The organism is Streptomyces sp. NPDC001351, assembly GCF_042896045.1.
GTDB lineage: Bacteria > Actinomycetota > Actinomycetes > Streptomycetales > Streptomycetaceae > Streptomyces.
Map to the genome: position 1 here is coordinate 1 of NZ_JBIAWS010000007.1, position 56,812 is coordinate 56,812.

Annotated in this window: 48 protein-coding genes and 5 pseudogenes (1 of these 53 cut by a window edge); 30 read left to right on the forward strand and 23 right to left on the reverse strand. The window is 70.6% G+C overall.

The genetic code is table 11. The features are described from left to right. Positions 1–140 precede the first annotated feature (140 nt). Positions 141–491 (reverse strand): hypothetical protein, encoded by a 351-nt coding sequence (locus tag ACFY1U_RS25365; RefSeq protein ID WP_365845373.1) that lies wholly within the window; start codon positions 489–491, stop codon positions 141–143. Positions 492–552: 61 nt separating this feature from the next. Beyond that, a complete protein-coding gene (locus ACFY1U_RS25370) occupies positions 553–1,335 on the reverse strand; it encodes a hypothetical protein (protein ID WP_344404128.1) in 783 nt (260 codons plus the stop codon). 512 nt (positions 1,336–1,847) lie between these two features. On the opposite strand from ACFY1U_RS25370, the gene ACFY1U_RS25375 reads away from it, so the two are divergent. Both ACFY1U_RS25375 and ACFY1U_RS25380 read left to right on the forward strand, forming a co-directional pair. Beyond that, positions 1,848–2,504 carry a transglycosylase family protein gene (locus ACFY1U_RS25375; RefSeq protein ID WP_390696432.1) on the forward strand — a complete coding sequence of 219 codons (657 nt, stop codon included), beginning with the start codon at positions 1,848–1,850 and terminating at the stop codon, positions 2,502–2,504. A 112-nt stretch (positions 2,505–2,616) separates the two neighbouring features. Then, positions 2,617–3,261, forward strand: a complete 645-nt coding sequence (locus ACFY1U_RS25380) for a transglycosylase family protein (RefSeq protein ID WP_390696433.1) — start codon at positions 2,617–2,619, stop codon at positions 3,259–3,261. Here the strand turns inward: ACFY1U_RS25380 and ACFY1U_RS25385 are convergent. The 3 genes from ACFY1U_RS25385 to ACFY1U_RS25395 are packed head-to-tail and all read right to left on the reverse strand — an operon-like array spanning position 3,155 to position 7,068. Further along, positions 3,155–3,871: an ATP-binding cassette domain-containing protein gene (locus ACFY1U_RS25385; protein ID WP_390696434.1), complete on the reverse strand. Its 717-nt coding sequence runs from the start codon at positions 3,869–3,871 to the stop codon at positions 3,155–3,157. The genes ACFY1U_RS25380 and ACFY1U_RS25385 overlap by 107 nt on opposite strands. Further along, positions 3,868–6,582 carry an ATP-binding cassette domain-containing protein gene (locus ACFY1U_RS25390; RefSeq protein ID WP_390696435.1) on the reverse strand — a complete coding sequence of 905 codons (2,715 nt, stop codon included), beginning with the start codon at positions 6,580–6,582 and terminating at the stop codon, positions 3,868–3,870. The genes ACFY1U_RS25385 and ACFY1U_RS25390 overlap by 4 nt, the downstream gene beginning before the upstream one ends. Before the next feature lie 9 nt (positions 6,583–6,591). Then, a complete protein-coding gene (locus tag ACFY1U_RS25395; RefSeq protein WP_390696436.1) occupies positions 6,592–7,068 on the reverse strand; it encodes a hypothetical protein in 477 nt (158 codons plus the stop codon). Positions 7,069–7,203: 135 nt separating this feature from the next. On the opposite strand from ACFY1U_RS25395, the gene ACFY1U_RS25400 reads away from it, so the two are divergent. From ACFY1U_RS25400 to ACFY1U_RS25415, 4 genes are all read left to right on the forward strand, one after another. After that, entirely contained in the window at positions 7,204–7,779 is a 576-nt protein-coding gene (locus ACFY1U_RS25400; RefSeq protein ID WP_390696437.1) for a hypothetical protein, read from the forward strand. After that, positions 7,748–9,049, forward strand: a complete 1,302-nt coding sequence (locus tag ACFY1U_RS25405) for an ABC transporter substrate-binding protein (RefSeq protein WP_390696438.1) — start codon at positions 7,748–7,750, stop codon at positions 9,047–9,049. Before ACFY1U_RS25400 ends, ACFY1U_RS25405 begins: the two co-directional genes overlap by 32 nt. A 144-nt stretch (positions 9,050–9,193) precedes the next feature. Further along, entirely contained in the window at positions 9,194–10,003 is an 810-nt protein-coding gene (locus tag ACFY1U_RS25410; protein ID WP_390696439.1) for a hypothetical protein, read from the forward strand. A 54-nt stretch (positions 10,004–10,057) separates the two neighbouring features. After that, positions 10,058–11,101, forward strand: a complete 1,044-nt coding sequence (locus ACFY1U_RS25415; RefSeq protein WP_390696440.1) for a helix-turn-helix transcriptional regulator — start codon at positions 10,058–10,060, stop codon at positions 11,099–11,101. Here the strand turns inward: ACFY1U_RS25415 and ctaD are convergent. Continuing rightward, positions 10,986–12,668: pseudogene (ctaD, locus tag ACFY1U_RS25420) on the reverse strand (cytochrome c oxidase subunit I); the annotation flags it as partial. The gene ACFY1U_RS25415 and the pseudogene ctaD sit on opposite strands and share 116 nt — an antisense overlap. 461 nt (positions 12,669–13,129) lie before the next feature. Here ctaD and ACFY1U_RS25425 point away from each other — a divergent pair. Beyond that, positions 13,130–13,345, forward strand: a complete 216-nt coding sequence (locus ACFY1U_RS25425; protein WP_390696441.1) for an I78 family peptidase inhibitor — start codon at positions 13,130–13,132, stop codon at positions 13,343–13,345. 91 nt (positions 13,346–13,436) lie between these two features. On the opposite strand, the gene ACFY1U_RS25430 is transcribed toward ACFY1U_RS25425, so the two are convergent. Together ACFY1U_RS25430 and ACFY1U_RS25435 are read right to left on the reverse strand one after the other, a co-directional pair. After that, a complete protein-coding gene (locus tag ACFY1U_RS25430) occupies positions 13,437–14,459 on the reverse strand; it encodes a phosphatase PAP2 family protein (protein ID WP_390696442.1) in 1,023 nt (340 codons plus the stop codon). A 239-nt stretch (positions 14,460–14,698) separates the two neighbouring features. Continuing rightward, complete coding sequence (locus ACFY1U_RS25435; RefSeq protein ID WP_390696443.1) at positions 14,699–15,949, reverse strand: hypothetical protein; 1,251 nt, start codon at positions 15,947–15,949, stop codon at positions 14,699–14,701. Positions 15,950–16,210: 261 nt separating this feature from the next. On the opposite strand from ACFY1U_RS25435, the gene ACFY1U_RS25440 reads away from it, so the two are divergent. Both ACFY1U_RS25440 and ACFY1U_RS25445 read left to right on the forward strand, forming a co-directional pair. Continuing rightward, a complete protein-coding gene (locus tag ACFY1U_RS25440; RefSeq protein WP_390696444.1) occupies positions 16,211–17,812 on the forward strand; it encodes an MFS transporter in 1,602 nt (533 codons plus the stop codon). A gap of 176 nt (positions 17,813–17,988) precedes the next feature. Beyond that, the gene (locus tag ACFY1U_RS25445) at positions 17,989–19,179 is read left to right on the forward strand and encodes an acyl-CoA dehydrogenase family protein (protein ID WP_390696445.1); all 1,191 of its coding nucleotides are present in this window, start codon (positions 17,989–17,991) and stop codon (positions 19,177–19,179) included. A gap of 37 nt (positions 19,180–19,216) precedes the next feature. Here ACFY1U_RS25445 and ACFY1U_RS25450 read toward each other — a convergent pair whose 3' ends face one another. After that, the gene (locus ACFY1U_RS25450; RefSeq protein ID WP_115909036.1) at positions 19,217–19,657 is read right to left on the reverse strand and encodes a cell division protein SepF; all 441 of its coding nucleotides are present in this window, start codon (positions 19,655–19,657) and stop codon (positions 19,217–19,219) included. Between the two features lie 321 nt (positions 19,658–19,978). On the opposite strand from ACFY1U_RS25450, the gene ACFY1U_RS25455 reads away from it, so the two are divergent. The 14 genes and pseudogenes from ACFY1U_RS25455 (at position 19,979) to ACFY1U_RS25520 (ending at position 36,056) form a co-directional block, all read left to right on the forward strand. Next, on the forward strand, positions 19,979–21,154 hold the full coding sequence (locus ACFY1U_RS25455) for a DUF5685 family protein (RefSeq protein WP_390696446.1): 1,176 nt from the start codon (positions 19,979–19,981) through the stop codon (positions 21,152–21,154). Between the two features lie 182 nt (positions 21,155–21,336). Further along, positions 21,337–21,753: a nitrate- and nitrite sensing domain-containing protein gene (locus tag ACFY1U_RS25460; RefSeq protein ID WP_390696447.1), complete on the forward strand. Its 417-nt coding sequence runs from the start codon at positions 21,337–21,339 to the stop codon at positions 21,751–21,753. After that, positions 21,645–21,947: pseudogene (locus ACFY1U_RS25465) on the forward strand (ATP-binding protein); the annotation flags it as partial. The gene ACFY1U_RS25460 and the pseudogene ACFY1U_RS25465, both read left to right, overlap by 109 nt. Before the next feature lie 520 nt (positions 21,948–22,467). Continuing rightward, positions 22,468–22,677 (forward strand): annotated as a pseudogene (locus ACFY1U_RS25470) (amino acid ABC transporter permease); the annotation flags it as partial. Positions 22,678–22,688: 11 nt separating this feature from the next. Next, positions 22,689–24,446 carry an FAD/NAD(P)-binding protein gene (locus ACFY1U_RS25475; protein WP_390696448.1) on the forward strand — a complete coding sequence of 586 codons (1,758 nt, stop codon included), beginning with the start codon at positions 22,689–22,691 and terminating at the stop codon, positions 24,444–24,446. Positions 24,447–24,477: 31 nt separating this feature from the next. After that, positions 24,478–24,804: pseudogene (locus tag ACFY1U_RS25480) on the forward strand (ectoine/hydroxyectoine ABC transporter ATP-binding protein EhuA); the annotation flags it as partial. A gap of 14 nt (positions 24,805–24,818) precedes the next feature. Further along, positions 24,819–25,907 (forward strand): LLM class flavin-dependent oxidoreductase, encoded by a 1,089-nt coding sequence (locus ACFY1U_RS25485; RefSeq protein WP_390696449.1) that lies wholly within the window; start codon positions 24,819–24,821, stop codon positions 25,905–25,907. Continuing rightward, positions 25,904–27,220: an NtaA/DmoA family FMN-dependent monooxygenase gene (locus tag ACFY1U_RS25490; RefSeq protein WP_390696450.1), complete on the forward strand. Its 1,317-nt coding sequence runs from the start codon at positions 25,904–25,906 to the stop codon at positions 27,218–27,220. Before ACFY1U_RS25485 ends, ACFY1U_RS25490 begins: the two co-directional genes overlap by 4 nt. 338 nt (positions 27,221–27,558) lie before the next feature. After that, complete coding sequence (locus ACFY1U_RS25495; protein ID WP_390696451.1) at positions 27,559–28,458, forward strand: S1 family peptidase; 900 nt, start codon at positions 27,559–27,561, stop codon at positions 28,456–28,458. Positions 28,459–28,621: 163 nt separating this feature from the next. After that, entirely contained in the window at positions 28,622–29,512 is an 891-nt protein-coding gene (locus ACFY1U_RS25500) for a slipin family protein (protein ID WP_390696452.1), read from the forward strand. A 230-nt stretch (positions 29,513–29,742) separates the two neighbouring features. Beyond that, positions 29,743–30,822 (forward strand): S1 family peptidase, encoded by a 1,080-nt coding sequence (locus ACFY1U_RS25505; protein ID WP_390696453.1) that lies wholly within the window; start codon positions 29,743–29,745, stop codon positions 30,820–30,822. Between the two features lie 112 nt (positions 30,823–30,934). Further along, positions 30,935–31,306: a hypothetical protein gene (locus ACFY1U_RS25510; protein ID WP_390696454.1), complete on the forward strand. Its 372-nt coding sequence runs from the start codon at positions 30,935–30,937 to the stop codon at positions 31,304–31,306. A gap of 320 nt (positions 31,307–31,626) precedes the next feature. Beyond that, on the forward strand, positions 31,627–35,079 hold the full coding sequence (locus ACFY1U_RS25515; RefSeq protein WP_390696455.1) for a DNA polymerase III subunit alpha: 3,453 nt from the start codon (positions 31,627–31,629) through the stop codon (positions 35,077–35,079). 80 nt (positions 35,080–35,159) lie between these two features. Next, the gene (locus ACFY1U_RS25520) at positions 35,160–36,056 is read left to right on the forward strand and encodes an ImpB/MucB/SamB family protein (RefSeq protein WP_390696456.1); all 897 of its coding nucleotides are present in this window, start codon (positions 35,160–35,162) and stop codon (positions 36,054–36,056) included. 193 nt (positions 36,057–36,249) lie between these two features. On the opposite strand, the gene ACFY1U_RS25525 is transcribed toward ACFY1U_RS25520, so the two are convergent. Continuing rightward, positions 36,250–36,624 (reverse strand): cupin domain-containing protein, encoded by a 375-nt coding sequence (locus ACFY1U_RS25525; protein WP_390696457.1) that lies wholly within the window; start codon positions 36,622–36,624, stop codon positions 36,250–36,252. Positions 36,625–36,716: 92 nt separating this feature from the next. Between ACFY1U_RS25525 and ACFY1U_RS25530 the strand changes: the two genes are divergently transcribed. Further along, the gene (locus ACFY1U_RS25530) at positions 36,717–37,163 is read left to right on the forward strand and encodes a MarR family winged helix-turn-helix transcriptional regulator (protein ID WP_390696458.1); all 447 of its coding nucleotides are present in this window, start codon (positions 36,717–36,719) and stop codon (positions 37,161–37,163) included. A gap of 173 nt (positions 37,164–37,336) precedes the next feature. Next, complete coding sequence (locus tag ACFY1U_RS25535) at positions 37,337–38,206, forward strand: esterase/lipase family protein (protein ID WP_390696459.1); 870 nt, start codon at positions 37,337–37,339, stop codon at positions 38,204–38,206. A gap of 76 nt (positions 38,207–38,282) precedes the next feature. Here the strand turns inward: ACFY1U_RS25535 and ACFY1U_RS25540 are convergent, their stop codons facing one another. Next, positions 38,283–39,275 (reverse strand): lytic polysaccharide monooxygenase, encoded by a 993-nt coding sequence (locus tag ACFY1U_RS25540; RefSeq protein ID WP_390696460.1) that lies wholly within the window; start codon positions 39,273–39,275, stop codon positions 38,283–38,285. Positions 39,276–39,456: 181 nt separating this feature from the next. Between ACFY1U_RS25540 and ACFY1U_RS25545 the strand changes: the two are divergent. Then, positions 39,457–39,908: pseudogene (locus ACFY1U_RS25545) on the forward strand (GNAT family N-acetyltransferase). A 52-nt stretch (positions 39,909–39,960) separates the two neighbouring features. Here the strand turns inward: ACFY1U_RS25545 and ACFY1U_RS25550 are convergent. Continuing rightward, positions 39,961–40,095: a hypothetical protein gene (locus ACFY1U_RS25550; RefSeq protein ID WP_099927776.1), complete on the reverse strand. Its 135-nt coding sequence runs from the start codon at positions 40,093–40,095 to the stop codon at positions 39,961–39,963. Positions 40,096–40,234: 139 nt separating this feature from the next. Between ACFY1U_RS25550 and ACFY1U_RS25555 the strand changes: the two genes are divergently transcribed. Further along, positions 40,235–40,849 (forward strand): class I SAM-dependent methyltransferase, encoded by a 615-nt coding sequence (locus ACFY1U_RS25555; RefSeq protein WP_390696461.1) that lies wholly within the window; start codon positions 40,235–40,237, stop codon positions 40,847–40,849. 5 nt (positions 40,850–40,854) lie between these two features. Here the strand turns inward: ACFY1U_RS25555 and ACFY1U_RS25560 are convergent, their stop codons facing one another. Both ACFY1U_RS25560 and ACFY1U_RS25565 read right to left on the reverse strand, forming a co-directional pair. Beyond that, a complete protein-coding gene (locus tag ACFY1U_RS25560; protein WP_390696462.1) occupies positions 40,855–41,355 on the reverse strand; it encodes a DUF402 domain-containing protein in 501 nt (166 codons plus the stop codon). Then, positions 41,336–42,268, reverse strand: a complete 933-nt coding sequence (locus ACFY1U_RS25565) for a GNAT family N-acetyltransferase (protein ID WP_390696463.1) — start codon at positions 42,266–42,268, stop codon at positions 41,336–41,338. Before ACFY1U_RS25565 ends, ACFY1U_RS25560 begins: the two co-directional genes overlap by 20 nt. A 71-nt stretch (positions 42,269–42,339) precedes the next feature. Here ACFY1U_RS25565 and ACFY1U_RS25570 point away from each other — a divergent pair, with 71 nt between their 5' ends. Beyond that, positions 42,340–42,708 carry a GntR family transcriptional regulator gene (locus ACFY1U_RS25570; RefSeq protein WP_390696464.1) on the forward strand — a complete coding sequence of 123 codons (369 nt, stop codon included), beginning with the start codon at positions 42,340–42,342 and terminating at the stop codon, positions 42,706–42,708. 105 nt (positions 42,709–42,813) lie between these two features. On the opposite strand, the gene ACFY1U_RS25575 is transcribed toward ACFY1U_RS25570, so the two are convergent. Beyond that, the gene (locus ACFY1U_RS25575; RefSeq protein WP_390696465.1) at positions 42,814–43,584 is read right to left on the reverse strand and encodes a DUF72 domain-containing protein; all 771 of its coding nucleotides are present in this window, start codon (positions 43,582–43,584) and stop codon (positions 42,814–42,816) included. Between the two features lie 23 nt (positions 43,585–43,607). Next, positions 43,608–44,702, reverse strand: a complete 1,095-nt coding sequence (locus ACFY1U_RS25580) for a DUF5925 domain-containing protein (protein ID WP_390696466.1) — start codon at positions 44,700–44,702, stop codon at positions 43,608–43,610. A 119-nt stretch (positions 44,703–44,821) separates the two neighbouring features. On the opposite strand from ACFY1U_RS25580, the gene ACFY1U_RS25585 reads away from it, so the two are divergent. Beyond that, complete coding sequence (locus ACFY1U_RS25585; RefSeq protein WP_390696467.1) at positions 44,822–46,243, forward strand: xylan 1,4-beta-xylosidase; 1,422 nt, start codon at positions 44,822–44,824, stop codon at positions 46,241–46,243. 12 nt (positions 46,244–46,255) lie between these two features. On the opposite strand, the gene ACFY1U_RS25590 is transcribed toward ACFY1U_RS25585, so the two are convergent. The 6 genes from ACFY1U_RS25590 to ACFY1U_RS25615 form a co-directional block, all read right to left on the reverse strand. After that, on the reverse strand, positions 46,256–50,113 hold the full coding sequence (locus tag ACFY1U_RS25590) for a lipopolysaccharide biosynthesis protein (RefSeq protein ID WP_390696468.1): 3,858 nt from the start codon (positions 50,111–50,113) through the stop codon (positions 46,256–46,258). Further along, positions 50,106–50,906 (reverse strand): polysaccharide deacetylase family protein, encoded by an 801-nt coding sequence (locus ACFY1U_RS25595; RefSeq protein WP_390696469.1) that lies wholly within the window; start codon positions 50,904–50,906, stop codon positions 50,106–50,108. The genes ACFY1U_RS25590 and ACFY1U_RS25595 overlap by 8 nt, the downstream gene beginning before the upstream one ends. Beyond that, positions 50,903–51,889, reverse strand: a complete 987-nt coding sequence (locus ACFY1U_RS25600) for a glycosyltransferase family 2 protein (RefSeq protein WP_390696470.1) — start codon at positions 51,887–51,889, stop codon at positions 50,903–50,905. Before ACFY1U_RS25600 ends, ACFY1U_RS25595 begins: the two co-directional genes overlap by 4 nt. Then, positions 51,886–52,707 carry a glycosyltransferase family 2 protein gene (locus ACFY1U_RS25605; protein WP_390696471.1) on the reverse strand — a complete coding sequence of 274 codons (822 nt, stop codon included), beginning with the start codon at positions 52,705–52,707 and terminating at the stop codon, positions 51,886–51,888. Before ACFY1U_RS25605 ends, ACFY1U_RS25600 begins: the two co-directional genes overlap by 4 nt. A 346-nt stretch (positions 52,708–53,053) precedes the next feature. Beyond that, positions 53,054–53,488 carry a hypothetical protein gene (locus tag ACFY1U_RS25610; RefSeq protein ID WP_390696472.1) on the reverse strand — a complete coding sequence of 145 codons (435 nt, stop codon included), beginning with the start codon at positions 53,486–53,488 and terminating at the stop codon, positions 53,054–53,056. Between the two features lie 182 nt (positions 53,489–53,670). Continuing rightward, complete coding sequence (locus tag ACFY1U_RS25615; protein WP_390696473.1) at positions 53,671–54,879, reverse strand: S8 family peptidase; 1,209 nt, start codon at positions 54,877–54,879, stop codon at positions 53,671–53,673. A gap of 314 nt (positions 54,880–55,193) precedes the next feature. On the opposite strand from ACFY1U_RS25615, the gene ACFY1U_RS25620 reads away from it, so the two are divergent. Continuing rightward, positions 55,194–56,000, forward strand: a complete 807-nt coding sequence (locus ACFY1U_RS25620) for an SGNH/GDSL hydrolase family protein (protein ID WP_390696474.1) — start codon at positions 55,194–55,196, stop codon at positions 55,998–56,000. Here the strand turns inward: ACFY1U_RS25620 and ACFY1U_RS25625 are convergent, their stop codons facing one another. Then, positions 56,001–56,812, reverse strand: the 3' portion of a protein-coding gene (locus ACFY1U_RS25625; RefSeq protein ID WP_390696475.1) for a serine/threonine-protein kinase. 811 nt of this gene lie beyond the right edge of the window; the window shows 812 of its 1,623 coding nt (coding positions 812–1,623); the start codon falls outside the window, past its right edge — the gene reads right to left on this strand; the stop codon is at positions 56,001–56,003.

Below are 56,812 nucleotides of genomic sequence, written 5' to 3' on the forward strand. Positions count from 1 at the left end.
GGGGGGGGGGGGTTGTTGGGGGTTTGGGGGCGCCCCCTTTAGCGTGGGGGGTGGGGGGGGTGCTTCCGGCCCACAAATATTTTGTTTGCGGGGGGGGGGGGGGGGGGGGGCCCGGGCCCCCCCCCCCCCACCCCCATGTCTCAGCGACCGCCGCGCGGCCCGGGTGGCAGTGCGGCCGGCAGGCGCTGCCACTGCGTCTGCTGCCGGGCGCTGTAGGCCCCGGCGCTGTAGGCGCTGTACGAGCTGCTGAACGACCCCGGCCGATGACCTCCGTGCGGCTCCGAACTGGTCGGAATGTTGCCGAAGGCGACGAACCCCAGGTTCTCCTCGCCGCTGCGGTCACCCGGCAGTGTGCGGAAGGACTTGACGTACTCGGACCAGAGCGCGTCGTAGATGGGCGTGGCCGAGTGGCTGCCCGAAATGTCCTGGGCCGAGCGGGCGGAGGGGATCGGCTGGAAGGACTGGCGGCGGGGGATGTCGTATGCGTGCACGTATGTCCAAACGACCCCGAAGTTCAAGGGATGCGGTTGATATCCGCCTCTTTGGGTGATCTCACGTGCCCGCGAGCGGCATGGCGACGCCGACCAGCTTCCCGTTGGCCGCCGCCTTGTCGAGTGCGTCCCGCAGCAGGTCCTCCCGGGGCTGGCGTCCGATGGACCCCACGGGCGCGGCGAACATGAGCACCTGCTGGTGCTTGTTGGCGGCGGCCCGCCAGCCGTCGGTCACCTGCAGCGGCTGATGCGCCTGCCACCACGCCACCGGCTGCCCGCCGTTCGTGCCGGGCTGCAGCACGGCGTGCAGCTGGCCCATGGCGAGCAGCACCGACCAGCCGTGCAGCACGGGCGGCACCTCGGACAGCTCCATGAGCGGCATGAACCCCTGCTCGATCAGCAGTGGCAGGAAGTCGTCGCCGAGCCCGGTCGTGCCCGGCCGCACGATGGGCCCGGTCGGCTCGACGACCAGCGCCGGGTGCAACTCCCCGGCGATCAGGACCAGTCCGCTGGTCACACCGAGCACGGCCTGCTCGGGGACGACCTGGTCGGGGTCCAGGTCCACGGTGTCCCCGGAGATGGACCGCACGGCTCCCTGCAGCTGCTCCTCGGTGACCTGGACGACCTGCGAGGGCAGGCAGGTGGCGTGGGCGAAGGCGAGGACGGCGGTCTCCTCGCCGACGAACAGGACGGTGCTGGTGCGCTCCTGTTCGGAGTCGCCCGGGGTGCGGCAGGAGGTGCAGTCGTAACTGCCGGGGGCGTTCTCTCCGGCGAGCAGCCGGTCGGCTTCTTCGTCGCCGATCTCGGCTCGTACCTCGTCGCTGACGTCGAGCATGCGCGGCACGGGTGGCTCCCCTCGGGAAGTGTGAACCGGGCGGGTCCCGGGCTCATGAAGGAGACAACGGGCGATCTGTGGCGGGAGTCACGCTTCAGGGCGAACGGAGTCGAACCCTCCACCGCGCAGGGTCACCGAAGGTGTGGAATCGGACACTCATTGTCAATTCCTTGGATATTCAAGGAAGTTGGTTGCGTGAAGTGAGTCACAGATGCTGGGGCCTCATGGTCGACAAATCAGGAAATCCGCGGATTAAGTGGGTGGCCGAAAATTGCCGATACCGGCGGTAACGGCGAACTGGCCTGGAATGACAAGCAGTTGGTTGCTGACGCCTCGACAGGCTCCTTAGATTCCTCCGCCGTGTGCAACGAGCACCGCTCGGGAACGTCCGCCGACCGCACCAGCCAGCACTGCCCAGCACGACGCGATCACCGGCGGACGGGGCGGAGCGCGGCGACCGGCCCATGTGCCGTGAGCGCGCCCCGCCTTGGGGGAGCCCGGGTGTTTCGAGAGGGAATTACATGTCCGAGTGTGCCGATACCACCCGTGACAACGTCCGCAGGAACCGTACGACGGCGCTCCTCGCCGGGGCGGCACTGCTCGCTCCGCTCGGGCTGCTGGCCGCGACCGGCAACGCCGCGGCGGCGGACGGCGGGGTGTGGGACCGCATCGCCCAGTGCGAGAGCGGCGGCAACTGGCACATCAACACCGGCAACGGCTACTACGGCGGGCTGCAGTTCTCCGCCGGAACCTGGCGCGCGTACGGCGGCTCGGCCTACGCGCCGACGGCCGCCGGAGCCTCCAGGGAACAGCAGATCTCCGTGGCCACCAAGGTCCAGCACGCCCAGGGTTGGGGAGCCTGGCCGGTCTGTTCGGCACGGGCCGGAGCGTACGGCAGCGCACCCGCGGCCTCCTCCGGCTCCCGGGCCACCAAGCCCGCACCGGTCACCAAGTCGGAACCGGTCGCCGAGTCGAAGCCGCCGAAGACACCGGCACGTTCGACGGGCCACACGGCGCGCAGTGCCTCCCGCGGCGACTACACGGTCCGCGAGGGCGACACCTTGAGCAAGATCGCCGCACGGCACGGGACCACCTGGCAGCGGCTGTACGCCGCCAACAAGGCCGTCATCGGTTCCGACCCCGACCTGATCGTGCCCGGGCAGCAGCTCGACCTCTGAGCCGCTCCCCCCTCACCGAAGGGCTCCGTCCGGTCGTCCGACCGGGTGGGGCCCTTCGGCCCGTCGGACGCGCCGGAACGGTCGCGGGCCGCCCACTGCTTACCGTGGCCCGATGTTCCGCATGCACCGTACGCAGCTCGCACTCGCGCTGGCCGCCGCCCTGTTCGGCGCCCTCGTCCCCGTCACGGCGCAGGCGGCACCACCGCCACCGCTGCCGGGGACGCTTCCGGTGCGCTTGTCCTACGCCTGCGCCAAGGACCACTGGCCCTGGGGCTGCATCGCGGACTGCGAGAGCGGCGGACAGTGGGACATCAACACAGGGAACGGCTTCTACGGCGGGCTGCAGTTCCGGCAGTCCACCTGGAAGTACTTCGGCGGGCTGAAGTACGCCCCGCGGGCGGATCTCGCCAGCCGCGAGGAGCAGATTGCCGTGGCCGAGAAGGTGCTGGCCGCCCAGGGGTGGGAGACCTGGCCGGCCTGCTCCCAGCGCTACCGCCTCCAGGGGCGTGTGCACGCCGTCCACGCCGGCGAGACGCTGGTGTCGATCGCGGACAGATACGGCGTCGACGGCGGCTGGCTGTCGCTGTACCGGGCCAACAGGGACATGGTCGGCGAGCGCCCGAACCGGCTGAACGTCGGTACGCAGCTGCTCATCCCGCGGGGCTCGGTCCGCGCCCAGGAGCCGTACCAGGACTTCGAGGTGGCCGGCCCGCCCCTGTCCGAGGACGACGCTCCCGTTCGCCCGCCTCTCCGCTGAACACCACGGTGCCGCGGCGCAGTTCGTACACGATGACCCCCGTCCGGTCCTGCAGCCCGGGCGGCAGCCGCTGCTCGGCGATGACGACGCAGGCGTCCAGGGCGCCGAGCAGCTCGTAGGTGCGGGCCGCGACCGCGGGCGACATGCCCTGCGCGGGCTCGTCGACGAGCACCACGCGCGCGCGTGCCAGCAGGGCGCGGGAGAGGGCGAGCATGCGCTGCTCGCCGCCGGAGAGGGTGCCGGCGCGGCGCGTGAGCAGGGGTTCCAGCTGCGGGTAGGCCTCAAGAGCGAAGCCGTGGTCCCGGGCCGCGAGTTCGAGGTTCTCGTGCACGGTGAGGGAACCGAACACGGCCTGCCGCTCGGGAACCAGACACAGCCCCCGCCGGGCCCGCTCGTACGCCGTTGTCCGGCTCACGTCGGCACCGTCCCACACCACCGCGCCACCGGACAGCGGTACGAGGCCGGCCAGGGCGCGCAGGACGGTCGTACGGCCGGAGCCGTTGCGGCCGAGCAGGACGGTGAGGCCGGGGCCGGGAGCGGCGAGGGTGACGCCGTGCAGGGCCTCCAGGGGGCCGTAACGCACACGCGCGTGCCGCAGGGAGATGGTCATGGGCCCGTCTCCCCGGTGCCGAGGGTGTCGAGTACGTGTCCGGGTGGGCCGGAGGCGACGATCCGGCCCGCCGTCATGACGTGCACGACGTCCGCGAGGCCGGCGACCAGGTCGAGGTCGTGCTCCACCACGAGGAGGGCGGTGCCGTCGGCGGCCAGGGCCTTCAGCACTCGTGCCAGGGCGGCGACTTCGGTGCCGTCGAGGCCGGCTGCGGGTTCGTCGAGCAGCAGCACGCGGGGGCTGCCCGCGAGGGCCCTGGCCAGTTCCACGCGGCGCAGTGTGCCGGTGGGGAGGTCCGCGGCGGGCAGGGACCGTACGGGTCCGTCGAGGCCGAGCAGCCGCAATGCCCGGTCCACGGCCGCCGGATCGTTCAGCCGACCCTGCTCGGCGCCCACGCGGACGTTTTCCGCCACCGTCAACGACGGGAAGACGGCGAGCTGTTGGAAGGTGCGGGCGATTCCCAGGCGTGTGCGGGTGTGGGCGGCGAGCCGCGTGATGTCCCTTGCGCCCAGGCGCACTTGTCCCCGCGTGGGGTGCAGGGTGCCTGCCAGGCAGTGGAACAGGGTGCTCTTTCCTGCCCCGTTGGGGCCGACGACCGCGGTGATCCGTCCCGGGGGGACGGTGAGGTCGACTCCGTCGAGGGCTATGAAGCCGCCATAGCGGGCGTGGAGGGTGTGGGCGGTGAGGGTGGGTGCGGGTGCGGGTGGCCCCGGTGGGGGCGGGCCGCCATCGGCGGCTGCGGGTCGCCTTCGCCGGGGGACGGCGCCCCGCCGCTCGAATCGCGCCGTCGCCCTCGCCGACGCAGGCCGCCCCGGTGTCCGCTGCTCCGCAGGCCGCAGCTTCCTCCGTACCCGCATCCCCAGCGGCGTCAGCCTCGCCCCCCGACTTGGCCGCAGGGTTCCCGCCGCACGCCGCAAGGCCTCGTACGGGCCGCCGGGGAAGCGGCCCACCAGCACCGCGAGTACGCCGATCAGGGCCGCCGCCACGCCGCCCCGCGCACCCGCGTCGAGGCCTACCAGGAGGGCGGCCGCGGCCAGGGCGCCCAGGGAGCTGTCGGCGCCCAGGACCACGACGGCGGCGAACCACAGCAGGCTGCGTACCGGGTCGTAGGTGCTCGGGTCGAAGGCCCGCAGGCCCATGCCGAGCATGCCACCGCCGAGCGCGGCCAGGGCGGCGCCCGAGACGAAGGCCAGGAGCTTGAGCGAGGGGACCTGGACGCCGGCTGCCGAGGCGCCCGACTCGTGGTCCCGCATGGCGGCCAGGGCCCGGCCCGTGCGGCCTCGGCGCAGCGCCCGCGTGGCCAGCAACGCCACTGCCAGCAGGCCGAGTTCGAGGACGTAGTAGGCACGGTCGCCGTCGAAGCCCGCCGGGCGGTCCAGCGAGAGGCCCGAGGTGGCGTACGGCTGCGCGAAGACGAAGCGGCTCACGCCGACGCCCACCGCGAAGGTCGCCAGCGCGAGGGCGAGGCCCTGGCGGCCGATCGCCGGCCAGCCCGTCAGCAGGCCCAGGGGAGCCACCAGGACGACAGCCACCGCCAGGGCGGCCAGTTCGGGCAGGCGTGGCAGGACCGGGAAACGGCCCGCCGCGAGGAGGGCCGTGAACAGGGCGCCCAGGCCCGCGTAAGCCGCCTGGCCGAGGGAGATCTGGCCGCCGCGGCCCGTCACGACCACCAGGGACAGCAGGACCACGCCCAGCGCCGGGACCTGGACCGAGGTGTGCAGATCCGAGCCCGCGAAGCCCAGCGGGAGCATGAACAGGACGACCGCCACTATCCATGCGCCCGGCGGCGTCGGCACGCGCGCGGTGGCCGTGCGGGGAAGCGCGTCGCGGGTGCCGATCCGCGGCAGCACCAGGGCCGCGACCAGCAGCGCCACCACGAACAGGTTGGCGCCCACCGCCTGCAGCAGAGGCTCGCCCCAGCCGGCGGGATGCAGCCGCGTCAGCTGGCTCTGCGCGATCCCGATGCCCAGCGCCACGACGACGGCCACCGGCAGGTTCCGCATCCGCGCCGCCACCGCGATCGCCACCACCTCCATGACCAGCAGCGGCAGGCCGTACGGGTCCAGGCGCACGTACGGCGCCAGCAGCGCCCCCGTCAGACCAGCCGTGAACGCACCGAACGCCCAGCCCGCCGCCGCCACCCGGTCCGCGTCGATCCCGCCGAGCACCGCGAGTTGCCGGTCGTCGACCACGGCCCGCAGCTCCCGCCCGAACCGCGTCCAGCCGGGGGTCCGGGGGTGTCCCCCAGAAGGACGCAGTACGGCCCCGACGCCCACGGCCAGCACGAGCACCACGGCCAGCTGGCCCCAGGGGTCCCCCGAGACCAGTTCCGGGGCGTCGTCCCGCGCCCCCTGCCCCCATACCAGCGCGGCCCCGCCGACCAGCAGCACGAAGACCCCGATGGACGCGACGAGCGTCTGCGCCGGGTCGCTGCCCCGCACGGCGAGCGGCCGGAAGACGAAACGCTCCAGGACCACGCCGATCGCCGGAGCCAGGACGACGAGCGTCACCGTCGCCCCGAGCCACAGCGGCCAGCCCCATCCGACCACGCACTGCCGCAGCACATACGCGCACACCATCGCGATCGCGCCGTGCGCGAAGTTGAGCACGCCGGTCGCGCGGTACGTCACGATCAGGCCGATCCCGGTGAGCGCGGCCGCGCCGCCGACGGAGAGTCCGGCGAGCGTGAGGTCGTACGTCAGGGAGGACATCGTCAGGCTTCAGTCGGTCTCGTCGGCGGGTTCGCAGATCGGGCACGGGCCCAACTCGCCGCTCTGCAGCAGTTTCGCGTCGACCGGTACGGCCTCCACCTTCCCGGAGACCAGCGGGCAGTCCGCGCGGTGCCACAGCGTGCCGCCCGGCACCATCAGCAGGTCACCGCTGACCGCGAGGGGCAGGGCGGCCGCCTGCCGGGACTCGTCGGCGTCGGCGGACTCGGCGGCGACGAGGAGGCCGTGGAGCTCCTCCACACGCGCGGCGGCGAGCGCGCCCCGCCCGTGGGTGAGCAGCACCGACCCGGCGATGATCAGCGCAGCGCCGGGGACCGTGCAGGAGGCGAGATAGGGCAGCTGACGTTCGGCGTAACGCTCACCGGAGATGCCGTACCAGCCGATGACGCACAGCACCGCACCCGCGGCGAGCGCGGCCCAGCCGGCCCACAGGACGGGGTGCACGGTCCGCAGTCGGCCTGTCCGCATTTCTGGCTCCCACACGTCGCGTGTTGGTGCATGTGCCTGTCCATGTCAGCCAATGGCTTGCACTATGCCTCCTGGAAGCTGACCCTGAAAGCACCGGGCGCACCTTGCCCGGACCGACACCCGGTGGTGAGCCAGATGGTTCTCGGGAGCGACCTCAGGCGGGGCAACGCGGGCAGGGGGCGCGGCCCAAGGGCGGCAGGACGGGGTACGGCGTTCGCGGCCGCCCTTGTTCTCATCTTCGCCCCGGTCCTCGCGGCCTGCAGCGACAGCAGTGGCGGCGGCAGCGCGAGCACACCCCCCACTCCGTCCGTGGAGAAGACGACGAGCGCGCCGGCCACCGCGCCCGCCGACCCGGCGGCGGCGAAGCAGGAGATCAGCAGGAATTGGCAGACGTTCTTCGACCCCAGGACGTCCCTGGCCCAGAAGCAGAAGGTCCTGGAGAACGGCGAGCGGATGGCGCCGGTCCTGAAGGCCTTCAGCGGTGACAAGCGCGGCGGGCAGGTGCAGGCGAAGGTCCAGAAGGTCGAGTTCACCTCGCCGACCCAGGCGACCGTGACGTACACCCTGACCCTGAACGGCGCGACCGCCCTGCCGAACGCGTCGGGGACCTCGGTCGAGCAGAGCGGCACCTGGAAGGTGTCCGTCAACACGCTGTGCGCGCTGGTCAAGCTGAGCGGCGATGCGTCGGCCTCGCCGGCACCGGGCTGCTGAGCACGCGGCCGCCGCGGCGCTGCTGCTCCTGCTGGGCACGGCCTGCGGCAGTCGCCTGCCGGAGAGCGACTTCGAGCACGGCGGCCGTACGAACGCGCCCGCGCCCACCGGCGGGACGCCCGTCCGCGTCGGCATCATCACCAGCGCCACCAGCCCGGTCGGCGGCAACACCTTCACCGGCCCGCGCGACGGCGCCAAGGCCTTCTTCGACCGGCTCGACGCGCGCGGGGGCATCGACGGGCACCCGGTCGAGGTGCGGGAGTGCGACGACGGCGGCAGCGGCGTCGGCAACAACACCTGTGTGCACCGGCTGCTCGACGAGGACCAGGTCGTCGCCCTGGTCGCCACCACCGCCCTGGACTACGCGGGCGCCTCCCGTGTCTCCCACGCGCGCGTGCCCGACATCGGCGGCCAGCCCATAGGCGCCGGCTACGACACCTGGCCGCACCTCTACGGCATCTACGGCAGCCTCGCCCCGAGGAACGGCACCCCCGGCTGGAACGGCAGGCTCTACGGAGGCACGGAGATCTACCGCTACTTCAAGCGCGAGAAGGGCGCCCGCACGGCCGCCGTCGTGTCCTACAACCAGGCCGCGTCCGCCGCCTACGCCCGCCTCGTCGAGCAGGGCCTGAAGGCCGAGGGCTACAAGGTGGTCACCGAACAGGTCGACTTCGCGCTGCCCAACTTCCGTGCCGCCGCGGCCGACCTGAAGGACCAGGGCGCCGACCTGGTCTTCGACGCCATCGACACCCACGGCAACGCCCAGCTGTGCAAGGCGATGGACGAGGTGGGCGCCAGGGTCATCGCGAAGGTCACCAACGTACAGAACTGGACGTCCACCGTCCCCGACGACTACAAGGACTCCCCCCGCTGCCGCAACGCCCTCTGGGCGACCGGCTCCAGCCGCAACTACGAGGACACCGGCAACGCGGCCGTACGGCAGTTCCGGGACGCCACGCGGGGCCTGAAAACGCACTCCCAGTGGCAGTTGGAGGGCTGGGCTGCCGCCATGTGGTTCACGGACGCGGCGAAGTCCTGCGCACGGGTGGGCATCACGCGCGCGTGCGTGGACGCCTTCATGAACCGCAGTGAGAACTACACCGCCGGCGGGCTGCTGGTGCCCGTCGTCTTCGAGCGGTCGGCGGAGCCGCCGAAGGACCGCAGGGCCTGTCTGTCGGTGGCCCGCTGGCAGGACGGCAGGGGCTGGGTGTCCCAGGGCGACATGAACAGCAACTGCTTCGACGTGCCGCAGCTCTCCTACCAGCCGTAGTCCGGTACCGGCTGTGGTTCGGTACCCGCCGTGGTTCGGTACCCGCCGTGGTTCGGTATCGGCCGTGGTCCGGGTAAAGGGCAACCAAAGTGCGTGTTCGTCGGTCTGACGGAGAAGCACAGGCCGAGAAGGGATCCGTACCGCATGACGACGGTGGCTCCGCAGTCCACACCGCTGCGCGCCGACTGCATCGCCGACTCCGCGGGCGGCCTGACCTTCGACGTCCGCGCGGTCGGGGAGACGGCCACGGCCCTGCTCGTGCTGCGCCGCCGCGAAAGCCACGACGAGGTGTACCTGCCGCTGACCCCCGCCGCGGACGGCCGGCTGCGCGCCGCGCTGCCCAGCATCGTCGCCCTCCCCGAGGGCCGTTGGGACGCCTACGCGCGCGTGGACGCCGGCGAGCCGCGCCGCCTCGCGCCCGGCGTCACCGATCTGCGCTCGCTCGCCGCCCGGACCCCCAGCGGCTCCCGCGGCCACGTCGCCGTCCGCATCCCGTACGCGACCCGGCAGGGCAACCTCACCGTCCGCAGCTGGCTGCGCGCCCCGCACGCCGAGGCGGGCGAACTGTTGGTCAGGCAGGGCGTGTTGACGGTGCCGGGGCGGGTGTACGGCATCGGGCTCGGACCGGACGCCCATGCCGAGCTCCGCGGCCGGCACGCGCCCGTCCCGGTGCGGCGGACCGAAGTCCTCGCCGACCGCACCGAGTTCCGCTTCAAGGTGGTCTACGGCGCCCTGGAGCCGGGCCTGTGGGACCTGTGGCTGCGGCCCGCGGGGGAGGCGGGACCGGCGGTGCGGGTCGCGCGGCTGCTCGACGACGTGGCCGACAAGAAGCCCGTGTTCACCTATCCACGCGTGCGCGTGGACGCGCCGTACGGCCCGGTGGAGGCCGGGCCCTACTACACGCGGGACAACGACCTGTCCGTGTCCGTCACCGCGGTGAGCCCACCCCTTTAGGACAGCAGCTCTTCAGGACAGCGGCTGTCCGCAACGGCTGGCAGACTCGGACCCATGTTGGAGACCTCGGCACGACTGCTGCGTCTGCTCTCGCTCCTCCAGGCCCACCGCGAGTGGTCCGGCGCCGACCTCGCCGACCGTCTCGGCGTCACCCCGCGCACTGTGCGCCGGGACGTGGACCGGCTGCGCGAGCTGGGCTATCCCGTCAACGCCAGCCCCGGCACCGGCGGTGGCTACCAGCTGGGCGCGGGCGCCGAGCTGCCGCCCCTGCTCCTGGACGACGACGAGGCGGTCGCCGTCGCCGTCGGGCTGCGCACGGCCGCCGGGCAGGGCATCGAGGGCATCGGCGAGACCTCCGTACGGGCCCTCGCCAAGCTGGAGCAGGTGCTGCCGAACCGGCTGCGCCGCCGGGTGAGCGCCCTGAACGCGTTCACCGTGCCGATGCTGCGCGGCCCGCAGCCCTCCGCCGTCGACCCGGCCGTCCTGACCGAACTGGCCAACCTGTGCCGGGACTCCGAGCGCCTGCGCTTCGAGTACAGCGACCACGGAGGTGCTTCGAGCCGCCGGACCGTCGAACCCCACCGCCTGGTGTGCTCCGAACGCCGCTGGTACCTGGTCGCCTGGGACCTCGACCGCGCGGACTGGCGGACGTTCCGCGTCGACCGCATCGCGCCGAAGCCGCCGCACGGCCCGCGCTTCGCGCCGCGCACCCCGCCTGCCGAGGACCTCGCCGCGTACGTCTCGAAGGGCGTCTCCACGCGCGCGTACGCCTCACATGCGGTCGTCCGGCTGCTGGTGCCCCTGGAGGAGGCGGCGGAGCGCATCTCGCCCTCGGCGGGGCAGCTGGAGGCGGACGGTCCCGGCGCCTGCGTTCTGCGCACCGGGGCCGCGAGCCTCGACGTCATGGTGATCCATGTGATGATGACGGGCTTCGACTTCGAGGTTCTGGAGCCCGCCGAACTCACCGAGGCGATCAGGACGGCCCGGGATCGGCTGTCTCGCGCTCTTCTCCCAGAGGCTCCTCGGGCGTCGCCGCGAATTCCGGACGATGCAGGTCGAACGCCGGGGACTCGGAGCGGATCTTCGGCAGGACCGTGAAGTTGTGCCGGGGCGGCGGGCACGAGGTCGCCCACTCCAGTGAGCGGCCGTAGCCCCAGGGGTCGTCCGTCTCGACCTTCTCGCCGTACTTCGCGGTCTTCCAGACGTTGTAGAGGAACGGCAGCGTCGACATGCCGAGCAGGAACGCGCCGATCGTCGAGATGGTGTTGAGGGCCGTGAAGCCGTCCGCCGCGAGATAGTCGGCGTACCGCCGCGGCATGCCCTCCGCGCCCAGCCAGTGCTGCACCAGGAACGTGGTGTGGAAGCCGACGAAGAGCGTCCAGAACTGAATCTTGCCCAGCCGCTCGTCGAGCATCTTGCCGGTGAACTTGGGCCACCAGAAGGAGAAGCCGCCGAAAATCGCGAAGACGACCGTGCCGAACACGACGTAGTGGAAGTGCGCCACGACGAAATAGGTGTCCGAGACATGGAAGTCCAGCGGCGGCGAGGCCAGGATCACCCCGGTCAGACCGCCGAACAGGAAGGTCACCAGGAAGCCGCACGCCCACAGCATCGGCGTCTCGAAGGACAGCGAGCCCTTGATCATCGTGCCGATCCAGTTGAAGAACTTCACGCCCGTGGGCACGGCGATGAGGAACGTCATGAACGAGAAGAACGGCAGCAACACCGCGCCGGTGACGAACATGTGGTGCGCCCACACCACCACCGACAGCCCGGTGATCGCCATCGTCGCGCCGACCAGCGTGAGATAGCCGAAGAGCGGCTTGCGGCTGAAGACCGGGAGGATCTCCGTGACGATGCCGAAGAACGGCAGCGCGATGATGTACACCTCGGGATGGCCGAAGAACCAGAACAGGTGTTGCCACAGCAGTGCCCCGCCGTTGCCCGCGTCGAAGACCCGCGCGCCGAACCGCCGGTCCGCCTCCAGACACAGCAGCGCGGCCGCGAGCACCGGGAACGCCATCAGGATCAGGATCGACGTGAACAGCGTGTTCCAGGTGAAGATCGGCATCCGGAACATCGTCATGCCGGGGCAGCGCATCCCGATGATGGTGGTGATGAAGTTGACCGCGCCGAGGATCGTGCCGAAGCCGGCGAGCGCGAGCCCCATGATCCACAGGTCGGGCCCGACACCGGGGGAGCGCACCGCGCTGTTGAGCGGCGCGTAGGCGAACCAGCCGAAGGCGGCGGGACCGCCGGGCACGAGCAGCGAGCCGAGCACGATCAGGCCGCCGAACAGGAAGAACCAGTACGACAGCATGTTCAGCCGCGGGAAGGCGACATCGGGGGAGCCGATCTGCAGGGGCATCAGCTCGTTGGCGAAGCCCGCGAACATCGGCGTCGCGAAGAGCAGCAGCATGATCGTGCCGTGCATGGTGAACAGCTGGTTGAACTGGTTGTTGTCCATGATCTGCAGCCCCGGCCGGGCCAGTTCGGCGCGCATCAGCAGCGCCATCACCCCGCCGGTGAGGAAGAACAGGAACGAGGTGATCAGGTAGAGATGCCCGATCTTCTTGTGGTCGGTGGTCGTCAGCCAGTCGACGATCACCCGGCCCTGACTGGTCGGCACGGGTCGCGCCGCCGCCTGCACGGTCTGGGTCCCCATCGCTCGCTCGCCCCTTCGCTCGTCGCGCCCCGGGTCCGCTGAAGCCCGCGCCACCCCCGCCCGCGAGCTCACGTCATGATGCGCGCGCCGTCGCACACTCCGACAGGGGGCGTGCGGGGGTTCTGTGCTGGAACCGTGCATTTTCTACGCGGTGTCAGCTCTCACCAACCCGCCAGGAATCGGACCGGAAAGAAGTCCGGGATCAGTTCTCACGGCACTTTCCGACGGGCTATTCGGAGAGCGGCCGCGACACGCGGGAATTACGTTCGATTGCCTGCGGAAGGCCTACGGAACCGGCGCGGAACCGCCCGTACGTGTGACACCGGCAGCGCAGTAGTTGATGTCACATGAGCCGAAACGCGTGTCGTGATCCTGTGACAGAAGTGTGACCGGAGGGGGATGTGGGCCTCGTGGGACCGCCCCGCCTTCCCCGGCCGCGGGACAGGGCCTAGCGTGGCGGCATGGCACCGATTCCCACTCCGCAGGCGGAGCCCCAGGACAGTCCGGACGCGTATGTCGGCCTCGATTCGGCGGGCGCCGAGCGGCGCGCTCGGGAGCGCGGCTGGTCCACGGTGCGCTCGCTGCCGCCGGGGGCGATCATCACGATGGAGTACCGCACGGGCCGGCTGAACTTCGAGGTGGAGGACGGCCGGGTGGTGCGGGCCTGGAAGGGCTGACGGATGACGAAGGCCCCGGTTCCCGAACGGGAACCGGGGCCTTCGCTGTGCGGGGGTGGTTGTGCGTACCGGCCCCGCTGTGGGTGTGTCCTCAGCCGCCCGTCAGGGGGCGGGCCGTGGAGGTCGTGGCGCCGCGCGGGATGCGGTCCGAGTGCGGTGGGCGGCGGCTGCCGGCCGGAGTGACCGGTGTGCGCTCCGAGCGGGCCGTGTGCGGGCCCGGGGCCAGATAGACGGGCGCCCGGGCCGAGCGGGCCCCGGAACCGACCGTCTCGCGTGCGGCGGCCTCGTCCTGGGCGGCCGGACGCGGCGTGAGCAGCACCGGAGCGCCCACGGGAGCGGCCGGAGCGGTGGCACCCTTGCGGGCGCGCCAGCGGTCGCGCAGGTCGAAGAGGGCGACCTCGGCCTTGGCGATCCCGGGCTCGCACCAGGGCAGGGCCAGCAGGATCAGCAGGCCGGCGGCCCAGCCGAGGAGCACGTCGCTCAGCCAGTGGGTCCCCAGGTAGACGGTGGCCAGGCCCACGCCCAGGGCGGTCAGTGCGGAGAGGGCGGACAGCCAGCGGCGGGCCCTCGGGGTGGAGGCGAGGTAGGCGAGGATGCCCCAGGTCACCACGGCGTTGGCGGTGTGGCCGCTGGGGAATATATCGCCGCCCATGCCCATCTCGTTCGAGCCGATCGTGGTCGCGTAGTGCGGTCCGAGGCGGCCCATGCCGAGCTTGGCGGCGCCCACGGTGATGTTCAGCAGCAGCAGTGAGGCGCCCAGCGTCAGCAGCGGGCGCAGGGTGTGCTGGCGCCAGGAGCGCCAGCCCAGCCAGGCCGCGACCATCACCGCGGTCGGGCCGCGCTGGCCGAGCACGACGTAGTAGTCGACGAACCAGTGGATGTTGTGCCACTGCTGGTACGGCCGGAAGAACATGACCTGCCAGTCGAAGCGGACCAGCCACGACGTGGTCACGACGAGATACACGATCGCCAGGTAGAAGGCCAGGGTCCCGGTCAGCAACGCGACCCGGTGCCGGCTCATCCTCGGCACATCGATGTGGGCCGGTCGTTCCGGCTCCCTGTCCAGTCTGGCGAACACCCGGTCCAGACGGGTGAGGTTTCGTTCGGTACGCACCCAATCGACGTTACAGCGAGTGAGGTAAGTTCTCCGTCTCTTCAGCTGCTTTGTGATGACGATGTGATGTGGGATTCCTCTCAGCGGCAGGTTTATTTCCAAGGAATCCGCAAAGTCCGGCCGCTGCTCCCTTCAATTCCTTTGATCATTGTGCGAATCAGTTTTATTGGGCTTACGAATTCGTTCACCGAATGCTGGGGTTGATTTACCCGGACGCTCACCGGGCCGCCGCAAGTCGATCATGGGGGGCCGGAGCCGTTCAGCCAGAACGCTCCGTACACGGCCGACGCCACCGCGACACCGCCCACCACCAGTGCCGACCGGGGCGTGCGCAGCCGGGACAGGGCCAGGGCGAGGGGCAGCAGCAGCGGGAAGGCGGGCAGCAGCAGGCGCGGTTTCGAGCCGAAGTAGCTCGACGCGCACAGGGCGAGCGCGGTGACCACTCCCGCGTAGACCAGCAGCGGAAGCGGCTGGCGCTGCCGTACGCAGACGACGTACAGCCACACCACGAGGCCGACCCCGGCGACGATCCCGGCGGCCGCGAGAGCCGACGGGAACGACGTGAACTTCTCGGCGACGAAACGGGCGAAGGCCAGGCCGCCGTCGAAGCCGTTGCGCCAGCCCGCCTGGACGTCCAGATAGCCCAGGGGGCCTCTGCCGGTGCGGTGGCCGACCCACAGGACGTAGCCGGCGGCGCCCAGCGGGGCCAGGAGCATGGCCAGGGCGCGTCGTACGATCGTGGGGGCGTGCGGCGGCTCCAGCGCGCCGCCGGATGACCCGGCGCGCTGCGTGGAGCCGTCTGCGGGCGGCGCGGAAGCGCACTCGACCGCGCGCGCGTCCGCCGCGCTCCGCTCTCGCACGAACGAGACCGCCCCGGCCGCCCACACGGCCGCGACGACGGCGAGCCCGACCGGCCGGGTCAGGCCCGCCAGCGCGGCCAGTGCGCCCGCCGCCGGCCAGCGGCCGGTCAGGACGGCGTACAGCGACCAGGCGGCGAGCGCCGTGAACAGTGACTCGCTGTACGCCATCGACTGCACGATGCCGACGGGCAGGACGGCCCACAGCAGCACCGCGCACACCCCGGCCCTGCGGCCGTACACATGCTCCGCGACCGCGAAGATCCCCCAGGCCGCCGCGAGCGAGGAGAGCAGGCTGACGACGAAACCGGCGTCGGCGAACGACAGCGGACTCACCGCCGCCAGGCCCCGCTCCAGCCACGGCAGCAGCGGGAAGAAGGCCAGATTCGAGTGCACGTCGCCGTTCGGCAGCCGCACCTGGTAGCCGTAACCGAGCTCGGCCACCCTCGTGTACCAGAGCGCGTCCCAGCGGGCCGTCAGCAGCGTGTACGCGCTCTTGCCGCGCGCGGCGCTCCACAGGGCCAGCACGAGCAGGCCCAGGGCGCGCACGGCCACGTACCCGAGGAGGGCCGGGGCCGCACGGCGCAGGGCCGTCTCGCGTGGCGGCGCAACGCGTGTCACAAGGTCGGTCACGGGCTCGATTATCGACGGCCGGCGGAACCGGAGGGCCCGGCGGGGCGTGACCCGGAAGGAGGGTGAGTGGCGTACGCCACACCGGTCTGTGTGGAGTCTGAGAGGTCCGCCACGTGACCTGCGCACGAACTCGCGTACGCTGACGTGTCACTCGCCTTTGTTGCGCGGGCCGGAGACCACCGCTCCTCTCCGGCCGAGATCACGGGGAGTCCCCGCCCCGTGTGCCCGCCGACCGCGAGGGAACATCTGGGAGGTACGTACATGTCCGGGACGACCACGGCCGCCGCTGCGCTGCGCCGTCGGGCGGCCGGGGCCGGTGCCAACCGCTGGGTCGTGCTCGTCGTGCTCTGCGTGAGCCTGCTGCTGGTCGCGGTCGACGCGACCGTGCTGCACGTGGCGGTCCCCGCCGTCACCGAGGACCTCAGGCCCGGCGCGATAGAACTGCTCTGGATCGTCGACGTCTACCCCCTCGTCTGCGCCTCGCTGCTGATCCTCTTCGGCACGCTCGGCGACCGGGTCGGCCGCAGAAGGATCCTGCTGCTCGGCTACGGCCTCTTCGGCGTCGCCTCCGGCCTCGCGGCCCTCGCCCACGACCCGCAGGTGCTGATCCTCGCGCGGGCGCTGCTCGGCGTCGGCGGCGCGATGATCATGCCCGCGACGCTCTCGATCCTCCGCCAGGTCTTCCCCGACCGGCGGGAGAGGGCCCTCGCCATCGGTGTCTGGAGCGCTGTCGCCGCGGTCGGCGCGGCGGTCGGGCCGCTGCTCGGCGGCTTTCTGCTGGAGCACTTCTGGTGGGGCTCGGTCTTTCTCGTCAACATCCCGCTGATGCTGGTCAGCCTGCCGGTGGGCCGGCTGCTGCTGCCCGAGTCGCGGGGCGCGGGTGACGGCCCCTGGGACGTGGTCGGCGCACTGATGGCGGCCGCCGGGCTGTTCGGCGTGGTGCTGGGCGTCAAGCGGCTGGGCGGCGGCGAGCTGGGCCCGTTCACCGTGGCGCCCCTCGTCGTGGGCGCCCTGCTGCTGCTCCTTTTCGTACGACGGCAGCGGCGCCGTACGCATCCCCTGGTGGACCTCGGCATGTTCGCGCGGCCCGCCTTCAGCACCGCCGTGGGCTGCATCGTGCTGGCGATGCTCGCGTTGGTCGGTCTCGAACTGATCGCGGCGCAGTATCTGCAGCTGGTGCTGGGGCTGTCGCCGCTGGAGACGGGGCTGCGGCTGCTGCCGCTGACGTTCGCGGCGATGGCGGCGGGGCTCGCGGGCGCACGGATGCTGCGCCGCTTCGGCCCGCGCCGGATGGTGAGCCTCGGGTTCTGCCTCACCGCCGGGGCCGTGGTGCTGCTGACCGTGATGGGCGGGTCCGACAACGCGGGGCTGATGGTGGCCGCGTTCATGCTGCTGGGCTTTGGCCTGGAGACCACGCTCTTCGGGGCGTACGAGTCGATGCTGAGCGAGGCTCCGCCGGAGCAGGCCGGTGGCGCTGCGGCGATCGGCGAGACCTCGTACCAGCTGGGGGCGGGGATCGGTATCGCGCTTCTCGGGAGCGTGATGAACGCCGCGTACACGCCCGGACTGGCGTCCGTTCCGGGTGTTCCTTCGTCGGCCTCGGCCTCGGCGTCGCATTCGCTGGGCGAGGCGTACCAGGTCGCCGCGCAGCTGGGCGGGCCCGTGGGGGTTGCCCTGCGGCGGGCCGCGCGGGACTCGTTTGTGCACGGGCTGCACGTCACGCTGTTGGTGAGTGCGGGGTTGCTGCTGCTGGGGGCGGTGATGGCGTTGCGGTTGCCGCGGGTCATGCATTGCGGGGAGTCTGCGGCACCTGTGGAGTTGCCGGCGCCTCGGGAAGTTGCCGACTCCAGGGTTTCGGCCTGACCGATGTGCGGCTCCGCCGCGGGGTCGTTGGTTGGCTGCGGCGCCGTGGGGGCTGGTCGCGCAGTTCCTCGCGCCCCTTGAAGCCGCTGTACTGGACGTAGGCGACACTGCACCGTAACGTCGGCTTCAAAGTCGTAACTAGCGGTGCTAGTTTTTCGTGCGTGTCGGAGGGTTCCATGTCTGCGTCCTCGAAACTGCCCCCCTTTGACCCGGCCGACCCCCTCGGCATCGATGACCTGCTCGAACCCGAGGACCTGGCCGTCCGCGACACCGTACGCTCCTGGGCCGCAGACCGGGTGCTGCCGTATGTCGCCGACTGGTACGAGAAGGGGGAGCTGCCGCAGATCCGTGAGCTCGCCAAGGAGCTCGGCAGTATCGGGGCCCTCGGTATGTCGCTCAGCGGGTACGGATGTGCCGGGGCCAGTGCCGTGCAGTACGGGCTTGCCTGTCTGGAGCTGGAGGCCGCTGACTCCGGGATCCGGTCGCTGGTCTCCGTGCAGGGGTCGCTCGCGATGTACGCCATCCACCGGTTCGGCAGCGAGGAGCAGAAGCAGCAGTGGCTGCCGCGCATGGCCGCCGGTGAGGCCATCGGGTGCTTCGGGCTGACCGAGCCCGATCACGGTTCCGACCCCGCCTCGATGCGCACGCACGCCAAGCGGGACGGCGGCGACTGGGTCCTCAACGGGCGGAAGATGTGGATCACCAACGGGTCCGTGGCGGCCGTCGCCGTGGTGTGGGCCCGGACGGAGGACGGGATCCGCGGGTTCGTCGTGCCCACCGACAGTGAAGGGTTCTCCGCGCCGGAGATCAAGCACAAGTGGTCCCTGCGGGCCAGCGTCACCAGCGAACTCGTCCTCGACGACGTACGGCTGCCCGCCGACGCCGTACTGCCGGAGGTCGTCGGCCTCAAGGGACCGCTCAGCTGTCTCTCGCACGCCCGCTACGGGATCGTCTGGGGCGCCATGGGCGCGGCCCGCAGCTGTTTCGAGGCCGCCGTCGACTATGCGAAGTCGCGGGAGCAGTTCGGGCGGCCCATCGGGGGATTCCAGCTCACCCAGGCCAAACTCGCCGACATGGCGGTCGAACTGCACAAGGGGATTCTGCTCGCCCACCATCTGGGGCGGCGCATGGACGCCGGCCGCCTGCGCCCCGAGCAGGTCAGCTTCGGCAAGCTCAACAACGTACGCGAGGCCATCGAGATCTGCCGTACCTCACGGACGATCCTCGGTGCAAACGGGATCTCGCTCGAATACCCCGTCATGCGGCACGCCACCAACCTCGAGTCGGTGCTGACCTACGAAGGCACCGTCGAGATGCACCAGCTCGTACTGGGCAAGGCGCTCACCGGACTCGACGCCTTCCGGTGAACCCCGCGCGGGGGCAGGGCCGGTGAGCGGCCCTGCCTCAGCTCTGGTTGAAGAAACCGTCCGAACGGTGCGAGGCCGGCTCCCCGCTGATGATTTCCGTGTCCGCGGGCGTGAGCAGGAAAACGCGGTTGGAGACGCGGTCGATCGAACCGCGCAGACCGAAGATGAGCCCCGCCGCGAAGTCGACGACGCGCTTGGCGTCGGACGCCTCCATGGCGGTGAGGTTCACGATCACCGGGACACCCTCGCGGAACAGCTCGCCGATGGCGCGGGCGTCCCGGAAGCTGTCCGGGGTCACTGTGCCGATACGGCGGCCCTTTTCCTCGGCGGTGTCCGAGGCCACCTTGACCCGCGGGTCGGTGACCCAGGCATCCCCGGGCTGCTCGGTCCCTTCGGAGTAGTCGTCGTCGTAGTAACGCTCGTCATCGTTGTCGTCAACGAGGCCAAGCCAGGCGCTCGCCTTGCGTACCGATCCCATGGACGCCTCCTCTCACAGCGGTCCTTCTTGCTTTCCGCATCCCTATGGTCATCCATGATGCGGTTGGCGCGCCAAGTGGATAGACGCCGCACGGGGGGTTTGTGACGGTACTGGTGCAGAGCGAATCCGTCGAGAGCCCGCGTTTCCCAAGGGTCGTGCTGTACACAGATGCTGACTGTGAGTGAAATATGATTCTTCACGGCGTACGGGTGACGGGCAGTGCGTACGGGTGAACGCAGTGGTCGGTACGATGCGGCAGCTCAACGCCGTATCAGAAGCAGCAGTAGCACCGGAAGTCACACGAGCCACGGGGGGATCGTCGTGTTCGGAATCGTCAGGCCATGTCGGCATCGGCTCGGTGAGAATCTCAAGTCCCAATGGGTTGCCCATTTGTGCGGACTGTGTCTCGCGCTGCGCAAGGATCACGGTCAGTTCGCACGAGTCGTGACCAACTACGACGGGCTGCTCATATCCGTTCTGACGGAGGCTCAGGCCGAGCAGGCCGCCGGGTGGCGGCGTACGGCGGGGCCATGTCCGCTGCGCGGAATGCGTACCGCGTCCGTCGCGCAGGGGGAGGGGGCGCGGCTCGCGGCCGCCGTGTCGCTGGTGCTCGCCTCGGCCAAGGTGCGGGACCACCTCGCCGACGGGGACGGGCTGCTGGCGCGGAAACCGGTGGCGCTCGCCGCGCGCAGGGTGGCATCGAGCTGGGATGCGGCGGGGGCCCGTACCGGATCCGCCGTCGGGTTCGACACCGCGGTGCTCGTGGACGCCGTGGACCGGCAGACCGGCATCGAGGCGCTCGCCGGGCCCGGGACGTCGGTTCTGACGGTCACCGAGCCGACCGAGACGGCGACCGCGGCCGCCTTCGCGCACACCGCGGTCCTGGCCGGTCGGCCGGGCAACGCCGAGCCGCTCGCCGAGGCCGGGCGGCTGTTCGGGCGGCTCGCCCATCTCCTGGACGCGGTGGAGGACAGGGAAACTGACGCCGCGTCGGGTGCCTGGAACCCGCTCACCGCCACCGGGACGCCGCTCGCCGAGGCCAGGCGGCTCGCCGACGACGCCCTGCACGGGATCCGGCTCGCGCTGCGCGAGGTGGCCTTCGCGGACAGCGGGCTCGCCCACCGGCTGCTCGTGCACGAACTGCGCACCTCCGTCGACCGCGCCTTCGGTACGGCATCCTGCGCGCACGGGCCGGCGCCTTCGCTGTCGGGGCCGTATGCACCGCCCGGCGGCCCCGGTGGGCCGTTCCCGCCGCCCCAGCCGCCCCGGCGTGAACGGCGTGGGCTGCTCGCGGGCTGTGCGGTGTGGGCCGGGATGGCCTGCACGTGCCAGTTGTGCTGCGGTGAGTACGAGGACCCGTGGATCCGTGAGCGCAAGGAGGGCCTGTGCAACGACTGCGACGATTGTTGCGATTGCTGCGACGGCTGCGACGGCTGTGACGGCTGCGGCGACTGCTGTGACGGGTGCGACTGCTGCGACTGCGGCTGCGACTGCTGATCCGGTTACCACAGGTGTCGTATACGGAATGCGCCGCGCGGAGTGGTCACCTGGCGCTTCCGGGAGATCCTGTGTCCGCGACGTAAAAGAAGAAGATGATCTGGTGACCGGTGCCCCCTGAGGTCGTTGGGCGGAAGCAGAACCATTTCTGTCCCAACTCGCCACCCACATAAGGCACTTCAGTGGACGTCACAGCAAAAGCGACCACCACCATTCGCACCAGGCTGCTGCGGATCCTGATCCTCGCCCTCGCGGTCCTGCTGACGCTGCTCGGCGTCGCGGCCGCCGAGCAGATCTCCGCCTACCGCAACGCGTCGGCCACCGACAAGAACGCACGGCTGGAGATCACTCTCCAGGGCCTGGTCCACGAGCTGCAGAAGGAGCGCGGACTCACCACCGGATACGTGGGCGGGGTCGGGCAGTTCAAGGCCAAGCTGCCCGCCCAGCGAAGGGCCACCGACACTGCCCGCGCAGCGCTCGACAAGGCGCTGAAGGGGCGCTGGGGACGGTCGTCCTCGCCGACACCCGGCGTATCGAGGAGTGCTTTCCGGCCGTCGACTACTTCGAGTCGCAGGGGGCGCCGTTCGTCCTGGCGGTGAATCGGTTCGACGGGGCGGAGCGGTTCGAACTGGAGGAGGTGCGGGAGGCGCTCGGCCTGGGGGCCGATGTGCCGGTGCTGGAGTGCGACGCGCGGGATCGTTCCTCGGTTCGGGATGTTCTGGGGGCGTTGATGGACCGGGTGATCGGCGTTCGCGCTCTCACGCCCAGGCGGAGGGTGGCGATGGCGCGTTAGCGGGTGGTGCCCGCGGCGCCGGTCGAGCCGTCCGAACCGGAGCCGCAGGCGGTGAGCAGCACAGTGGAAGGAGTGAAAAAGAGCACGAGGGGAGGGGTGCGTGCGCGTGTGAAGGCGAATGGGGGAGACGCTGAAGCGCCCGGGCAGGGCGCGCAGTGGGGTCGGCTCAACAGGAACAGGACCACACTCGACCGAAGTCGATGTGGGAGCGCGTGACCAGCCACTGCTGTGGATGCATGGGCCAAGTGGAACAGGCATCCGGTTCTGCGTCAACTGACTTGAGACGTGCTGCTCACATGCCGGACAGCCTTGACAGTGAGGGGAAACGGACCCGTACAGTCAATGGGCGGCCCTGCTGAGGGGCTCGGCCGTATCGCGCTGTCGCTGTGCCTGGCCCTGCGCGTCCGTGTGAAGGCATCCACCGTGTTCGACCTATACGTCACGGAGCCTTCGCATGTCTTCCGACACTTTCGCCACAGTCGCGGCGGTACCGCACATACCCGAGCCGGCCGATGCCCTTGCGGTCGTGATGGTGCTCGGCTCCGCGCTGGGCACGCTGCTCGCCGCGTTCCGGCTGTCCGCCCACCCCGTGCCGAGGGCGGTGACCGCCGATCTGCTGGGGCGCGTCGTCGGGCTGACGGCGCACGAGGCCGCCCGGGCGCCAGGGCTGAGCCGGCGGCGGATCGTGCTGCCGCAGGCGATGCGCTCCATCGTGCCGCCCGGCGGTTCGGAGCATGCGCGATGAGGCCCTCCCTGGTGATCGTCGGGGCCGGGCCGCGGGGGACCGGTCTCATCGAGCGGATCGCCGCCAACGCGCCCGAGCTGTATGCCGGTTCGGGCCTCGACATCCATCTCGTCGACCCCCATCCGCCGGGCGCCGGACGCATCTGGCGCGCCGCGCAGTCGCCGCTGCTGTGGATGAACTCCCACGCCGAGGACGTCACCATGTTCACCGACGAGACGGTGGCCATGGAGGGCCCGGTGCGGGAGGGGCCCACACTGCACGAGTGGGCCGGCATCGACGGCCGTACCTTCGCGGACCGGCAGCTCCAGGGGGCCTATCTGCGCTGGGTGCATGAACAGGCCGTGGCCGACCTGCCCCCGGGCGTCGTCGTCCACCACCACCCGCGCCGTGCCCTGCGGGTCAGTGGCCCGCGCGAGGGCCGTCAGGAGGTGTGGCTGGAGGGCCGCCCGCGGCCGCTCCTGGCCGACCTCGTCGTGCTCACGCTCGGCCATCTCGACGCCGAACTCGACGATCAGCAGGCCGAGCTGGCCGAGTACGCGCGTGCGCACGGGCTGGTGCACCTTCCGCCCGACTTCACCGCCGACAGTGATCTGTCCGCGCTGAAGGCCGGTGAGCCCGTTCTCGTGCGCGGGTTCGGTCTCGCCTTCGTCGACCTCATGGTGCTGCTGACCGAGGGGCGGGGCGGGCGGTACGAGGGCGACACCTATGTGCCGTCGGGGCAGGAGCCGGTGCTGTACGTCGGCTCGCGACGCGGAGTGCCGTACCACTCGAAGATCGGCTACGACTGGAGCGGTGAGCGGCCGCCGCTGCCGAGGTTCTTCGGGCCGCCCGAGGTCGAGGCGCTGCTCGCGCGGCCCGAGGGGTTCGACTTCCGGCGGGATGTGTGGCCGCTGGTGGAGAAGGAGCTGGGGTTCGCCCACTACCACCGGCTGTTCACCGTGCATCCGGAGCGGACGGGCGTCGAATGGAGTGCCTTCGAGGAGAAGTACGCGGCCGCGTCCGACGTGGCCGAGCGGGAGGCGCTCGTGGCGTCCGCCGTGCCCGATCCCGCCGACCGGCTCGACCTGGACGCGCTCGACCACCCGCTGGACGGGGTGCGGTACGGCTCCTTCGAGGAGTTCCAGGAGGGGCTGCGCGGTTATGTGGAGCGTGACCTGAGCAGACGTCACGATCCGCACCACAGCCCCGATCTGGCCGTGTTCCTCGGGCTGCTCTCCGTCTACGGTCAGCTCGTCCGGCTCGGTGGCATCGGCCCCTGGTGGCACGGCTTCTTCAGCTATCTGGCCTCCGGGCCGCCCGGTCCGCGGCTGCGGCAGATGCTGGCGCTGTCCCGTGCCGGTGTCCTGCAGTTCCTCGGCGCCGACATGACCGTCAGCGCAGAGGGCGGGGTGTTCCGGGCGTCCAGTGCCACCGTTCCCGGTGCCTTCGTCGAGGCACGGGCGCTGGTCGAGGCGCGGCTGCCCGAGCCCACCGTCGGACGGGCCCGCGACACCCTGCTGCGCGAACTGCACGCCGACGGCGCCGTCGAGACCCCCGACGGGCTGCTCCGGGTGGACCCCGCCGACGGGCGGCTCCTCGACGGGGCCGGGCGCCCGCATCCCCGGCGGTTCGCGCTCGGGCCCTACACCGACGGACGCACGCCCGGCGCCTTCACCCGGCCGCGCACCGGCGGTCCCGCCTTCCGGCAGAACGACGCCACCGCCCGGGCGGCACTGCGGTTCCTGCGCGAACTGGCCGGCAGCGCAGCCGCATGACCGGCCTCCCTCCCAGCCCAAGGAAGTGCCCCCGATGAGCGCCATGGTCGAGAACGTCATCGAGGCGCCCGTGTCCGCGCTGAAACGGCCGCGGGAATCCAAGCTGCTGCTCTTCGACGGACCGACGTCCGCGCTCGCCCTGGAGCCGGTCGGCGAAGTCCTTGATGTCGTCGGCGACTTGGCCGATCAGGGCACCACGATGACGGTCGTCAGAGACGAGATCGGATTCCCCCGCCAGGTCGCCGACACCGTGGTGTTCATGGCCGACGGGAAGATCGTCGAGCAGGGCCCGCCCGGTGAGGTGCAGGCCGCTCCCCGCCATGAGCGGACCGGGGCGTTTCTCTCCAAGGTTCTCTGAAAGGTTCCCCCCACATGACCTCATCGAACGGCCGGGGGCTGGTGCACCTGGCCGCCGCGCTGGACCAGCCGGCGGTGTTCGACGCCGGCTCCCACATCGAACTGGCGCGGCTCGCCGAGCGCGGCGGCCTGGACTTCGTCACGCTGGACGACACCTTCGCCCGCCCCGGGCCCGACGCGCTCGCCGTCCTGTCCCGCGTCGCCCCCGCCACCGCCCGCATCGGCCTGGTCCCCACCGTCACCACCACGCACACCGAGCCCTTCCACGTCCAGGCCGCCGTCGCCACCCTCGACTGGGTCAGCCGCGGCCGCGCCGGCTGGCGGATCGACGTGTCCACCACCGAGGGCGAGGCCCGCCTCTTCGGCCGTCGCCATGCCGTGACCGCCGACGAGCTGTGGCGCGAGGCCGGCGAAGTCGCCGACGTGGCCGCCAGACTGTGGGACAGCTGGGAGGACGACGCCGAGATACGGGACCTGGCGACCGGCCGCTTCATCGACCGGGACAAGCTGCACCACGTCGACTTCACCGGCGCCGGCTTCTCGGTGAAGGGCCCCTCGATCGTGCCGCGGCCCCCGCAGGGCCACCCCGTCCGCGTGGTCGACGCCACCGAGGGACACTCCCGGCGCATCGCCGCCCAGTACGCCGACGTGGCGCTCGTGCGGGCCGCGAGCCCCGCGCGGGCCGCCGCCGTACGGGACCAACTACGCCAGTCGGCCGCCGAGTTCGGACGCAACCCCGACACCCTGCGGGTCCTCGTGAGCCTCCTCGTCGACCTCGGCGACGGTGAGCGCGCCGCCGAGCCGGGCCACGGCGGGGGCGGTCCCCGCCAGACCGTGCAGGGCCCGCTGTACCGGGGCGGCCCCGTGGACCTCGCCGAACTGATCGCCGGCTGGCACGCGGACGGCGTCGCCGACGGCTTCCACCTCACACCCACCGAGCCGCGCCGTGACCTGGAGCGGCTCGTCAACGGCACGGTGGCGCTGCTCCAGCACCGCGGTCTGTTCCGCACCTTCTACCCGGGCAGCACCCTCCGGGAGCACCTGGGGCTCGCCAGACCCGCCAACCGGTACGCCGGTACAGCCGTGACAGGGGGAGCGTCATGACCGTACGACGGCCTGCACGCAAACAGATCCATCTCGCCGCCTACTTCCCTGGCGTCAACAACACCACCGTATGGGCCGATCCGCGGTCGCGGTCACAGATCGACTTCTCGTCCTTCGAGCATCTGGCCCGCACCGCCGAACGCGGTCTGTTCGACTTCTTCTTCCTCGCCGAGGGGCTGCGGCTGCGCGAGCACAAGGGCCGTATCCACGACCTGGACGTGGTGGGCCGGCCCGAGTCGCTCACCGTGCTGAACGCCCTCGCGGGTGTCACCGAACACCTCGGCCTCGCCGCCACCGTCAACGCGACCTTCAACGAGCCCTACGAACTCGCCCGCAGGCTGGCCACCCTGGACCACCTCAGCGGCGGCCGTGCGGCCTGGAACGTGGTGACCTCCTCCGACGCCTTCACCGGCGAGAACTTCCGGCGCGGCGGCTTCCTCGACCGCGCCGACCGGTACCCGCGGGCCGCCGAATTCGTGGCCGTGGCAAGGAAGTTGTGGGACTCCTGGACCCCCGACGGCGTCTCCCGGCCGTTCGCGCACCGCGGGCGGCACTTCGACATCGCGGGCGAGTTCACCGTGCCGCGCCCGCCGCAGGGGCACCCGGTCGTCATCCAGGCAGGGGACTCGGCCGAGGGGCGGGAGTTCGCCGCGTCCACGGCCGATGTCGTCTTCACCCGGCACGGCACGCTGGAGGCGGGGCGCTCCTTCTACGCCGATGTGAAGCGCCGCCTGGAGAAGTACGGCCGCTCCCCGGACGACCTGAAGATCATGCCCGGTGTCACCGTCGTCCTCGGCGACACCGCCGCCGAGGCCCAGGAGAGGGCCGCCGAGATCCGGCGACAGCAGGTGTCCCCGCAGAACGCGATCCTCGCCCTGGAGCAGATCTGGGGTGTCGACCTGTCGGCGTACGACCCCGACGGCCCGCTCCCCGAGATCGACCCGGTGGCGGACTCCGCGATCACCCAGGGGCGCACCCGGCGGGGCGACACCGTCGCGATCGCCGAGAAATGGCGCGCACTGTCCAAGGAGAAGGGGCTGTCCATCCGGCAGACCGTGATCGAGGCCGGCAGCCGGCAGTCCTTCATCGGCACGCCCGAGGCCGTCGCCGCCGAACTCGACGAGTACGTGCGGAAGGACGCCGCCGACGGCTTCATCCTCCAACCGCTGATCACCCCGGTCGGACTCGACGAGTTCGTGGACCGCGTGGTGCCGCTGCTGCAGGAGCGCGGGGTGTTCCGCAGGGAGTACCAGGGCGCGACGCTGCGGTCACACCTCGGCCTGCCCGATCCGGTACCGTCCGTCAGCGCCTGAACGGCCTGAAGCGGGGTCGAGAGCCATCCGGAAGGGCGACTTCCGGACATCCCCGGGCGTTGGGCTTGCGTCTCCGTTCCCGCCACCGGGGAAGACGCAGGCTGGGCGGGTGCCCGCAACCTGGTCCGAACCAGGGCAGAGGTGGCCAGAACTCATGGTTCGTCGAGGGCTTGACGGCCGAAAGGCACCCTTGCGTCTACCGGCCGTTCGGCCGAATACTCCCCGCAAGCGCTTGTCAGGGGCACGGCGTGTCCGGAATCCGGACGAACGCGCCCCTGGCTGCGCCTCACGGGCCCCGACCCCACGCGGGCCCCCGACTCCTCTTGGGAGGAACGAACGTGAGGATCAAGCGCACCACTCCCCGCAGCGGCATTGCGAGACGGACCCGGCTGATCGCCGTCACCACCGGTCTCGTGGCCGCCGCAGCGATCGCGGTCCCCAGCGCGAACGCGTCCACCGCCACCCCCTTCAGCACGGCCCAGCTGAAGAGCGCCGACGCCTCGGTGCTCAAGGCGAACGTCCCGGGCACGGCCTGGGCCGTCGACAGCAAGAACCACCGTGTCGTGGTCACCGTCGACAGCACGGTCTCCAAGGCCGAGATCGCGAAGATCAAGCAGCAGGCCGGCAGCAACGCCGGCGCCCTCACCATCAAGCGCACCTCCGGGCAGTTCAAGCCCCTGATCAGCGGCGGCGACGCCATCTACGGCGGCCAGTACCGCTGCTCCCTCGGCTTCAACGTGCACAGCGGCAGCACCTACTACTTCCTGACCGCGGGCCACTGCGGCCAGGTCGCCTCCACCTGGTACTCCAACTCCGGCCACACCACGACGCTGGGTACGAACGTCGGTTACACCTTCCCGGGCAGCGACTACGCGCTGGTGCGTTACACCAACTCGTCGATCTCGCATCCGAGCACGGTCGGCAACCAGACCATCTCCAGTGCGGCCACCCCGAGCGTCGGTACGACGGTGTACCGCCGTGGCTCCACCACCGGTACGCACAGCGGCCGGGTCACCGCGCTGAACGCCACCGTCAACTACGGCAGCGGCGACGTCGTCTACGGCCTCATCCAGACCACCGTCTGTGCCGAGGGCGGCGACAGCGGCGGCCCGCTGTACGGCGGCACCGTGGCGTACGGTCTCACCTCCGGCGGCAGCGGCGACTGCACCTCGGGCGGCACGACCTTCTTCCAGCCCGTCACCGCGGCGCTGAGCCACTACGGCGTGAGCATCGGCTGACCTTCCTGCGCGCAGCCCCCGTACGCAACTGGCGTGCGGGGGCTCCCTCTTGTTCGGGTGACGGAGTTACCTTCGAAGTACACATGTCGAAGTGCAGATTTCGAAGGACAGACTTCGAAGGACTTCGAAGGACTAATCAGGCTCAGTCCCCTGGGGGGCCGACATGGTCGAGGAGCTGGTGGCGGCGGGAGCGACCCTCGCGTCCGCCGGTGTGGTGTACGTGATGGCGGCCGCACGGGTCGTCAAGCAGTACGAACGCGGTGTGGTGTTCCGGCTCGGCAGGCTCCGCGACGAGGTGCGCGGGCCGGGGTTCACGATGATCGTGCCGTTCGTGGACCGGCTCCAGAAGGTCAACATGCAGGTCGTGACGATGCCGGTGCCCGCGCAGGAGGGCATCACCCGGGACAACGTCACGGTGCGGGTGGACGCCGTCGTCTACTTCAAGGTGACCGGGCCGGCCGAGGCGGTCGTCAAGGTCGAGGACTACCGGTTCGCGGTGGCGCAGATGGCGCAGACCTCGCTCAGGTCCATCATCGGCAAGAGCGAACTGGACGATTTGCTGTCCAACCGGGAAAAACTCAACCAGGGGCTGGAGTTGATGATCGACAGCCCGGCCGTGGAGTGGGGTGTCACCATCGACCGCGTCGAGATCAAGGACGTGTCCCTGCCCGAGACCATGAAGCGTTCGATGGCCCGGCAGGCCGAGGCCGACCGGGAGCGCCGGGCCCGGGTCATCAACGCCGACGCCGAACTCCAGGCGTCGAAGAAGCTCGCCGAGGCCGCGCAGCAGATGGCGGACACCCCGGCCGCGCTGCAACTGCGGCTGCTGCAGACGGTGACGGCCGTCGCCGCCGAGAAGAACTCCACGCTCGTGCTGCCGTTCCCGGTGGAGTTGCTGCGGTTCCTGGAGAAGGCGCAGCAGACGACCGGGGCGCCCCAGCAGGTCCCGCAGCAGCCGGTGCGGGACCAGCAGCAACCGGTGCAGGAGCAACTGCCGCCTCCCGTACCGAGCTTGGAGCCCGGCTCCGAGGGGGCGAAATCCGGACAGGACTAGACCTCACGCACCGCACATGGGCTACTCGCTCGTAGTGTTTGCAGAGCGAAGACGTGGGGTGACCGTGGACTGTCAAAATTGCGGGGGCGCACCCACGGCGTTCTACGCGCGTCCTGAAGACGCCCTTGTGTGCTCCCTGCCGTCCTCGGGATAGTAGGCGCTGTTCAACGCCTTCCGGTTCGCGAGGTCCCCACAACCTCCCGGACCGACCCCCCACAGGAGGACGTGAGTTGAAGCACCGACGCATACCCAAGCGGCGTGCCGCCGTGGCTGGTGCGGGCATAGCCGCACTGGTGGCCGCGGGAGTCACCTTCCAGACTGCGAACGCCAGCGAGCCCTCGAAGGCCTCCGCGCCCGAGACCCTGTCGGCCGTGGCGGCCGGAAAGCTCGCCTCGGCCCTCGGCAAGAACCTCGGCGCCGACGCGGCGGGAACGTATTACGACGCGAAGGCCAAGAGCCTCGTCGTGAACGTCCTCGACCAGACCGCCGCCAGGACCGTCGAGGCGGCCGGCGCCAGGGCGAGACTCGTCCAGAACTCCCTCGTCGAACTCGACGCCGCCCGTACGACGCTGACCAAGGACGCCACCATCCCCGGCACCTCGTGGTCGACGGACCCGGTGAGCAACAAGGTCGTCGTCACCGCCGACAAGACCGTCTCCAAGGCCGAGTGGGCCAAGCTCTCCAAGGTTGTCGACGGGCTCGGCGCCAAGGCCGAACTCAAGCGTTCGAAGGGGGAGTTCAAGCCCTTCATCGCGGGCGGCGACGCCATCTCCGGCTCGGGCGGGCGCTGCTCGCTCGGCTTCAACGTGACCAAGGGCGGCGAGGCGTACTTCCTCACCGCAGGGCACTGCACCGACGCCATCAAGACCTGGTCGGACTCCGGCGGGAACCAGATCGGCCAGAACGCCGACTCCCAGTTCCCGGGCAACGACTTCGGGCTGGTCAAGTACACCGCCGACGTGGACCACCCGAGCGCGGTCGACCTCTACAACGGCTCCTCCCAGTCCATCACCCACGCCGCCGAGGCCACGGTCGGCGAGAAGGTGACCCGCAGCGGCTCCACCACCCAGGTGCACACCGGCACGGTCACCGGCCTGAACGCCACCGTGAACTACTCGGAGGGCACGGTCAGCGGTCTCATCCAGACCGACGTCTGCGCCGAGCCCGGCGACAGCGGCGGCTCGCTCTTCGACGGCGACGCGGCGATCGGTCTCACCTCCGGCGGTAGCGGCGACTGCACCTCCGGCGGCGAGACCTTCTTCCAGCCGGTCACCGAGGCGCTGTCGGCCGAGGGCGCCTCGATCGGCTGATCGTCGGCTCCGCCGGTTGCGCGAAGTTGTGTGAAGTCCCGCCCCTGCGCGCGAGGGGCGGGACTTTCGCGTGCTGTGTCGCCCCGCGGGATGTGCAGTTGGTTGTCTGCGGATGTGTTCGATTCTGCGGGCGCGTTGTGGCTGGTCGCGCAGTTCCCCGCGCCCCTTCGGGGCACGGCCGGACCGCGCCGCGCTTCTCGCGCAGCACCGCCGCCACCAGCGTGACCGCGACCCCGGCGCGGCCCGGGCCGACAGCACCAGCAGGGCGTCGGTCGTGTCGTTGCCGTCGAAGTACGCGATCGACCACGCCGCCCAGGTCCCCGCGCCCGGCGCCCTCACGACCAGCCGGATCACCGCACGGCGCAGGTTGGCGGGCCGGGCGCCCCTGCTGGTCGCCAGGGTCGGGGCGCACGGATGGGTCGCGGGCGCACCAGCCCACGACCACATGGAACGGGGGCAGCCCGTCGAAGTCCGTACGCCGTGAAGGGGGCGAGGCTTCGTACGCCTCGGCGGTTACGGAAAGTGACGTTCGCTCTGCAGGTCGTCAATTGCCGCCCGCCTCGAACTGCTTGATCGCTGAGGCCAGAGGTGCGCGGCGAAGGAGATTTCTTCCAACTGCCCCGCCCGGTTGCGGAGCTGACGGGACGGTGGCCGTTCTGGGTGCCCTCACCCTCCCTGGTAATCGCTGATGTGTTCGAATGTGGGCTCGCTGACCGGCGCTGATGAGGCTAGAGTAATCGAACGAGCGTACGATGAACTTATCGGGCGAATGGCTTAAAAGGGGTGGAGTGATGGAGGTGCGGCATGGCGGGCTTCGCTCATCTGCATGTCGCGTCCGGTTACTCCGCCCGCTACGGCGCCTCCCACCCCGAACAGCTGGTCCGGCGGGCGGCGGAGCGGGGTGTGTCCGCGCTCGCGCTCACCGACCGGGACACGGTCACCGGCGCTGTGCGGTTCGCGCAGGCCTGCGCGAAGGACGGGGTCCGGCCGCTCTTCGGCATCGATCTTGCCGTGGAGGCCCTCGCGCCTCCGCCACCCGCCCAGCGTCGACGCACGCCGGTGCGTGGGGGTGCGCACGTCGTCGAGCCGCCGCTGCGGTTCGTGCTGCTCGCACAGAACCGGGAGGGCTGGGCGCGGTTGTGCCGCATCACGTCGGCTGCCCATGTGGGGGCGGTGTCCGGTACGGCTCCGGTGGTGCCGTGGGAGGCGTTGCGCGAGTACGGCGGCTCCGGCCTGACCGTACTGCTGGGGCCGCTCTCGGAGCCGGTGCGGGCGCTGTCGGTGGGACGGGAGGACGTCGCGATGAAGTTGCTGGCGCCCTGGCGGGAGATCTTCGGGAGGTCTGTTCGATTGGAAGCCGTTGTGCAGAAACGTTCCGGCATCGGTCCGGGATCCCTGCGCCTGGCCGCCCGCACCCTCGCCCTGGCCGACCGCACCCGTACCACCGCCGTGCTCTCCAACGCCGTTCGCTACGCCGACCCCGAGCAGCACCGCCTCGCCGACGTCCTGGACGCCGCACGGCTGCTGCGCCCCATCGACCGCCGCCGACTGGACACCGGACAGCGCTGGCTCAAGGACGAGCGAGGAATGGAGACCGTCGCGCGGATGATCGCCGAATGCGCCGGAGGGGACATCCGCCGGACTCGCCGTCTGATGGCGGACACCGTCGCCACGGCGACCGCGTGCACCGTCGATCCGGTGGCGGACCTCGGACTCGGCACCAGGCACTTCCCGGAGCCGTCCCTCTTCGGAGCGGAGCCCCGAGCGGGCGGCGCGGCACAGGTGCTGCGCCGGCAGTGCGAGGCCGGCCTGATCCGGCGCGGCCTCGACCGCGACCCGGCGGCACTCGACCGGCTGGACGAAGAGCTCGATGTGATCTCCCGGCTCGACTACGACTCGTACTTCCTCGCCGTCGGCCAGGTGGTCGCCGACATCCGCGCCAAAGGCATCAGGGTCGCGGCACGCGGCTCGGGCGCCGGCTCGATGGTCTGCCACGTGCTGGGTATCGCCACCGCCAATCCGCTCGAACACCGCCTCCTGCTCGAACGGTTCATCAGTGTGCGCCGGGCCTCGCTCCCTGACATCGACATCGATGTGGAATCGGCCAGACGGCTGGAGTGCTATGACGTGATCTTCGAGCGTTTCGGCAAGGAACGGGTCGCGGTCACCGCGATGCCCGAGACCTATCGGGCGCGCAGGGCGCTGCGGGACACCGGTCTCGCGCTCGGGATCGCCCCGGCCGAGGTCGACCGGATCGCCAAGAGTTTTCCGCACCTGCGGGCCTCGGACATCACCGGCGCGCTCGCCGAGCTGCCGGAACTGCGGCAGTTGGCGGCCGAGGCGGACCGGTTCGGACCGCTGTGGGAGCTGGCTGAGGGGCTCGACTCCCTGGTCCACGGCATGGCCATGCACCCCTGCGGTGTGGTCATCAGTGACGCGACCCTTCTGGACCGGCTGCCGGTGCAGCCCACCCCGCAGGGCGACTATCCGATGGCCATGGCCGCGAAGGAGGAGATCGAGGCGCTGGGCAACATCAAACTCGACGTCCTGGGCGTACGGATGCAGTCCGCGATGGCCCACGCCGTCGCCGAGATCGAACGCACCACGGGCAGCAGAATCGATCTGGACGACTCCGAGCGGGTGCCGCTCGACGACGTCTTCGCCTTCAAGCTCATCCAGGACAGCCGCACCCTGGGTCTGTTCCAGCTGGAGTCCCCTGGTCAGCAGGACCTGCTGTCCCGGCTGCAACCGCGCAACGTGCAGGACGTCATCGCCGACATCAGCCTCTTCCGTCCCGGCCCGGTCGCCGGCGGCATGCCCGAGCGGTACATCGCCGCCCGCCACGGGGGCTCGCCGTCGTACGCCCACCCGGACCTGGAGCCGGTGCTCGCCGACACCTACGGCGTGACCATCTGGCACGAGCAGATCATCGAGACGCTGTCGGTGATGACCGGCTGCGACCGCGCACTGGCGGAGATCGCCCGGCGCGCGCTCGGCGAGAAGGACCGGTTGCCCGGCATCAGGGACTGGTTCCACGGCCTGGCACGCGCGCGTGGTTACAGCGCGGCCGTCCGGGACGAGGTCTGGAAGACCGTCGAGGCCTTCGGCGCGTACGGCTTCTGCCGGGCGCATGCGGTCGCCTTCGCCGTGCCCGCCTTGCAGAGCGCCTGGCTCAAGGCGCACTATCCGGCGTTTCTGCTGGCGGGCCTGCTCGAACACGACCCCGGGATGTGGCCCAAGCGTGTCCTGGTCTCCGACGCCCGGCGGGGAGGTGTGCAGGTCCTGCCCGTGGACATCAACCGCTCGAAGGTGAAGCACACTGTGGAGAAGGCCGATGGAGACCAGTGGGCGGTGCGGCTCGCGCTGTCCGAGGTGCGTGGCATCAGCGAGGAGGAGTCCGCGCGGATCGAGGAGGGACAGCCGTACGGATCACTGTCGGACTTCTGGCAGCGGGGCCGTCCCAGCAGGCCGGTCGCCGAACGCCTCGCCGAGATCGGTGCCCTGGACCGTCTCCATGACGGCCGCCTCACTCGACGCGATCTGCTGCTCCAGATCGCCGAGTTGCACCGGCAGTCCCGCACCCGCTCCGCCCATGAGGGGCAACTGCCCATCGATGCAGGCGCCGTTGGCGGTGCTGAGCCGAGCGGGCTGCCGGAGATGACCGGACGTGAGGCCCTGAGCGCCGAGTTGAGCACGCTCGGCATCGATGTCTCCCGGCACCTGATGGAGCACCATCACCGGCTGCTGCGGGAGATCGGCGCGACGGACGCGGCCCATCTGGCCGGGCTGCGCCCTGGTCAGCAGGTCCTGGTCGCCGGCGTACGCGCCTCGACCCAGACCCCGCCGATCGCCAGCGGTCGGCGCATCATCTTCGTCACCCTGGAGGACGGGTCCGGCCTGGTCGACCTGGCGTTCTTCGAGGACTCCCACCCGGCCTGCGCGCACACCGTCTTCCACAGCGGGCTGCTGCTGGTGCGCGGCACGGTCCAGGTGCGCGGCACCCGCCGTACGGTCGTGGGCACCATGGCCTGGGATCTGGACGAGATCGCCGCGGCCCGCCGCGACAACGGTCCCGAGGCCGCACTCGCCCTCCTCGGCGAGGCTCGCCCGCACCCCACCCCCGCCCAGCCGCACCGCACCCTGGTCAACGGCACCACCGGTGCTCGCCTGCACCCGTACGCCGACCTCCAGCCCGCCGGCACCCGATCGGCCGACCTGAAGAAGTTCGGCCACCGCAGTCCGGGGAGCGCAGGATGAACACGCGTCAGCGGCATATCGCGCACCTCCATCTGCATGCTGCGCTGACCGGGGCACAGTACGATGACGTAATCGAACTGATGTCTGGTATCACGCCCCATGTCCAGGCGGTGCCGCCCAACGCCGTTCAGCTGGATCTGACTTCGGCGCTCCGATATTTCGATCTGTCTCCTTACGACGTGGTCCAACTGGCGAAGATCAGGCTGAAGGCTCTCTACGGCATCGACAGCAGTGCCGGGCTCGCGGGCAACCGCATGCTGGCCTCCATGGCGGCCGACGCGTCCGCGCCGGGAGACACCACCTGGGTCCCGGCCGAGAGGGCCGTCGAATGGCTGTATCCCCGCCCGGTCGCCGCACTGCCCGGGATCGGCCGTGTCACGACCAGTGCCCTCGCCAGGTACGGCCTGCACACCATCGGTCAGGTCTCCGACCTGCCCGCCGCGACCCTGCAGCGGCTCCTCGGTGCTGCTCAGGCGCGGCTGTTGGCCGAACGTGCCCGCGGCTACGACCCCCGCCCGGTCACCCCGAAGGAGCCTGCGGCGCACCTGACCGCCGACCTTGTGCTCGACCGGGACCGTCTCGATCCGACACAACACCACCAGGCCGTCCTGGGACTCGCCGACCAGATCGGCCAACGCCTGCGCGGGGAGAACCAGATCGCCCGGAGGCTCAGTCTCACGGTGCGCTACGCCGACCGCAGCTCCACCACGCGTACGAACACGATGCCGGAGCCCACAAGCCACTCACCCGCCATCGCGGCAACCGCCCTGGGCCTGCTGGCCGCACTGGGACTGCAACGAGCCCGCGTCCGTGCCTACGCAATCCGCGCCGACGACCTGCTGTCCGCCGGCAGTGCTTACCGCCAGCTGTCCCTGGACCCGGGTGACGACCGGGCCCGCGCAGCAGAGCGTGCCGCCGACCGGGCCCGCCGCCGCTTCGGCCCGCAGGCCGTGCGGCCGGCGGCCCTCGCGAATTGATCGGGCACCACCTGCACCCGGACCGGCCGCTTCCTCCGGTACGGCCTCCGGCGATCCCGACCTGATCGCCTTCGCCGCAGGCGGCCGGAAGATGGTCACCTGGCACGGCCTGTCCGGCCCATCGACCCGCCGGCTGCCGTCGTCAACTGGGTCGCACACGGCGTACGGCATGTACGAGTCCCTGGCATGGGTCTCAGTTGGCCCACGGGGGAGTGATGCGGGTGCCGTCGGCGAATACGGCCTCCAGGCCGATGGACGTGGTGACCCAGGAGATCGCCGTCTGATCGGTGGGGTTCTCGACGCCGAGGGTCGCGCCGGGGTTGACGATGACCGTGTCCCCCGCGGTGATGCGGTCCGTGCGGCCGTCGAGGGTGATCAGCAGCTCCCCGATGAGGAGATGGAAGATCTCCTCACGGCTGACGGTGTGAACCGGCGCCTTGGTCCCGGCGGGGATCTCCCCGCGCCAGGCGCACAGCTCCTTGCTTCCGGTGAGCGGGCCGGCGTACGAGACGAAACGGGCGCCGTGGATCTCGTGGGTGACGGCTTCGGACGTGCGGATGACGGGCATGGCTGACTCCGATCCATATGGTCAAGTAGCTTGACTATCTGTTCTATAGTCAAGCTGCTTGACCATTCCGTCAAGGGTGTTTCAATGCCTCCGTGCACAACTCCGAGGCCATGGCCCTGTCCGCCGCCCTGCTCGCCGTCGCCGGTGAGCTCACGCAACGCGTCAACGAGGGCGTCGTCGCCCGCGGTTTCGAGGGAGTGCGGCCTGCGCACGGCTTCGCCTTCGCGCGGCTCGCCCCGGACGGCGCGACGGTCACCGACCTCGCGGCCCACCTCGGTGTCACCAAGCAGGCGGCCAGCCAACTCGTCGACGAGATCGTGCGGAAGGGGTATGCCGAGCGCCGGGCGCACCCCGTGGACGCCCGTGCCAGGTTGATCGTGCTGACCGAGCGGGGGTGGGCCTGCACGCGGGCCGCGGAGGAGGCTGCCGCGGAGGTGGTGCGGGAGTGGAGTGCCGTGCTCGGTGAGGCTGAAGTGCGGGCGCTGGGCGGGCAGTTGGGGCGTATTGCACCCTACGGGCCCATCCGGCCTGCCTGGTGAGGGTCCGAACCCCGGCTACTGGCGAGTCAGTTATCACTGGAAGTTTTTACTGACGCGTAACTTCACACTTGCACTACTCGCCCGTAACTTGACGAGTGAACAGCATCCTTCGTGATCCGGATCACAGGGCGTAAGGCCATCGCAACTCCCTTGAGCCGCAAGGAGATCACACGATGCTGCCCTGGAAACGAGTGCTCAGACCCCTGACCGCGCTGCTGCTGACCGCCGCGGTCGCCACGGTCCCCGCCACCGCCGCCCACGCCGCCGACACGGCCGCGACCTCGTCGAGCGGCTGGAACGACTACTCCTGCAAGCCGTCCGCCACCCATCCCCGGCCCGTCGTCCTGGTCCACGGCACCCTCGCCAACTCCGTCGACAACTGGCTGGCCCTCGCCCCGTATCTGGAGGATCGCGGCTACTGCGTCTTCTCCTTCGACTACGGCCAGCTGCCGAACGTCCCCGTCTTCTACGGCCTCGGCCCCATCGACAAGTCGGCAGAGCAGCTGTCCGCCTACGTCGACAAGGTGCTCGCCGCGACCGGTGCCGCCAAGGTCGACCTCGTCGGCCACTCGCAGGGCGGCATGATGCCCCGCTACTACCTCAAGTTCCTCGGCGGGGCCGCCAAGGTGAACGCCCTCGTCGGCATCGCACCCGACAACCACGGCACCGACCTCGACGGGTTCACCCGGCTGCTGCCGTACTTCCCCGGCGCCGCGGACCTGATCTCCGCCTCGACCCCCGGGCTCGCCGACCAGATCGTCGGATCCGCGTTCCTCACCAAGCTCAACGCGGGCGGGGACACCGTTCCCGGCGTCCACTACACGGTCATCGCCACCAAGTACGACGAGGTGGTCACCCCGTACAGCAGTCAGTTCCTGAGCGGTTCCGACGTGCACAACGTGCTGCTGCAGAACCTGTGCGCGCTCGACCTCTCCGAGCACGCCCTGATCGGCCTGACCGACCGGATCGCCTTCCACGAGGCGGCCAATGCCCTCGACCCGGCACACGCCTCCGCCACCACCTGTGCGTCGGCGCTGAGCTGACGCACCTCTCGGGGCCTGTCCGACCTGAGCCGCCGGACAGGCCCCGCGCTTTTCCGCCCCGTCAGCGGCCGCCCCGTCAGCGGCCGTGCCGTCCGCCGTCGCCCGTCGCGCGGCGGCGGACCGAGGAGACCGAGAGGAACAACGCCGCCGCACCGACCGCCAGGGCGGCCGCGCCACCGATGGCGATGTACGAGGTGCTGTCGGCGGCGCCCGTCTCGGCGAGGTTCTCCGAGGTCCCGGCCGCCGTGGGCTCGTTGGCCGCGGCAGCGGCCGTCGACGGGTCCGCGGAGGTGCTCGCGTCGGCGTCACCGTGACCGTGGTGCTCGACCGTCGACTTGTCGGCACCCGCCTCGATCTGCTGGTCGGAGGGGGCGGAGGCGGCCGGCGCCGGGGACGGGCTGCCTGTCGTACCGCTGCCGCCGGCGCCACCGCCGCCGAAGCTCACGTCCGAGCAGGAGTAGAACGCCTCCGGGCTGTCCGAGCGCTGCCAGATCGCATACAGAAGCTGCTTGCCGGAGCGCTGGGGGAGGGTGCCGGAGAAGGTGTAGAAGCCGCCCGAGGCGACCGGGTCGGTGGCCGTCGCCACCGGGTGCTCCAGGTCCAGGTCGGACCAGGCGAGCGGGTGTGCCGGGTCGTAGCCGGCCTTGGTGACGTACACCTTGAAGGTGCCCTTGTGCGGGGCGGTGACGCGGTACTTGAAGGTGTACGGACCCGCACTCACCCTCGTCGCCGGCCAGTCGGCGCGGGCCAGGTCGAGCCCCTTGAACTCCTCGTTGTTCGCGCTGCACAGCTTGCCGTCCGGGATCAGCGTCCGGTGCTGCCCGTTCGCGTCGCCGATCCGGATGCCGTTCCAGTCGTAGAGCGCCTGGGTGCCGCCGGCCGCGACCGCCGCCCTGCACGCGTCCGACTTCGGGCTCTCCGGGCCCTCCGCGTAGCACTGCGCGACCCGGCTGACCGGGTCGCCCATGGTGCCGTGCGCGGACGCCGGGGCAGCGGCGAGGGCGGTCAGGGCGAGCGGGGCGACGCCGAGGACGGTGAGAGCGGCGACCTTGCGGCGGCGTGCGGGCATGCGGAATCTCCTCGGAACGGTCCTGATGCGTGGGGCGGATCGCGGGGGTGAATCCCGTGGGGCGCGATCAGAAGCTAGCCCGAAGAAACCGTGAAATCGCCTGCTGGAGGCGGGTGATGGAGATCCTTATGGTGCCGTTAAGGGAGTGCTCAGCCTGGGATCAGGTAATACCGTGCGCGGCATGACCGACGAGGAGATCCGGGCGGCCGTCGCCGCCGACGTACCGGCCGTGAAGGCCGTGACCGATGCCGCCTACCACCACTACATCGAACGCATCGGGGTGGTGCCGAAGCCCATGGAGGCGGACCACGCGGCGAACGTGGCCGCGGGCAGGGTGTTCGTGACGGGGGACCCCGTGATCGGCCTGGTCGTGATCGAGGAGCGCACGGACCATCTGTACCTCGACAACATCGCCGTCCACCCCGAGGCGCACGGCAGGGGGGGGTGGGGCGACGGCTGCTGCAGTTCGTGGACGCACGCGCGCGTGCGCTCGGGCTGCCCGAGGTCAGGCTCTACACCAACGCGATGATGTGGGAGAACCAGAAGATCTATCCGAAGTTCGGCTATGAGGTCGTCGAGCGGCGGGTGGACGGCCCCTATGACCGCATCCACTACCGCAAGCGGCTGGACTGATGGGTGGGCTGGACTGATGGGTGGGCTGGACTGATTGGCTGGACCGGCTGCTTCAGCCGTCCGGCCACCACGTTCGTGCGATGTCCTTGCGGACCTCCGGGCGCCCGGAGGGGCGCTCGTCGGCCTCCTCGCGGACCTTGCGGGAGTCCGTCTTCCTCAGGGGCTTCTGCACGGTGGTGCGGCGCATGGCTGCCTCCTTCAGCGCCTACCGGGTTCCGTGTTCTCACGGAGGTAGACCCTTTCGGGGAGACTGACTCATCGGTCGGGGTCTGTCTGTGGTGGCTGTCACGAATCGACTGTCAGTGGCGGGTGTCACTCTTGGGCGCATGACGAATGACAATGACGCGCTGAGCTGGGCGGCTGTGGACTGGGACGCGGAGGCCGCCTCCTTCGACGACGAACCGGATCACGGTCTGCGCGACCCTCAGGTGCGCCGCGCCTGGGCCGAGCGGCTCCGCTCCTGGCTGCCGGAGCGGACGAGTGACGTCCTCGACCTCGGCTGCGGCACCGGCAGTCTGTCGCTCCTCGCGTCCGAGCAGGGACACCATGTGACCGGGGTGGACAGCTCGCCGGCCATGATCGATCTCGCGAGAGAGAAGCTGGCCGGTCGTGACGCGGCGTTCCTGGTCGGTGACGCGACGGCGCCGCCGGTGGGGGAGCAGCGCTTCGACGTCGTGCTCGTACGGCATCTGCTGTGGGCGCTGCCCGACCCCGGCCGGGTCCTGCGGCACTGGCGGGAGTTGGTGCGCCCCGGAGGCCGGCTCGTGCTGGTCGAGGGCGTGTGGGGGACGGTCACGCCGGCCGGCATACCGGCCGGCGTGCTCACCGGTCTCCTCGCGCCGCTCGCCGCTGAGGTGCGGCTGGAACAGCTGTCGCAGGAGACGCAGCTGTGGGGGAAGGAGGTGACGGACGAGCGGTACGCGGTGGTGGCGCTGGTGTGAGTCCCTCAGGCCAGCAGTGCGGCGAAGCCGCCCTCGCGGGCCAGCGACTCCAGCTCGTCCAGGGCGGCGACGGCGGCGGCCGCGGCCTCCGGGTCCGTCGCCGCCAGGCCGCTCTCGGCGAACTCGTCCTCGTCCAGCCGCAGGACGTCCCTGCCGTCCGCGGAGTGCCACAGGTCCAGGTCGAGGTCCTCGACGACCAGTTCCGTGCCGGAGAGCGTGGCCGGGCGGGTGACGTCGCAGTACCAGCCCTTCAGGGTGCCCTCGGAGTTTCTGACCTCCTTCACGGCGTACCAGCGGTCGCGCCAGTAGTACTCCGTGAAGACGTCGCCCTGCTCGAAGCGGACGAACCCGAAGTCGCGCACGCCGTCACCCGCCCAGGGCGCACGGACGACGACGCGCATACCGTCGTCGCCGAGCAGCTCCGCCGCGTAACGGATCTTCGTCCGGCCCGCCTTGACCAGGACGACGTCCAACTGCCCCGGACCGTCAGGCGAGTTCGCGGACATACCGCACCTCCGATGCGCAGATCTCGTATCCGAACCATTTGTTGATCGCGAGCATGGGCTCGTTCCCGGAGTCGTTGCCCGTGAGCGCCACCGTGTATCCGGCGGCGCGGGCGCGGTGCAGGGAGGCGTTCTTGGCCAGCTTGGCCAGGCCGCGGCCGCGGTAGGCGCGGGCGGTGCCGGTCATGGCGGTGGCGTAGCGGCCGGTGGCGGGGTCCGTCCAGGCCACGCTGAAGGCGGCCGGGCGGGCCTCGACGAGCGCGATCGTGGTCAGCTCCCGGTCGAGCAGCGGGGCCTTCCAGCTCTCCTCGATCCAGGTCTCGTAGTCGCTGAGCTCGGCGTCGACATCGCTCGGTTCGTCCGACGTCGTCGCGGCGTCCAGCTCGAACAGCGGGCGCGGATCGTCCGCGAAGTCGGCCGCGGAGCGCAACTCGACGCCCGGCGGCGCGGACTGGAGCGGCGGGAGCGTCCCGTCGGTCAGATCGAGGCGGAGGAAATGGGCGGAGCGGCTGGCGCGGTAGCCGCGCCGTTCCGCGAAGGCCCGGTTGGCGGGCTCGTCCAGGACCCAGGCGAACAGCTTGGTCGCGCCGTGCTCGGTGAGGTGCTGCTCGGCCGCGCGGACCAGAAGATCGCCGGCGCCGCGGCCGGTGCGGTCCGGGTGCACATAGATGTTGAGCATGCCTTGGCCCGGCTCCGGGCTGTCGTGCGCCAGTTGCACCTGCGCCGTGCCGACGACCTCGCCGTCCTCCTCCGCGACCAGGGATCTGAAGCGGGCGTCGGGGTGGGTGTGGGCGAGGCGGTGGACGATGGCGTCCGGGGTCCACAGGATGTGCGGAAGGGCCAGATGGCGGACATGGGCGAAGCCCTCCACGTCGGCCCGGTCGTCGGGGCGGAGATCGCGCACGGTCACAGTCATTGGGCGCACGCTACGGGGAAGGCTCACCCGGGTGCCTCTTATTTTCGGGCCGGTGCGGGACAATCGGCAGCGTGACCTTGAAGATCCACATCGACGACAGTGCCGCGCCGTACGAGCAGGTGCGGGCGCAGATCTCCGAGCAGGCGCGGTCGGGGGTGCTGCCGGTGGGGTACCGGCTGCCGACCGTGCGGGGACTGGCCGAGTCGCTCGGGCTCGCGGCGAACACCGTCGCCAAGGCGTACCGGGCGCTGGAGAGCGACGGGGTGATCGAGACGCGGGGGCGCAACGGAACGTTCGTCGCTGCCGCGGGCTCGGCGGCGGAGCGGGAGTTGGCCTCGGCGGCGCAGGCTTACGTGGAGCGGGCTCGCCGGCTGGCGGTGGGCGAGGAGGCGGCGCTGGCCGCCGTGCGGGATGCCCTGCGGGCGGCTTACGAGGGGTGAGCGGTCCCTCCGGGGGTGCTCTTGGCACTGCGGTCGGCCGTCGATCGTGTGCCGGTCAGTTGTGGTTGCTCGCGCAGTTCCCCGCGCCCCTTTGGGGCGCTGCTGTTACCGCCGGGTGGTCAGTTCCGGTGTGCGCGTTACCGTGAGGTCCGCTCTGGTGGCCGCCCTGCTGAAAGTCACCGCGTCCTTCACCGCCGCCCCGCCGGGGTCGTTGTTGAAGTAGGCGTACACGTCCCGGCGGTCGGACCAGGTGGTCGCGATCCGGTCCACCCAGGTCTCCAGGGAGCGGCGGCCGTAGTGCGGCCACGGGTGGGCGCGGCCCTGGTGGAAGCGGACGTAGCCCCAGTCGGTCGTGCGCCACAGCGGAGTGACGGGGCGGGCCTGGACGTCGGCCCAGCACAGGGCGGCACCCCGGGCTTCCAGGACCCTGCGTACCTCCTTCGTCCACCAGGAGTCGTGACGCGGTTCGACCGCGACCCGGGTCGACGAGGGGAAGCAGGCCAGGCACGCGTCCAGCAGCCCCGCGTCGGCCTTCAGCGTCGGCGGGAGCTGCAGAAGCACGGGCCCCAGACGGTCGCCCAGGCCCGTCGCGTGGCTCATCAGACGGTCGACCGGCTCCTCGGGATCCTTGAGGCGCTTGATATGGGTGAGGTAGCGACTCGCCTTCACCGCCACCACGAAGTCCCGCGGCACGCGCTCCCGCCACGCCTCGAAGTTCTCCCGTGTCGGCAGCCGGTAGAAAGCGTTGTTGATCTCCACCGTGGCGAAGTGCTCCGTGTACTCCTCCAGCCACAGCCGCATGGGTACCTCGGCGGGGTAGAAGACCTCCCGCCAGTCCTTGTACTGCCACCCCGACGTTCCGACGAACAGGGTCATACGTCCATCAAAACACCGGTCGCCTACAGATACAGCCCGGCGTCCGCCCCGTCCCGCGGTTCCGGGAGGGCCGTCGGAGAGGTGCCCCGGCGCAGTGCGTACAGCTCGGCCAGGGTCGCGCCCTCGCGGCCCACGCCCTCCTCGGTGCCCAGCCAGTTCACCGCCTCCGCGCGGGTCAGCTGCCCCACCTCGATACGGGCCAGACAGCGGCCCGGGCGGACCACGGCCGGGTGCAGTCGCTCCAGGTCCTCGTTGGTCGTCACGCCCACCAGGACATTGCGGCCCTGGCCGAGCAGGCCGTCGGTCAGGTTCAGCAGCCGCGACAGGGCCTGGCCCGCCGTGTGCTTGGCCTCCCCGCGGATCAGCTCGTCGCAGTCCTCCAGGAGCAGCAGCCGCCAGCGGCCCTTGCCCGTGCCGTCCTCCTCGCCGATCGCGATGTCCATCAGATAGCCGACGTCGGAGAACAGACGCTCCGGGTCGAGCACGCAGTCCACCTGGCACCAGTCCCGCCAGGAACGGGCCAGTGTGCGCAGGGCGGAGGTCTTGCCGGTGCCCGGCGGGCCGTGCAGCAGGAGCAGACGGCCCGCGATGTCCTCGGGAGTCGTCCTCATCAGGCGGTCCATCGCGTGCGCCACCGGCGCCGTGTAGTTCTCCCGCACCTCGTCCCAGGTGCCCGCGGAGATCTGCCGGGTCGTGCGGTGCGGGCCGCGCCTCGGGGAGACGTACCAGAAGCCCATCGTCACGTTCTCCGGCTGGGGTTCGGGCTCGTCCGCCGCGCCCTCCGTGGCCTGGTCGAGGACCTTCTGCGCCAGCTCGGCGCTGGTCGCCGTGACCGTGACGTCGGCGCCGCGGTTCCAGCGGGAGATCAGCAGCGTCCAGCCGTCGCCCTCCGCCAGCGTCGCGCTGCGGTCGTCGTCACGGGCCATGCGCAGCACCCGGGCGCCCGGCGGCAGGAGCGTCGCCCCGGAGCGGACGCGGTCGATGTTCGACGCATGCGAGTACGGCTGCTCGCCCGTCGCGAAGCGGCCGAGGAACAGCGCGTCGACGACGTCGGACGGCGAGTCGCTGTCGTCGACGTTGAGCCGGATCGGCAGAGCGTCGTATGGGTTCGCAGACATGGCGCCCATGATCCGGCACGTGGGCGCTCCGCGCACTGGATTTCCCCCGCTCTGTCCCGGGTGTCTGTTTGCTACAACCTCTGCCATACCTGGCATTCCGACGGTTACTGTTGCCCTCGATGGGACGTCATGAGTGGAATTCGGGGGCACGACGGTGGCGGCTCACCGCGCTGCTCGGCGTGGGCGTGGCCGCACTGGCTCTGATCGTGACCCTGATCAACACGCTTCCGGGGGGCGGTGGCAGCACCGCGGGCACCTCGCGCAACGGCGACACGGTGCACGGCACCCCGGTGACCCCGCCCGACCAGGACAGACCCGAGGTCGGCTGGGGCTTCACACACACCCAGTACAGCGCCGACGAGGGCAGCTCCGCCGCCACCGAGCGGGTCGAGGGGCTGATCTCGGACGCCGGGGGCATGCCGCAGGACCAGGCACTCATGGGCTGGGGCGCCGACAACCCCGAGCCGCTGAAGGGGCGTTACGACTTCGACGCGATGGACCGCCGTATCGACTTCATCCGCAAGTCCGGCGGTACCCCGGTGGTCACCCTGTGCTGCTCCCCGGACTGGATGAAGGGCGGCAAGGCCGGCGTCGACAACACCGACTGGAGCCGGTCCGCGCTGGAGACCGCCCCGCGGCCCGAGCACTACGCGGACTTCGCCGCGCTCGCCGCGACCGTCGCCAAGCGCTATCCGGACGTACGCCACTTCATCGTCTGGAACGAGTTCAAGGGCTTCTGGAACGACGCCAAGGGCCGCTGGGACTACGAGGGTTACACCCAGCTCTACAACCTCGTCTACAAGGCCCTGAAGAAGGTCGACAAGAACATCATGGTGGGTGGGCCCTACCTGGTCATGGACAGTGTCGACCCGCGCGCGGACGAGGCATCCAAGACCTTCAAGGGCCCGTGGGGCGCCATGGACCAGCGGGTCCTCGACGCCTTCGACTACTGGAACAAGAACAAGGCGGGCGCCGACTTCGTCGTCGTGGACGGCTCCAGCTACACCAACGACGACGAGATGCTGCCGAACGAGTTCGCGGCGACCGACAAGTTCACCGCTGTCGGCACGTGGGTGCGGCAGCAGACCGGCAATCTCCCGCTGTGGTGGTCCGAGTACTACGTCGAGCCCGCCGACGGCAACGACGACCGCAAGGGCTGGTCGGAGACCCGCCGCGTCGCCGTCCAGGCCGCCGGAATGATCGCCATGGTCAGGGGCGGCGCCTCCTCAGGCTTCTACTGGAACCCGGAGGACGAGAAGGGCAGGGACTGCGCGGGCTGCATGTGGACGCCGACCGACAGCGCGGACGGCGGCAGGAAGCTGCCCATGTTCGACCTGGTCTCCCGCTTCCACCGGGCCTTCCCGCCCGGCACGAAGTACACGAGCGTCTCCGTCGCCGCGGACGACGTGCCCAACGTCCGCGTTCTCGCCACCGACAGGACGGTCCTGGTGGTCAACACCATCGGCCGGTCGATCAGCGCGAAGGTCGACGGGAAGCGGTTCGAGATGCAGGCGTACGAGGTGCGGTGGCTCACGCGCTGAGCCACCGCACGCTCACTTCATCGTCAGGAACCTCTGCACCAGCGAGGCCAGCAGCACCGCCAGCAGCGGCAGCGAGAACCAGAAGGTGCTCTGCAGCCATCGCAGTTGCCGCACACTCGGCCGCACCGCCACCCGTACCACCTCGCGCGCCGTCAGCAGCACGATCAGCGCAAGGGCGGCCAGGGCGCCGACGACCGACCACGGCGTCCAGGTGATCATCGGCCCGATCGGACCCGGATTCGGGTTCGGCACCTTGCCCTCGGGCTGTTTCCTGAGGGCGTAGACGGTGGCGTCGTCGTTGACGTACACCTTCTTCAGCTCGGGCCGCTGGTCCAGGTTCTGCAGCAGCCGGGGCTCCCAGGTGTCCGAGTAGCCCACGTCCATCCGGAGATAGGTCGTCTGGCCCGCGTTGACCATCAGATACGAGTTCGGGCCCGCGTCCTTGAGCGCCTTGACCAGGCCGGACACCAGCACCGGGTCGGCGGGCGCCAGCGTGGGCACGTAGTTGACCCGCTCCATGTCCTTCGCGCCCCATGGCATCGCCGGGGTCACGTCGTTGACCGTGTCGTTGCTCAGCCACAGCAGACGGACGGTCGGCTTGTCGTGGGCGTACACGTAGTCCATGGCGGCGACCTCGCCGGGCCGGACCCGCTCGAAGGGCTCGTTGCCCCAACGGGCCACCAGGAAGCCGCCCATGAGGACCAGTCCCGCCATCAGCGCGGCCAGCGGGGCGAGGCTCACGCGGTCCTTGTCGCGTTCCTCGGCGGTGACGCCGGTGCGCGGGAACAGGGCGAGGCCGCCAAGGAGGGCCGCGCCCGGCACCGCGAACATGAAGACGCGCAGGGCCATCTCGCCGCCGTAGGACTGCATGCCGAAGCCCAGGAACGGGACGAACGTCAGCACCAGCAGCGAGCGCTCGCGGTACTTGTGGTCGCGCCGCCGCCACCAGCCCCAGCAGGCGAACGCCATCACACCGCCGGCCAGCAGCACGCGCGCGTACAGGACCAGCTTGTGGGTCGAGTCGCCGCCCTGGATACGGCCGGAGACCGAGGTGGAGACATTGCTGCCGACGCCGCCGACCCCGCCGAACAGCTCGTTGAAGTGCCCGGACCAGTAGGGCTCGGCCATGAAGCCGATCCACACCGCCACCACCACGGCGAACAGGACGGGCAGGCCGCGCAGTTCGGACCTGCCGATCAGGACGAGCACCGCGAGCACGCCCAGCATCACGAACGGCGTGAGCTGGTGGGCCGGGACGCTCGCCATGAACAGGCCGATCAGCACCCCGAGCAGCACGGCCTTCTGGCGCCGGTTCGCCGGCTCGACCTCCGCCTCGCCCGGCCGCTTCCTCGTCCAGATCACCCGCGGCTCACGGAACCAGACCAGCAGGACGGCGACGAACGCGAGGTAGAGGAGGTAGGTGAAACCCTGCGGGGAGAAGTAGTCCTGGCCCACCCAGCTGCTGAGCACGAAGATCCAGATGCCGGTCCACTTGGCGCGCCAGCTCGCCCGCAGGGAGCGCACCAGCAGGAACATCGGGGCCAGATACAGGAGTTGGATGGTCAGCGGCCACCAGCGGATGAGCTCCGTGAGGTCGGTGACTCCGCAGGCCTTCGTGACGAACGCCGCCACCGCGAAGAAGCCCGGCCAGCTCCAGCGCGCGTCCAGGTCCGGTACGGCGGACCCGGTGCGGTCGATGTAGTCGAGGAACCCGAGGTGCTGCCAGGCCGTCGGGAACCGCGGCTCGGTCTCGATCACCGCGGGCAGCGCATGCAGCGACACCACGGTCGCCACCAGCGTGACCAGCAACAGCGCCTTGTGCTCCCGGCCCAGCCACAGCAGCGAGGCGAACACCGCGACCAGCAGCGCCGCCCCGACCAGCGTCGGCAGCGGCAGCACCGAGATCAGGCCCAGCCCGCCCATCCGGTCCAGGTCGGCCTCGCCCAGGCGCAGCGCGGGCACCCAGTACAGCAGCAGCGCGGCCGCCAGCAGACAGCCGAGGACGACTCCGAGGCGGGTGGGCCGCAACCGCTCCCGCCAGGAGAGCGGCGGCGGTTCGGACCCTCCTACGGGCGCCTCATCCGGTACGAGCGACGCCTGCGCCTCTCGTACGACCTCCTCGCCCGCGTCGAAGCTCCTGGCGAGGCCCCGGTCGAAGCCCGCGGCGAAGCCCGGCTCGAACTCGGTCTCGAAGGGCGCGTCCACCTCCGTCTCGGCCGGCCCCAGGGAGGCCTCGGAACCCGGTTCGCGCTCTTCTACGGGCAGCCCGACCTCCGGGTTCCTCGCCCAGGTCGGCCGGTGGTCGACGCGTGCGAGGGGTGTGCCGGTGGGCGGCGTGCCCGGGCCCGGGCGGACGTCGGGACGGCGTTCCACGTGGTCGAAGTCGACGTGGATGCCGAGGGCGAGGGTGTCCGTGTCCAGCGCCCAGGCGGGACCCCGCCTGCGGGGCTTCTCGACGGCCGGGACCTCGCTCGCCCCCAGGTCGGCGAGGTCCCCGTCGGGTGCCGTCTCCTCGGGCACGGCATCGGCCGGTGCGGCCCGCACGGTCCGGTACAGCTTGGGCGCGGCGATGGTGACGATCACCGCGAGCGAGGAGATCTCGGCGACGCCCGCGCCGGTCAGCCCCATACGGGGGAGCAGCAGCAGCGTCAGACCGAGCACCAGGACGCACAACAGGCCCTGCAGCCAGGCCAGTCCGGCCGTCCGGCTCTGCGCGCGCAGCACCGCGAAGTACGTCTCCATGACGACCCTGAGCAGCGCGCCGACCGCGAACCAGCGCAGCAGCGGCGTCGCCGCGTCCGCGTAGCCCTGGCCGAAGACGCCGAGGATCCACGGAGCGCCGATGAACAGCAGCCCGCAGATCGGCAGCATGATCCGCGCCATCCGCCTGAGCGCCGCCCGGGTGTTGGCGGACAGCCGGCCCGGATCGTGCGAGCCCTCGACGGTCAGCGAGGCACCCATGTTGATGGCCAGCAGATTGACCGTGCCGCCGATCGTCGTGGTGATGTAGAAGTACGCGTTGTCCTTGGAGCTGACCTGCGAGGCGATGATCACCGGGATCAGATAGACCACGGCGAGCGAGAACAGCGAGCCGGTGTAGTCGCCCGCCAGGAACCTGCCGATCTCCTTCAGCGTCGGCGGTTTCGCATGGTCGGGCGTGGCCTCGATGTGCCGGGGGACCAGCCGCCGGAACACCAGCAGGCCGAGCGGCACCACGGAGGTGGCGATCGCCAGCACCCAGGACACGAACACACCGGTCGTGGGCATGCTGGCGGCGAGTCCGACCAGCAGCGCCAGCTTCACCGCCGAGAACACCGTGTTGCCGACCGGCACCCACGGCGCACTCCGCAGCCCGGTCAGCACCCCGTCCTGCAGCGTCAGCAGGTTCCAGGAGGCCACGGCCATGATGAAACCGAGGCCCTTGACCGGCCCGTGCAGGAAGCTGTACGACGGCCCCCAGGTGCTGAGCGTCAGCAGGAAGATGCCCGCCGCGAACGACACGACCACACAACTCGCCGCGTACGTACGGAAGATGAGCCGTCCGGTGGCGCGCCCGGCGACCGGGATGAAGCGGGCCAGGGCACCCGTCAGTGTCACCGCCGTCAGCCCGGCCAGCAGCTTCATCGCGGCGATCGCGGCCGAACCCTGGCCCACCGCCGACTCGGAGTAGTAGCGGGCGGCGATCAGCCAGTAGCCCAGGCCCAGCACCGCGGAGATGCCGGTGTTGAGCATCAGCGCGTAGGCGTTGCGGAACAGCGGGCTGCCGCCCCTGGAGCTGCCCAGCCCGGGCAGCCGAAGACGGCGCCCCGACTGCTCGGGCGCCTCGGTCGCGGGCTGCTTCGCCTCGGTCGTTGTGGTCGTGTCAGACACGGGAACGGATGGCCTTCCGGCGGACCTGTCGTGCTCTGCGGACCAGGGCGTACCCCTTGGTGAGGGCGCGGTCCCCGGCGAAGGTGCGGGCGATCGAACGGCCCTCGACCAGCCGCTCGAACTCCTCGATGCCCGTGCTGCGGCGCACGGTCACACGCTGCAGGGCGTACGGCCCCTGCCGGCGGCGCGCGAGGCCGTTGCCGACGGCGAGCGCCTGGGCGTATCCCGTCTCGCGGACCGCCTCGCGCACCCGGCGGCTGGAGTAGCCGTAGGGGTAGGCGAAGGAGGCCGGGACGGTGCCCAGTTCGTCGGCGACGATCTCCTTGCAGTGGATCAGCTCGTGCCGCAGCGAGTCGTCGTCGAGCTGGTCCAGTTGCGGGTGGGTGTGGCTGTGGCCGCCGATCTCGACGTCGGCGGCGGCCAGTTCGCGCACCTGCTCCCAGTCCAGCATCGTGTCGAGGCCGCCCCCGGTGTCGTGCGCGCCCTTGATCCAGCCGGTGGAGACGAACAGCGTGGACGCGAAGCCGTGCTTGGCGAGCACCGGCAGGGCGTGCCGGTGGACGCCCTCGTAGCCGTCGTCGAAGGTGATCAGCACCGGACGCGGCGGCAGCGAGCGGCCCGACCGCCAACTCGCCGCCAGATCAGCCGTGTTGACCGGAGTGAGACCCAGGTCGCCGATCATCGCCATCTGCTCGGCGAACGCCTCGGGCGCCACCGACAGCGCACGCGTCGCGTCGTTCGGCGCGGTCGCGACCGAGTGGTACATGAGAACCGGTACGGGCGCTTCGCTCATTGAGATCCCCCCTCGATCCCGACCACGGAGAAGGTGGCACCGCCCTTGCGGGCCCGGACGCTCCCCACCACGTACCCACCCGCCGCCGTCAGCACCCCGGCGACGATCGCACCCGCCCGCCCCGCACCGCCCGGCCGGGCCAGCACCGCGTCCCGCAGACCCCGCACCACACCGGCCGGCAATACCCGGGTGGCGTAGCGGCGCTCGGACTCAAGTCCCTTGTCCGCCCCCACACTTCGCGCCACCAGCGCCTTGGACAGGCCCTCGGCGTACGCGCGCGTGCGGAAGTACCCGAAGTGCTCACGCGCCTCGGGCACCCGGTGATGGATCACCGCACGGTCGTCGATCAGCAGGATCGCGTCCGGCCTGGCGCGGGTCAGCCGGATGCACAGCTCCGTCTCCTCGCAGCCCAGCGGCCGCTTGTCGCCGTCGCGCCCGATACCGGTCGCGAAGCCCCCGGCGGCGTCGAACGCCGTACGGCGGAACGAGGCGTTGCCGCCCAGGACGTTGCGCACCCGCACCAGGCCCGGCGGCAGCCCCCTGTACGTACAGCCCACCACCCAGTCGAACTCCTCCGGGAACCAGGCAGGACGGCGGCCCGAGGCCCAGATCGGCATCGTACGGCCGCCGACGGCCATCACCCGCGGATCCGCGTACCCCTCGGCGAAACGCCGCAGCCACTCCCGCTCGGCCACGGCGTCGTCGTCGAGGAACGCGATCACCTCGCCCCCCGCGGCCGCGATACCGGTGTTGCGGCCGGCGGACAGCCCGCGGGGGCCCGCGTTGGCGAGCACGCGGACCTCTTCGACTTCCTTGTACTCCTTGGAAAGACGGTCCAGCAGTGCCGGATTGTGGTCGACGACCAGCAGGGTCTCCAGTGCGGGGCGGGACTGCGCGCGCACCGAGGAGACCGCCGCGAGGATGTCCTCCCAGCGGTCCTCGGTGTAGACGCAGATCACGACGGAGATGTCGAGATCGCTCAAGACACCTCTCCCCGCACCGAGTCGAGCATCGGCGAGTGGCGTTCCTGACTGCGCAGCTCGCGCCGGTTCGACCGCTCCTTGAGGATCACCTTGAGTACCCGGAACCCGTCCCGCACGGCCCGCAGATTGCTCGCGCCATGGATGCGGAGGTATTCGTAGCTCGGGATCTCCTGCACCTTCAGCCCCGCCTTGACCACTCTGATGTTGATCAGGGTCTCGATCTCGAAGCCCGTGCAGTCCAGGGAGATCTTGTCCAGGCAGTGCCGCCAGAACGCGTTGTAGCCGTAGCACAGATCGGTGTAGCGGGCGCCGAACTTGCGGTTGACGATGGTGCACAGCGCCCAGTTGCCGAGCTTGCGGATGAACGTCATGTCGTCGGTGCCGCCGCCGTTGGCGAAGCGGGAGCCCTTGGCGAAGTCCGCGCCGGAGACCAGGGCGGACACGTACGACACGATCTCGTTGCCGTCGGCCGAGCCGTCCGCGTCGACCATCACGATGATGTCGCCGGTGCACGCCTCGAACCCCGTGATCAGGGCATCCCCCTTGCCCTTGCCCTGCTGCTCGACGACCTTGACGTTCGGCCACAGGTCACGGGCCACTTCGACGGTGTCGTCCGTGGAATTGCCGTCCACCAGAACGACTTCGTGTATCCAGTCCGGAAGTGTCTTGAACACGTACGGGAGATTCTCCGCCTCGTTCATGGCGGGAATCACCACACTCACCGGCGGCGCGATGGCCAGGTGAGAGGAGATCGGCCGGTATCGGCCGGCAAGTGACGGACCTTGGTCCGTGGCCGCCGGCCGCAGAACAGAACTCATGAGTCTGGTCCCTCTCGTCCGGTGGACCGCCCGCCCCTGGGCGGCCCGGTTATGTGTCCGGTTCGAAAGGGGGGTTTCACGCCTGTGGCAATGACGAAATGGATCTCCGTGCACGCCGACGGCGAGCTGGCAAAGCTGCCCGTCTGCCGTGGAACGGCAGCCGGTCGCGCGGCACGACCCGGTCACAAGTGCGGTCACCGAGCACGGCACCCCCCTACCGCGCCCCACGCCGGGAACCATCGCGGTCCTGAGCCCTCCCCTGGGCCGCTCGATGATGGACCGATGCGGGTGAGATATACAACGGTATTGACGATTGAACCCGTATGGCAAGACCTGGAACGAGGCCTCACCTTTTTGTTGGTTTGACCGTTACACAACTCAGAAGAAGGAGAAAACTGATCACGGTCACCGCGATGATTCCGCCGCGCACCGACCACCGGTGAACGGCCAACATGCCTTGTGCCACCAGCATGTTGAGAACGATTGCGCCCGCGACGGCGGCAAGTGTGCGGCCCAAGGGCTCCAGCCCGCGCAGCGCGGCCCCGATGGCCGTCGCGGGCGCGGCGAGAAGGAAAAACAGGGTGAGCGGCCCGCGCAGGGGTGAGCCCGAGTCGGCCAGCGCCAGCAGCGCGCCGATTCCCCCGACGGCCGTCGCGGCGCCCGCGAGCAGTGATGACAGGTCCCTCCCCGGTCCTGGCCGCGCCCGCTCGGTGCCGTCTGCCGGCGATCTGCCGTCTGCCGAAAGTCTTTTGATGAGTCTCTTGCCACCGATGGTCTGCATTGGCGACTTTGCCCCCCAGCGCGCCGGATGCCGGGCTTCAATGTCGCGCAGCGCAAGAGGGGCGTCAAGAGACGGAACCCGCCCGCATCCGTTCTCATCCACCTTTGAACATGCGTTCCCCGGAGGCGCCGACAGCCTCCGGGGAACCGTGGTTCAGGCCGAGCGGGCCCCTCGCGCCGGTGCTACGGCACGACCTTCAGGAGCTTGTTCGGCGAGCCGGAGCCCGCGCTGGTGACCACGCCGGAGGTGGCGCCGTTCACCAGGGCCGTGGCGACCTGGGCCGGGGTGGCCGAGGTGTGGCCCGCGAGGTAGACCGCCGCGGCGCCCGCGACATGCGGGGTGGCCATCGACGTACCGGAGATGGTGTTGGTCGCGGTGTCGCTGGTGTTCCAGCCCGCCGTGATGGAGGAGCCGGGCGCGAAGATGTCCAGGGCCGAGCCGTAGTTGGAGTAACTGGCCCTGGCGTCCGAGCTGGTGGTGGCGCCGACCGTGATCGCGGTGGAGACACGGGCCGGGGAGTACGAGGACGCGTTGGCGGAGCTGTTGCCCGCCGCGACCGCGTACGTCACGCCGCTGGATATGGAGTTGGCGACCGCCGTGTCCAGCGAGGAGGAGGCGGAGCCGCCCAGCGACATGTTGGCGACGGCCGGCGTGGTGTGGTTCTCGGTGACCCACTCGATGCCGTCGATGACGCCCGCGGTGGTGCCGGAACCGTTGTTGTCGAGCACCCGCACGGCCACGATCTTCGCCTTCTTGGCGACGCCGTACGTCGAGCCCGCGATGGTCGTGGCCACATGGGTGCCGTGGCCGTTGCCGTCGGAGGCGGTGGTGTCGCCGTCGACCGCGTCGTAGCCGTAGGAGGCACGGCCGCTGATCTGGGTGTGGGTGATGCGGACGCCGGTGTCGATGACGTACACGGTCACGCCGCTGCCCGCGCTGTCCGGATAGGTGTAGGTGCCGGAGAGCGGGAGCGCGGTCTGGTCGATGCGGTCCAGGCCCCAGGGTGCGCTGGACTGCGTGGTGTCGGTCAGTTGCACGCGCTGGTTCTGCTCGACGGAGGCCACCGACGGGTCGGCCGCGAGTCTCTTCGCCTCGGTCGCCGAGAGGGTGGCGGTGTAGCCGTTGAGCACGGTGTCGAAGGTCTTCCTGACCGTGCCCCCGTACTCCTTGATCAGGCTCTTGCCCGCGCTGGAGGCCGCCTTGAGGCCGGCGGTCTTCTTCAGCGTGACGATGTAGCTGTCCTTGACCGCGGTGGGGGAACCGGCGGCCAGGACCCTGCCCTCGGCCGGGGCGGCCTGGGCGGGGAGGGTGGTGAGTCCGCCGACGAGAGCGGCGGTCGCAAGACCGGTGACGGCGGCGAACCGGAGCTTGTTGCTACGCAGTTGTGCCATTACGAGGGGGTCCTCCTCTAGGCGGCGCACGCCTGGGTCGGGCGCACGACTGTGGGGGCGCGCGCGAGGTCGCACGCACAGCGCGGAACGTCGCGTTCCCGTCCCAAGCCGAAGTAAAGAATGGGTCATCGGCCGGTCTGGAACAAGGGGGTTGAGGAGTCGTCAACAAACCTGTCATGGGCACGTAATCAAACATGCCGTGAAGCGATGGTGATGACCCGTCAGGAGCGGAAAAGTCTTGACATGAACACTTCCCATCGACACGTGTCATTGGTACGACGGTTACGGCAGAGATCCTGCTAAAGGGAGGTTCCATGAGACGTTCCCGAATTGCCGTTTTCGTGAGCTCGATCCTCCTCGCCGCCGGCACGGCCCTCACCGGGGCCACGGCGGCGCAGGCGTCCGGGCAGGCCGCAGCCACCGGCTATGTGGCCCTCGGCGACTCCTACTCCTCCGGCGTCGGCACCGGCAGCTACATCAGCGCCAGCGGCGACTGCAAGCGCAGCACCAAGGCCTATCCCTACCTCTGGGCCGCCGCCCACTCGCCCTCGACGTTCGACTTCACCGCTTGCTCGGGCGCCCGTACGGGTGATGTTCTGTCAGGTCAGCTGGGCCCGCTCAGCGCCTCCACCGGCCTGGTCTCCATCAGCATCGGCGGCAACGACGCCGGCTTCTCCGACGTCATGACGACGTGTGTGCTCCAGTCCGACAGCGCCTGCCTCTCCCGGATCAACACCGCGAAGGCGTACGTCGACTCGACGCTCCCCGGACAGCTGAACAACGTCTACTCGGCGATCACCGCCAAGGCCCCGAACGCCCACGTCGTCGTCCTCGGCTACCCCCGCTTCTACAAGCTCGGCACCACCTGCCTCGGCCTCTCCGAGACCAAGCGGAAGGCGATCAACGACGCGGCCGACTACCTGGACACCGCCACCGCCAAGGTCGCCGCCGACCACGGCTTCACCTTCGGCGACGTCCGCACCACCTTCACCGGCCACGAGATCTGCTCCGGCAGCTCCTGGCTGCACAGCGTCGAGTGGTTCAACATCGGCGAGTCGTACCACCCCACCGCGGCCGGCCAGTCGGGCGGCTATCTGCCCGTCCTGACCAGCGCGGCCTGATCACTGGGAGGGTGACGGCGAAGTACTGGAGGAGGCCCCGCCCGTCGGGGTCTCCGACACACAGGTCACCGAGAACGGAACCGAGTCGGACGTCGCCTGCTTCGGCGAACGCACCTCGACGCTGATCGAGTTCCGGAAGGTCCCGGTGTTGTTGTACGTCGTCACGAACGCCTTGTCCTGCTTGGTCTTTCCGCCGCCCTCAGGGAAGGACAGGGTCTTCCATCCCGGATCCATGATCTGCCCGTCCTTCGACACCCAGCGGTAACTGACCTCCGCCGGCAGCTTCCCGACCGTGAAGGTGGCCGTGAACTCGGGCGCGTCACTGCGGGCGGGCGGACAGGTGCCGGAGTAGTCGGTGTTGGAGCCGGACAGCGTGACGCTCACGGACTGGGGCACTGCCTTGGAGGCGCTGCTGCTCGGAGTCGGCGTCGGGCTCGCGTCTGAGCCCGGGTTGCTGTGCGTGGCGGTCGACGGAGTCGCGGTGTCCGAACGGGGGGTGTCGGCTTTGTTGTTCCCGCCGCCGTGGTCGCGGTTCAGCAGGGCGTACGTCAGCCCCCCGATGGCCAGGGCGAGGACGACCACCCCGACGAACAGGACGACGCCGGCCCGGCGGTTGCGCTCCGGCGGCGGTGCGGCCGTCGCCGTCGTCCCGGGGCCCGGCGCGGGCTGCGTGTATCCGGCCGGATACGGCATCGGAGGCGTCGGCGACTGACGCTGCGGAAACGCCGCGACCGTCGGTGCGTACGGCGACGCCTGCGCCCCGTACGCGTGGGGCGTGCCTCCCCCAGAGGGGGTACCCCCAGCTGCGATGA

Bases quoted from the DNA above. Each gene is read 5' to 3' on its own strand.
- ACFY1U_RS25510 (WP_390696454.1), top strand. From the start codon at position 30,935: ATGTGTTCGATTCTGCGGGCGCGTTGTGGCTGGTCGCGCAGTTCCCCG.
- ACFY1U_RS25445 (WP_390696445.1), top strand. From the start codon at position 17,989: ATGTCTGCGTCCTCGAAACTGCCCCCCTTTGACCCGGCCGACCCCCTC.
- ACFY1U_RS25535 (WP_390696459.1), top strand. From the start codon at position 37,337: ATGCTGCCCTGGAAACGAGTGCTCAGACCCCTGACCGCGCTGCTGCTG.
- ACFY1U_RS25490 (WP_390696450.1), top strand. From the start codon at position 25,904: ATGACCGTACGACGGCCTGCACGCAAACAGATCCATCTCGCCGCCTAC.
- ACFY1U_RS25500 (WP_390696452.1), top strand. From the start codon at position 28,622: ATGGTCGAGGAGCTGGTGGCGGCGGGAGCGACCCTCGCGTCCGCCGGT.
- ACFY1U_RS25415 (WP_390696440.1), top strand. From the start codon at position 10,058: ATGTTGGAGACCTCGGCACGACTGCTGCGTCTGCTCTCGCTCCTCCAG.
- ACFY1U_RS25565 (WP_390696463.1), bottom strand. From the start codon at position 42,268: ATGACTGTGACCGTGCGCGATCTCCGCCCCGACGACCGGGCCGACGTG.
- ACFY1U_RS25375 (WP_390696432.1), top strand. From the start codon at position 1,848: ATGTCCGAGTGTGCCGATACCACCCGTGACAACGTCCGCAGGAACCGT.
- ACFY1U_RS25620 (WP_390696474.1), top strand. From the start codon at position 55,194: ATGAGACGTTCCCGAATTGCCGTTTTCGTGAGCTCGATCCTCCTCGCC.
- ACFY1U_RS25520 (WP_390696456.1), top strand. From the start codon at position 35,160: ATGTCTGGTATCACGCCCCATGTCCAGGCGGTGCCGCCCAACGCCGTT.
- ACFY1U_RS25400 (WP_390696437.1), top strand. From the start codon at position 7,204: ATGGTTCTCGGGAGCGACCTCAGGCGGGGCAACGCGGGCAGGGGGCGC.
- ACFY1U_RS25560 (WP_390696462.1), bottom strand. From the start codon at position 41,355: ATGTCCGCGAACTCGCCTGACGGTCCGGGGCAGTTGGACGTCGTCCTG.
- ACFY1U_RS25475 (WP_390696448.1), top strand. From the start codon at position 22,689: ATGAGGCCCTCCCTGGTGATCGTCGGGGCCGGGCCGCGGGGGACCGGT.
- ACFY1U_RS25605 (WP_390696471.1), bottom strand. From the start codon at position 52,707: ATGAGTTCTGTTCTGCGGCCGGCGGCCACGGACCAAGGTCCGTCACTT.
- ACFY1U_RS25380 (WP_390696433.1), top strand. From the start codon at position 2,617: ATGTTCCGCATGCACCGTACGCAGCTCGCACTCGCGCTGGCCGCCGCC.
- ACFY1U_RS25540 (WP_390696460.1), bottom strand. From the start codon at position 39,275: ATGCCCGCACGCCGCCGCAAGGTCGCCGCTCTCACCGTCCTCGGCGTC.
- ACFY1U_RS25395 (WP_390696436.1), bottom strand. From the start codon at position 7,068: ATGCGGACAGGCCGACTGCGGACCGTGCACCCCGTCCTGTGGGCCGGC.
- ACFY1U_RS25595 (WP_390696469.1), bottom strand. From the start codon at position 50,906: ATGAGCGAAGCGCCCGTACCGGTTCTCATGTACCACTCGGTCGCGACC.
- ACFY1U_RS25555 (WP_390696461.1), top strand. From the start codon at position 40,235: ATGACGAATGACAATGACGCGCTGAGCTGGGCGGCTGTGGACTGGGAC.
- ACFY1U_RS25450 (WP_115909036.1), bottom strand. From the start codon at position 19,657: ATGGGATCGGTACGCAAGGCGAGCGCCTGGCTTGGCCTCGTTGACGAC.
- ACFY1U_RS25525 (WP_390696457.1), bottom strand. From the start codon at position 36,624: ATGCCCGTCATCCGCACGTCCGAAGCCGTCACCCACGAGATCCACGGC.
- ACFY1U_RS25610 (WP_390696472.1), bottom strand. From the start codon at position 53,488: ATGCAGACCATCGGTGGCAAGAGACTCATCAAAAGACTTTCGGCAGAC.
- ACFY1U_RS25385 (WP_390696434.1), bottom strand. From the start codon at position 3,871: ATGACCATCTCCCTGCGGCACGCGCGTGTGCGTTACGGCCCCCTGGAG.
- ACFY1U_RS25615 (WP_390696473.1), bottom strand. From the start codon at position 54,879: ATGGCACAACTGCGTAGCAACAAGCTCCGGTTCGCCGCCGTCACCGGT.
- ACFY1U_RS25585 (WP_390696467.1), top strand. From the start codon at position 44,822: ATGGGACGTCATGAGTGGAATTCGGGGGCACGACGGTGGCGGCTCACC.
- ACFY1U_RS25405 (WP_390696438.1), top strand. From the start codon at position 7,748: ATGCGTCGGCCTCGCCGGCACCGGGCTGCTGAGCACGCGGCCGCCGCG.
- ACFY1U_RS25575 (WP_390696465.1), bottom strand. From the start codon at position 43,584: ATGACCCTGTTCGTCGGAACGTCGGGGTGGCAGTACAAGGACTGGCGG.
- ACFY1U_RS25425 (WP_390696441.1), top strand. From the start codon at position 13,130: ATGGCACCGATTCCCACTCCGCAGGCGGAGCCCCAGGACAGTCCGGAC.
- ACFY1U_RS25580 (WP_390696466.1), bottom strand. From the start codon at position 44,702: ATGTCTGCGAACCCATACGACGCTCTGCCGATCCGGCTCAACGTCGAC.
- ACFY1U_RS25515 (WP_390696455.1), top strand. From the start codon at position 31,627: ATGGCGGGCTTCGCTCATCTGCATGTCGCGTCCGGTTACTCCGCCCGC.
- ACFY1U_RS25485 (WP_390696449.1), top strand. From the start codon at position 24,819: ATGACCTCATCGAACGGCCGGGGGCTGGTGCACCTGGCCGCCGCGCTG.
- ACFY1U_RS25440 (WP_390696444.1), top strand. From the start codon at position 16,211: ATGTCCGGGACGACCACGGCCGCCGCTGCGCTGCGCCGTCGGGCGGCC.
- ACFY1U_RS25390 (WP_390696435.1), bottom strand. From the start codon at position 6,582: ATGTCCTCCCTGACGTACGACCTCACGCTCGCCGGACTCTCCGTCGGC.
- ACFY1U_RS25410 (WP_390696439.1), top strand. From the start codon at position 9,194: ATGACGACGGTGGCTCCGCAGTCCACACCGCTGCGCGCCGACTGCATC.
- ACFY1U_RS25550 (WP_099927776.1), bottom strand. From the start codon at position 40,095: ATGCGCCGCACCACCGTGCAGAAGCCCCTGAGGAAGACGGACTCCCGC.